General features: G+C 37.8%; 55 protein-coding genes and 1 riboswitch (1 of these 56 running past the window's edge). Of the genes, 5 read left to right on the top strand and 50 right to left on the bottom strand.

Features of this window, described 5'->3' with window-relative positions; genetic code table 11:
• Together FC56_RS05475 and yjeM are read left to right on the top strand one after the other, a co-directional pair.
• A protein-coding gene (locus FC56_RS05475; protein WP_056978325.1) for a C69 family dipeptidase crosses the window boundary here: on the top strand, window positions 1–11 show its final stretch. It extends 1,420 nt beyond the left edge of the window; only the last 11 of its 1,431 coding nucleotides appear in the window; its start codon lies beyond the left edge, outside the window; its stop codon occupies window positions 9–11.
• Between the two features lie 12 nt (window positions 12–23).
• The gene (gene yjeM, locus FC56_RS05470; RefSeq protein ID WP_056978324.1) at window positions 24–1,508 is read left to right on the top strand and encodes a glutamate/gamma-aminobutyrate family transporter YjeM; all 1,485 of its coding nucleotides are present in this window, start codon (window positions 24–26) and stop codon (window positions 1,506–1,508) included.
• A gap of 38 nt (window positions 1,509–1,546) precedes the next feature.
• Here yjeM and topA read toward each other — a convergent pair whose 3' ends face one another.
• The 12 genes from topA to FC56_RS05410 form a co-directional block, all read right to left on the bottom strand.
• Entirely contained in the window at window positions 1,547–3,667 is a 2,121-nt protein-coding gene (gene topA / locus FC56_RS05465) for a type I DNA topoisomerase (RefSeq protein ID WP_056978323.1), read from the bottom strand.
• A gap of 108 nt (window positions 3,668–3,775) precedes the next feature.
• The gene (dprA, locus tag FC56_RS05460) at window positions 3,776–4,645 is read right to left on the bottom strand and encodes a DNA-processing protein DprA (RefSeq protein ID WP_056978322.1); all 870 of its coding nucleotides are present in this window, start codon (window positions 4,643–4,645) and stop codon (window positions 3,776–3,778) included.
• A 41-nt stretch (window positions 4,646–4,686) separates the two neighbouring features.
• Window positions 4,687–5,460 (bottom strand): ribonuclease HII, encoded by a 774-nt coding sequence (locus tag FC56_RS05455; protein WP_056978321.1) that lies wholly within the window; start codon window positions 5,458–5,460, stop codon window positions 4,687–4,689.
• The gene (gene ylqF / locus FC56_RS05450; protein ID WP_056978320.1) at window positions 5,453–6,310 is read right to left on the bottom strand and encodes a ribosome biogenesis GTPase YlqF; all 858 of its coding nucleotides are present in this window, start codon (window positions 6,308–6,310) and stop codon (window positions 5,453–5,455) included. The genes FC56_RS05455 and ylqF overlap by 8 nt, the downstream gene beginning before the upstream one ends.
• 9 nt (window positions 6,311–6,319) lie before the next feature.
• Window positions 6,320–6,544, bottom strand: a complete 225-nt coding sequence (locus FC56_RS05445) for a YozE family protein (protein ID WP_187116938.1) — start codon at window positions 6,542–6,544, stop codon at window positions 6,320–6,322.
• Window positions 6,531–7,142 carry a YpmS family protein gene (locus FC56_RS05440; RefSeq protein WP_056978319.1) on the bottom strand — a complete coding sequence of 204 codons (612 nt, stop codon included), beginning with the start codon at window positions 7,140–7,142 and terminating at the stop codon, window positions 6,531–6,533. The genes FC56_RS05445 and FC56_RS05440 overlap by 14 nt, the downstream gene beginning before the upstream one ends.
• A 4-nt stretch (window positions 7,143–7,146) precedes the next feature.
• Window positions 7,147–8,037 carry a GDSL-type esterase/lipase family protein gene (locus FC56_RS05435; RefSeq protein ID WP_054669639.1) on the bottom strand — a complete coding sequence of 297 codons (891 nt, stop codon included), beginning with the start codon at window positions 8,035–8,037 and terminating at the stop codon, window positions 7,147–7,149.
• Between the two features lie 115 nt (window positions 8,038–8,152).
• Window positions 8,153–9,001 (bottom strand): DegV family protein, encoded by an 849-nt coding sequence (locus FC56_RS05430; protein ID WP_056978318.1) that lies wholly within the window; start codon window positions 8,999–9,001, stop codon window positions 8,153–8,155.
• Between the two features lie 63 nt (window positions 9,002–9,064).
• The gene (locus tag FC56_RS05425) at window positions 9,065–9,565 is read right to left on the bottom strand and encodes a dihydrofolate reductase (RefSeq protein WP_056978317.1); all 501 of its coding nucleotides are present in this window, start codon (window positions 9,563–9,565) and stop codon (window positions 9,065–9,067) included.
• A 15-nt stretch (window positions 9,566–9,580) separates the two neighbouring features.
• Window positions 9,581–10,531, bottom strand: a complete 951-nt coding sequence (locus tag FC56_RS05420; RefSeq protein WP_056978316.1) for a thymidylate synthase — start codon at window positions 10,529–10,531, stop codon at window positions 9,581–9,583.
• A 12-nt stretch (window positions 10,532–10,543) separates the two neighbouring features.
• The gene (locus tag FC56_RS05415; protein WP_056978315.1) at window positions 10,544–12,436 is read right to left on the bottom strand and encodes an ABC-F family ATP-binding cassette domain-containing protein; all 1,893 of its coding nucleotides are present in this window, start codon (window positions 12,434–12,436) and stop codon (window positions 10,544–10,546) included.
• Window positions 12,436–13,647 (bottom strand): CCA tRNA nucleotidyltransferase, encoded by a 1,212-nt coding sequence (locus FC56_RS05410; protein WP_056978314.1) that lies wholly within the window; start codon window positions 13,645–13,647, stop codon window positions 12,436–12,438. The genes FC56_RS05415 and FC56_RS05410 overlap by 1 nt, the downstream gene beginning before the upstream one ends.
• Before the next feature lie 132 nt (window positions 13,648–13,779).
• Here FC56_RS05410 and FC56_RS05405 point away from each other — a divergent pair, with 132 nt between their 5' ends.
• Entirely contained in the window at window positions 13,780–14,664 is an 885-nt protein-coding gene (locus FC56_RS05405) for a YitT family protein (RefSeq protein WP_056978313.1), read from the top strand.
• 64 nt (window positions 14,665–14,728) lie between these two features.
• Here the strand turns inward: FC56_RS05405 and FC56_RS05400 are convergent, their stop codons facing one another.
• The 17 genes from FC56_RS05400 to dnaE form a co-directional block, all read right to left on the bottom strand.
• On the bottom strand, window positions 14,729–15,985 hold the full coding sequence (locus FC56_RS05400; RefSeq protein ID WP_054669630.1) for a tetratricopeptide repeat protein: 1,257 nt from the start codon (window positions 15,983–15,985) through the stop codon (window positions 14,729–14,731).
• A gap of 81 nt (window positions 15,986–16,066) precedes the next feature.
• Entirely contained in the window at window positions 16,067–16,342 is a 276-nt protein-coding gene (locus FC56_RS05395) for an HU family DNA-binding protein (RefSeq protein WP_054669627.1), read from the bottom strand.
• Window positions 16,343–16,551: 209 nt separating this feature from the next.
• Window positions 16,552–17,859, bottom strand: a complete 1,308-nt coding sequence (gene der / locus FC56_RS05390; protein WP_056978312.1) for a ribosome biogenesis GTPase Der — start codon at window positions 17,857–17,859, stop codon at window positions 16,552–16,554.
• A 69-nt stretch (window positions 17,860–17,928) separates the two neighbouring features.
• Window positions 17,929–19,146 (bottom strand): 30S ribosomal protein S1, encoded by a 1,218-nt coding sequence (gene rpsA, locus FC56_RS05385; protein ID WP_054669623.1) that lies wholly within the window; start codon window positions 19,144–19,146, stop codon window positions 17,929–17,931.
• Window positions 19,147–19,225: 79 nt separating this feature from the next.
• Window positions 19,226–19,903: a (d)CMP kinase gene (gene cmk / locus FC56_RS05380; protein ID WP_054669619.1), complete on the bottom strand. Its 678-nt coding sequence runs from the start codon at window positions 19,901–19,903 to the stop codon at window positions 19,226–19,228.
• A 20-nt stretch (window positions 19,904–19,923) separates the two neighbouring features.
• Window positions 19,924–20,697 carry a LysM peptidoglycan-binding domain-containing protein gene (locus FC56_RS05375; protein ID WP_054669615.1) on the bottom strand — a complete coding sequence of 258 codons (774 nt, stop codon included), beginning with the start codon at window positions 20,695–20,697 and terminating at the stop codon, window positions 19,924–19,926.
• Between the two features lie 74 nt (window positions 20,698–20,771).
• Window positions 20,772–22,220, bottom strand: coding sequence for a RecQ family ATP-dependent DNA helicase (locus tag FC56_RS05370; RefSeq protein WP_056978311.1), 1,449 nt, complete (start codon window positions 22,218–22,220; stop codon window positions 20,772–20,774).
• Window positions 22,213–23,190 carry a helix-turn-helix domain-containing protein gene (locus tag FC56_RS05365; protein ID WP_056978310.1) on the bottom strand — a complete coding sequence of 326 codons (978 nt, stop codon included), beginning with the start codon at window positions 23,188–23,190 and terminating at the stop codon, window positions 22,213–22,215. The genes FC56_RS05370 and FC56_RS05365 overlap by 8 nt, the downstream gene beginning before the upstream one ends.
• Window positions 23,191–23,240: 50 nt before the next feature.
• Window positions 23,241–23,834, bottom strand: a complete 594-nt coding sequence (locus FC56_RS05360; protein ID WP_056978309.1) for an ECF transporter S component — start codon at window positions 23,832–23,834, stop codon at window positions 23,241–23,243.
• Window positions 23,835–23,918: 84 nt separating this feature from the next.
• A riboswitch (FMN riboswitch) is annotated at window positions 23,919–24,038 on the bottom strand.
• Window positions 24,039–24,091: 53 nt separating this feature from the next.
• Window positions 24,092–24,817: a pseudouridine synthase gene (locus FC56_RS05355; RefSeq protein ID WP_056978308.1), complete on the bottom strand. Its 726-nt coding sequence runs from the start codon at window positions 24,815–24,817 to the stop codon at window positions 24,092–24,094.
• A gap of 22 nt (window positions 24,818–24,839) precedes the next feature.
• On the bottom strand, window positions 24,840–25,364 hold the full coding sequence (gene scpB, locus FC56_RS05350; RefSeq protein WP_054669598.1) for an SMC-Scp complex subunit ScpB: 525 nt from the start codon (window positions 25,362–25,364) through the stop codon (window positions 24,840–24,842).
• Window positions 25,354–26,079: a segregation and condensation protein A gene (locus tag FC56_RS05345; protein WP_056978307.1), complete on the bottom strand. Its 726-nt coding sequence runs from the start codon at window positions 26,077–26,079 to the stop codon at window positions 25,354–25,356. Before FC56_RS05345 ends, scpB begins: the two co-directional genes overlap by 11 nt.
• Window positions 26,072–26,431: a hypothetical protein gene (locus tag FC56_RS05340; RefSeq protein ID WP_056978306.1), complete on the bottom strand. Its 360-nt coding sequence runs from the start codon at window positions 26,429–26,431 to the stop codon at window positions 26,072–26,074. Before FC56_RS05340 ends, FC56_RS05345 begins: the two co-directional genes overlap by 8 nt.
• 10 nt (window positions 26,432–26,441) lie before the next feature.
• Window positions 26,442–27,323: a site-specific tyrosine recombinase XerD gene (gene xerD / locus FC56_RS05335; protein WP_056978305.1), complete on the bottom strand. Its 882-nt coding sequence runs from the start codon at window positions 27,321–27,323 to the stop codon at window positions 26,442–26,444.
• Window positions 27,316–28,197: a CvfB family protein gene (locus tag FC56_RS05330; protein ID WP_056978304.1), complete on the bottom strand. Its 882-nt coding sequence runs from the start codon at window positions 28,195–28,197 to the stop codon at window positions 27,316–27,318. Before FC56_RS05330 ends, xerD begins: the two co-directional genes overlap by 8 nt.
• 94 nt (window positions 28,198–28,291) lie before the next feature.
• Window positions 28,292–30,049 carry a pyruvate kinase gene (pyk, locus tag FC56_RS05325; RefSeq protein ID WP_054669587.1) on the bottom strand — a complete coding sequence of 586 codons (1,758 nt, stop codon included), beginning with the start codon at window positions 30,047–30,049 and terminating at the stop codon, window positions 28,292–28,294.
• A 206-nt stretch (window positions 30,050–30,255) separates the two neighbouring features.
• Complete coding sequence (gene dnaE / locus FC56_RS05320) at window positions 30,256–33,588, bottom strand: DNA polymerase III subunit alpha (RefSeq protein ID WP_056978303.1); 3,333 nt, start codon at window positions 33,586–33,588, stop codon at window positions 30,256–30,258.
• Window positions 33,589–33,711: 123 nt separating this feature from the next.
• Here dnaE and FC56_RS05315 point away from each other — a divergent pair, with 123 nt between their 5' ends.
• On the top strand, window positions 33,712–33,900 hold the full coding sequence (locus tag FC56_RS05315) for a DUF2929 family protein (RefSeq protein WP_054669584.1): 189 nt from the start codon (window positions 33,712–33,714) through the stop codon (window positions 33,898–33,900).
• 36 nt (window positions 33,901–33,936) lie between these two features.
• On the opposite strand, the gene clpB is transcribed toward FC56_RS05315, so the two are convergent.
• From clpB to rpsU, 15 genes are all read right to left on the bottom strand, one after another.
• Window positions 33,937–36,522, bottom strand: coding sequence for an ATP-dependent chaperone ClpB (gene clpB, locus FC56_RS05310; RefSeq protein ID WP_056978302.1), 2,586 nt, complete (start codon window positions 36,520–36,522; stop codon window positions 33,937–33,939).
• 119 nt (window positions 36,523–36,641) lie between these two features.
• Window positions 36,642–37,880: a peptidase T gene (pepT, locus tag FC56_RS05305; protein WP_056978301.1), complete on the bottom strand. Its 1,239-nt coding sequence runs from the start codon at window positions 37,878–37,880 to the stop codon at window positions 36,642–36,644.
• 14 nt (window positions 37,881–37,894) lie between these two features.
• Window positions 37,895–38,998 carry a Nif3-like dinuclear metal center hexameric protein gene (locus tag FC56_RS05300; RefSeq protein WP_056978300.1) on the bottom strand — a complete coding sequence of 368 codons (1,104 nt, stop codon included), beginning with the start codon at window positions 38,996–38,998 and terminating at the stop codon, window positions 37,895–37,897.
• The gene (locus FC56_RS05295; protein WP_056978299.1) at window positions 38,988–39,692 is read right to left on the bottom strand and encodes a tRNA (adenine(22)-N(1))-methyltransferase; all 705 of its coding nucleotides are present in this window, start codon (window positions 39,690–39,692) and stop codon (window positions 38,988–38,990) included. Before FC56_RS05295 ends, FC56_RS05300 begins: the two co-directional genes overlap by 11 nt.
• Before the next feature lie 112 nt (window positions 39,693–39,804).
• Window positions 39,805–40,935 carry an RNA polymerase sigma factor RpoD gene (gene rpoD, locus FC56_RS05290; RefSeq protein ID WP_056978298.1) on the bottom strand — a complete coding sequence of 377 codons (1,131 nt, stop codon included), beginning with the start codon at window positions 40,933–40,935 and terminating at the stop codon, window positions 39,805–39,807.
• Between the two features lie 19 nt (window positions 40,936–40,954).
• Window positions 40,955–42,772 carry a DNA primase gene (gene dnaG / locus FC56_RS05285; RefSeq protein ID WP_056978297.1) on the bottom strand — a complete coding sequence of 606 codons (1,818 nt, stop codon included), beginning with the start codon at window positions 42,770–42,772 and terminating at the stop codon, window positions 40,955–40,957.
• Window positions 42,773–42,903: 131 nt separating this feature from the next.
• On the bottom strand, window positions 42,904–44,976 hold the full coding sequence (gene glyS / locus FC56_RS05280) for a glycine--tRNA ligase subunit beta (RefSeq protein WP_056978296.1): 2,073 nt from the start codon (window positions 44,974–44,976) through the stop codon (window positions 42,904–42,906).
• The gene (glyQ, locus tag FC56_RS05275; RefSeq protein ID WP_056978295.1) at window positions 44,966–45,907 is read right to left on the bottom strand and encodes a glycine--tRNA ligase subunit alpha; all 942 of its coding nucleotides are present in this window, start codon (window positions 45,905–45,907) and stop codon (window positions 44,966–44,968) included. The genes glyS and glyQ overlap by 11 nt, the downstream gene beginning before the upstream one ends.
• A gap of 281 nt (window positions 45,908–46,188) precedes the next feature.
• A complete protein-coding gene (gene recO, locus FC56_RS05270; RefSeq protein ID WP_225425413.1) occupies window positions 46,189–46,953 on the bottom strand; it encodes a DNA repair protein RecO in 765 nt (254 codons plus the stop codon).
• Window positions 46,954–46,975: 22 nt separating this feature from the next.
• Window positions 46,976–47,878, bottom strand: a complete 903-nt coding sequence (gene era / locus FC56_RS05265) for a GTPase Era (RefSeq protein ID WP_056978294.1) — start codon at window positions 47,876–47,878, stop codon at window positions 46,976–46,978.
• A 28-nt stretch (window positions 47,879–47,906) separates the two neighbouring features.
• The gene (locus FC56_RS05260; protein ID WP_082620599.1) at window positions 47,907–48,299 is read right to left on the bottom strand and encodes a diacylglycerol kinase family protein; all 393 of its coding nucleotides are present in this window, start codon (window positions 48,297–48,299) and stop codon (window positions 47,907–47,909) included.
• Complete coding sequence (gene ybeY, locus FC56_RS05255; RefSeq protein WP_056978293.1) at window positions 48,283–48,765, bottom strand: rRNA maturation RNase YbeY; 483 nt, start codon at window positions 48,763–48,765, stop codon at window positions 48,283–48,285. The genes FC56_RS05260 and ybeY overlap by 17 nt, the downstream gene beginning before the upstream one ends.
• A 12-nt stretch (window positions 48,766–48,777) precedes the next feature.
• The gene (locus FC56_RS05250) at window positions 48,778–49,743 is read right to left on the bottom strand and encodes a PhoH family protein (RefSeq protein WP_056978292.1); all 966 of its coding nucleotides are present in this window, start codon (window positions 49,741–49,743) and stop codon (window positions 48,778–48,780) included.
• 26 nt (window positions 49,744–49,769) lie between these two features.
• Complete coding sequence (locus tag FC56_RS05245; protein WP_054669567.1) at window positions 49,770–50,213, bottom strand: GatB/YqeY domain-containing protein; 444 nt, start codon at window positions 50,211–50,213, stop codon at window positions 49,770–49,772.
• A gap of 91 nt (window positions 50,214–50,304) precedes the next feature.
• On the bottom strand, window positions 50,305–50,496 hold the full coding sequence (gene rpsU, locus FC56_RS05240; protein ID WP_054669564.1) for a 30S ribosomal protein S21: 192 nt from the start codon (window positions 50,494–50,496) through the stop codon (window positions 50,305–50,307).
• A gap of 174 nt (window positions 50,497–50,670) precedes the next feature.
• Between rpsU and FC56_RS05235 the strand changes: the two genes are divergently transcribed.
• The gene (locus FC56_RS05235; RefSeq protein ID WP_056978291.1) at window positions 50,671–51,492 is read left to right on the top strand and encodes a pyruvate, water dikinase regulatory protein; all 822 of its coding nucleotides are present in this window, start codon (window positions 50,671–50,673) and stop codon (window positions 51,490–51,492) included.
• Here the strand turns inward: FC56_RS05235 and FC56_RS05230 are convergent.
• From FC56_RS05230 to hisS, 6 genes are all read right to left on the bottom strand, one after another.
• A complete protein-coding gene (locus tag FC56_RS05230; protein WP_082620582.1) occupies window positions 51,489–52,406 on the bottom strand; it encodes a deoxyribonuclease IV in 918 nt (305 codons plus the stop codon). The genes FC56_RS05235 and FC56_RS05230 overlap by 4 nt on opposite strands.
• On the bottom strand, window positions 52,403–53,632 hold the full coding sequence (locus FC56_RS05225; protein ID WP_056978290.1) for a CDP-glycerol glycerophosphotransferase family protein: 1,230 nt from the start codon (window positions 53,630–53,632) through the stop codon (window positions 52,403–52,405). The genes FC56_RS05230 and FC56_RS05225 overlap by 4 nt, the downstream gene beginning before the upstream one ends.
• Before the next feature lie 13 nt (window positions 53,633–53,645).
• Complete coding sequence (locus tag FC56_RS05220; RefSeq protein WP_056978289.1) at window positions 53,646–54,455, bottom strand: ABC transporter permease; 810 nt, start codon at window positions 54,453–54,455, stop codon at window positions 53,646–53,648.
• A gap of 13 nt (window positions 54,456–54,468) precedes the next feature.
• Window positions 54,469–55,620 (bottom strand): CDP-glycerol glycerophosphotransferase family protein, encoded by a 1,152-nt coding sequence (locus tag FC56_RS05215; protein WP_056978288.1) that lies wholly within the window; start codon window positions 55,618–55,620, stop codon window positions 54,469–54,471.
• A gap of 103 nt (window positions 55,621–55,723) precedes the next feature.
• Window positions 55,724–56,599 (bottom strand): YitT family protein, encoded by an 876-nt coding sequence (locus tag FC56_RS05210; protein ID WP_056978287.1) that lies wholly within the window; start codon window positions 56,597–56,599, stop codon window positions 55,724–55,726.
• 95 nt (window positions 56,600–56,694) lie between these two features.
• On the bottom strand, window positions 56,695–57,671 hold a 977-nt coding region (hisS, locus tag FC56_RS05205), incomplete at its 5' end, for a histidine--tRNA ligase (protein ID WP_225425412.1).

Here is a 57,671-nt window from a genome sequence, read left to right as displayed (position 1 = left end):
CGAATTTATAAGGAGTTATCTCTATGGAAAACAAAGCTAAAATTTCCTTAGTAGGACTGATCCTAATGATCTTTAGTTCTATCTATGGTTTTGCAAATACCCCTATTGCATTTGCCCAAATGGGGTACGCTAGTATTATTTGGTATATTTTCGCTGCTATTATCTTTTTCTTACCCTCTGGATTAATGTTTGCCGAATATGGAGCCGCGTTTAAGGAATCTCATGGTGGTTTTTATTCTTGGTTATCTGAATCAGTTGGTGATCGCTATGCCTTTGTAGGAACCTTTATCTGGCTTTCTACTTGGGTAATCTGGATGGTTTCAACTTCATCTAAAGTTTGGATTCCATTATCTACTTTAATTTTTGGTTCTGACCAAACTCAAAATTGGCATTTTCTAGGATTAACCTCCGTTCAAACTGTTGGTTTATTAGCCTTATGTTGGATGATTTTAGTAACATTCTTTACCACCAGAGGTGTTAAATCTATTGCCAGAATTGCTTCAATTGGTGGGGTTTTCGTAATGGTCTTAACTGGAATTTTCTTTGTTTCTTCCATTATCTTATTAATTGTTAATCATGGTGAATTACAACAACCCATCCATGGTATTTCTAGTTTTGTTAAGTCCCCTAACCCGCAATTTGGTTCGCCTATTGCGGTGATGTCATTTGTGGTGTACGCCATTTTTGCTTACGCTGGGATGGAATCTATGAGTGGTTTAGTAGATGATCTAGACCAACCAGAAAAGACTTTCCCTAAAGGAATTATGTTCGCAGCCTTTTTCATTACTATTTTTTATTCATTGTCTATCTTTCTTTGGGGGATTAATACTAACTGGACTAAAGTAATCAGTGGTGACAATGTTACGTTAGGAAACGTTACGTATGTGTTAATGAATAATTTAGGTAACTTCTTTGGACATAGTTTAGGACTTTCCAACAGTACTTCAGCAATGATTGGCTCTTTACTTTCTCGTTTCACCGGTTTAAGCATGTTCTTTGCCTACTGTGGTTCGTTCTTTATTCTTACCTATTCTCCATTAAAGTCATTTATTATGGGGTCTCCTAAAGAACTCTGGCCTAAGAGAATGACCAAACTAAATAAAGCTGGTATGCCTGCATTTGCAATGTGGCTTCAAGCTGGTATTGTAGCAGTTTTCATTCTTCTGATTGCCTTTGGTGGTGCCGGGGCTCAAAAATTCTACCTAATCCTAACGGACATGGGAAACATCTCAACTTCAGTTCCATTCTTATTTCTAATTGGTGCCTTTCCATTCTTTAAGAAGAAACAAAATATCGAACGACCTTTTGTAGCCTATAAAAATCCCATCATTACTAATTTGATTGTGACCGTTATTTTAATTGTAATTTCTCTAGGAATTATCTTTACTGCATTGCAACCAATCTTAGCGCATGATTATGTTACTGCGTTCTGGACAATTATGGGACCACTATTCTTCGGAAGCGTGGCTTTGATCTTCTATTCCTTCCGTAGTGGAAAAAATAAATAATAAAAAAGCAATTCGAAATTATTCGAATTGCTTTTTTATTATTTTTGGGGAGTTTCTTCATAGTCGCCATTAGGACAAACAACCTGAGTTCCACCCTTAATTTTCTTTTCTACTAAGAAATGTTGATCTTTAGGACAATTACGTCCTACTGGTTTATCCCAGGAAACAAAATCACATTCTGGAAAGCGTGAACAACCATAAAAGACCCGATTCTTCTTAGATTTACGTTCAATCACTTGGCCTTCATGACATTTAGGACAAGTAACTCCAATTTCTTTGACAATCGCTTTTGTATTACGACAATCAGGGAAACGAGAACAAGCATGAAATTTACCATAGCGCCCCATCTTAACTACCATTGGTGCCCCACAGATATCACAGTTAAACCCAGCAGGCTCATCTTTGATTTGCACTTTTTCCATATTTTCAGTGGCTTTTTGCACTTCCGTTGAAAATGGTTGGTAAAACTCATCAATTACTTTAACCCAGTTTTCTTGACCTTCTTCAATTTCATCTAGTTCATTTTCTAGATTAGCAGTAAAGTCAACGTTAACAATATCTGGGAAATAATCTACGATAATAGAATTAACAATTTCACCTAATTCGGTAGGTTCAAAACGTTTACCGACTAATTTAACGTAATAACGACGTTGGATAGTTTCTAGAGTTGGAGAATAGGTTGATGGTCTTCCCACCCCTTTTTCTTCCAAGGTTTTAATCAACGTAGCTTCGCTATAACGAGCAGGCGGCTGAGTGAAATGTTGATCCGGATTATTATTAACCAAATCGACTTGATCGCCAACTGCCAAGTCAGGAAGTAAATTATCCTTTTCTTTGCCATCGCCGTAAATTTTTAAGAACCCATCAAACTTCATTTTAGAACCATTGGCTCTAAAGATTACGTTGTTTTGTTCAATAGTAACCGTCATGGTATCCATAACTGCCGGGGTCATTTGACTGGCAACGAATCGAGACCAAATCATTTGGTATAACCGGAATTGGTCTTTAGTTAAGTATTCTTTAACGCTATCTGGAGTTCTAAATACGGAAGTTGGCCGAATAGCTTCATGGGCATCCTGAGCTCCTTCAGGTAACTTACCTTTAATGGGCTTAGTAGCAGCGTATTGCTCGCCTAATTCATTGTGAAGGTATTGGGCTGCCTCGTGCTTAGCAATAGCTGAGATTCGCGTAGAATCAGTTCTCATATAGGTAATCAAACCTTGATTACCTTCCTTACCCAAATTAATTCCTTCATATAATTGTTGGGCGGCCATCATGGTTTTTCTAGTTCGGTAATTTAATTTCCGGTTAGCTTCTTGTTGCATGGTACTGGTAGTAAATGGTGGCTGAGGTTGACGCTTGCGTTCTTTTTTAGTGACCTTAGTAATATCAAATGGCGCCTTTGGATCCAATTGTTTAAGAATCTCTTGAACAACTTCATTATTTGGTAGGTCTTTTTTCTTGCCGTTAACTCCATAAAACGAAGCTTTAAACTTAGAACGGCCCTTCTGAAACTCGGAATCAATGGTCCAATATTCTTCAGGCTTAAAAGCAGTGATTTCTTTTTCTCGTTCGATAATCAACCATAAAGCAATGGATTGAACTCGACCAGCACTTAATCCCTTTTTTACTTTTTGCCATAATAATGGAGAAATAGAATAGCCTACTAACCGGTCTAAAATTCTTCGAGCCTGTTGGGCATCAACTAAATCCATATCAATACTTCTAGGGTGATTGAATGATTCCTTCACCGCATCTTTAGTAATTTCGTTGAAAACAACCCGGTTATCATCATTAGGATCTAACTTCAGAATATGGGATAAGTGCCAAGCAATTGATTCACCTTCACGATCCGGATCGGCTGCTAAATACACTTTCTTAGCTTTTTTAGCGGCACTTCTTAGTTCTTTAATCGTATCGCCCTTACCACGAATAGAGATGTAGTGAGGATCGTAATCATGTTCAATATCTACTCCCATAGAACTCTTAGGTAGATCACGAACGTGACCTTTGCTGGCAATTACTTTATAAGAGCGGCCTAAGTACTTTTCGATGGTTTTAGCCTTGGCTGGTGACTCAACAATTACCAAGTTCTTTTTGGCAGGTTTTCTTTTAACTTTTGGTTTGGTTTTCTTTTTAGTTGTTGTACTAGTTACCATTATGTCTCCTTAGGTAATTTTTTGATTTTAGATGTTTAAATTAATGTATATAATAGTAGAAATTTTAAAAACGAATCTACCACATAATATTGCAGCTTTTAGAAACTGTCAACTAACAAACTCTTCTAATAGGTCTTGAGTATTCAAGACTGGTTTAGCTCCAGCAGCAATTAGTTCATTAGTACCAACGGATAAGGCACTGGTTATAGGTCCTGGAAGTGCTAAAACATTGCGATTGTTTTGCAATGCTAGATTTGCCGTAATTAAGCTTCCGGACCGTTGAGCAGCTTCAGTTACCAAAATAGTTTCTACTAGGCCGGAGATTATCCTATTCCTTTCGGGGTAGTGACTTCTATACCCACGAGTGCCATTTGGATATTCGCTAATTAATAAATGATTAGCAGCAATGTATCGCTGTAGCTTTTGATTGCTAATTGGATAACAAATGTCCATTCCAGTACCAATAACGGCAATGGTTTTACCACGCTGTTGAATGGCTCTAGTATGAGCTAATGTATCAGCCCCTTTAGCTAGTCCAGATACAACTACTAATTGGCGACAGCAAATAGGAGTTAGTAATTTATTCAAAGCATGAACTGAATACAGGCTAGCTTTTCTAGATCCAACGATAGCTAAGGTCGTTTTATGAACTAATTGCCAGTTACCTCGATAAAACACAATAATTGGCGGTAAATAACTTTCTTTCAATCGCACAGGATAGTCATTATCGCAAATACAAACCCATTGTTCATTATCAACTAATCGATTTATTAGTTGTTGATCCGTTAACAACCGATTAAAACTGCGTTCAAACACAGCCTGATATTTAGGAGCAATGATTCCTGCTTGAATAATGGTTTTTGCGGTTACTTTACTTAAAAATGGTTGTGTTAATAAGAAACGATACGCTAAATAACGGCCCTTAATACCAATTCCCTTACTTAAATGGACTCTTAAAAGCAAATCTCGTAATTTCATCGTTTAACCCCTTTTAAAGGATAAATACGATAAATTAAGCGTTACTTCATGAATTTTTTGACCGGACTAAAGGATTGGCGGTGGATTGGAGTCACCCCGTATAATTCCAACCCGGTTAGATGCTCTTTAGTCCCATATCCATCATTATTTTCAAACCCATAACCCGGATATTGCTGAGCATATTGACTCATAATTTGATCTCGATACACTTTAGCCACAATGCTAGCAGCACTGATACTGATGCTTTTAGCATCACCTTTGATTAAAGATAGTTGCGGAATCACCGTATTAATTTTCATCGCATCAATAATTAATTGTTCTGGTGCTTGCGTTAAGTTAGATAGTGCCTCTTGCATCGCCAATTTAGCCGCTTCATAAATATTAACCCGATCAATTATCGTGTTATCAATTTCGCCAATACCAATTCCTAATGCTTCTTGTTGGATTAATGGCGCTAAATTAGCCCGTTGATTAGCAGATAGTTGTTTAGAATCGTTAACTTCGATTAAATCAAAATTCTTCGGTAAAATCACTGCGGCAGCCACTACCGGACCGGCTAATGGTCCCCGACCTACTTCGTCGATGCCAGCAACATAATTAATTCCCTGATGCCAAAATTCTTGTTCATACTTAAAACGATTTTGAAATTCAATTTGGCGTTCTTGCTGCTTATGTAACCGTCGTTCATTTTTAACGATGGCTTTTTGAACTCCTGAGCGAGGATCTGTTTTTAACCTCAAAAAAAGGGGATCGTTGAGCGAATCCACCTTTTTTAATTGTTCTTCAATTTGTTTAACCGTTAACTGTTCACTCATTATCAATATCCTCTAACGTATCCAAAGTAAAGGGGCCTACCTTTTTACTTCGCATATCCAAAATAATTCTGTTAGAAGCGCGTTCATAGTCATCACGCATACCGATGTTTTTAGTAATTAAAAGTAACAAGTCAGCGGTTGGCAGCTCTAAATCTTCTTCAGTTAACTTATACCGTTCCTGTAAAGCTTGAGGATAATGAGCCACAAAATATTCTAAGCCAAATAGGGCGATATCATCACTGTGGTAGACGCTATCCTTGATGGCTCCGGTCAATGCTAATTTATCTGCAATTAATTGATCTTGGAATTTAGGCCATAAAATTCCTGGAGTATCTAACAATTCCAAGTGATTATCGGCTTTGAGCCACTGTTGACCCTTAGTCACCCCCGGACGATTCCCCACTTGAGCAGCCCGCCGTTTAACTAAACGGTTTAATACCGTAGACTTACCAACGTTAGGGACACCTACGGCAATGGCTCTAATTGGCCGAGGCTTCATTCCCTTAGCTAGTTCACGTTCTAATTTATCCTTTAATAACGGATTGATGGCGGTTAAAATATCTTTCACTCCAAATTTGCCTTTAGCATCCACTGCAATCGCAGCACTATTTTGACTGTGAAAATAATTAAGCCACTGTCTAGTTAATTTTTCGTCTGCCAAATCTCGTTTAGTTAGGATATACAGATGGGGCTTATTTGCCGAAATACGAGCAATTTCGGGGTTCAAAGTAGAATATGGAGCTCTAGCATCCACTAGTTCGAATACGATATCTACTAATGAGATGTTTTCTTCAAATTCCCGGATTGCTTTTGCCATGTGGCCCGGAAACCACTGAATTGTTACTGCCATAGTAACCTCCTAATTTGTTTCAATAAACTCCGTCCAAGCCTCATCAAAAATTATCATGCTAGGAAGGTAGTTCGCATTTTCTTCTAGGTACTTAGATAACTCATCAAAGTCAGTGGACTGTTTTGGAAACGACTGATCATAAAATGCATTGTTAGCAAACTCCGCAACTGATTCAGTGCTACTTGGGTTTCTTTTAGTCATTAAAAATTGATAAAAACTTTTACGCATTCCCAGCCTCCACATCAGTCTTTGGAATTAACATTTCAAACTTAAATTTACCAGCGCCACTGGTATCAATTTCTTTAGCTTTGTAGTTAATTCCGTCACTATTCATATGAGTAATGTCTAAATAAATTTCGTGCTTATTAGCATTCATAGTTACCCATTCTGGCAAGTCATAGTTATTTTGAATAAACAACATCACAAAACTAATTGGTAATTGTAATTTGCCTACCGACAATTTTGTTGCTTTTAGGGTTACGTTACCATTGGCTTCAGCTTTAGGGGTTAAGAATAGTGAGTAGTTTACGTTACTGCCCAAAACTTTTACAGAGCCGTAAATGATTACTTGATCTTCTATCTTCACTTGGTATTGGTTAGTACTGTTTACCTGCCGTTTGTCCAAATAATAAGCTACTAATGAATTTAACTGTTTTTTATTTAAGGTTGCCGATGTCGGAACCGAATCCGTTTGATTAGCAGACTCTGTCACTGGTGACTCAGAATTGGAAAAAGCTAGAATGGCCGCTGTTGCTACCCCAACTACTAAAATAGCCAATAAGCCCAAAAATGCCCACTTCCATGGATTACGTTGTCGATTTTCACTTCGCATGTTGTTATTTCTCCTTTAGCCAATTTTCATGGCTGGTCATTGATTTATACAGATCATTAGTCATAATTTGATAGCCTTTATGATTAGGGTGAAAATGATCATCGTTAGATAGATAATCATTAATTTCTTTTCCAGAACCACTGAAAATAGTTGAGATGGAATTAGTATCTAAGGTTAAACTAGAATTAACTTTATTCGAATCATTTTTTAATTTTGCCCGCTGTTCAGCGGTGTGGTACTGGCCATTAGATAGTTGATCATCGATAGCCACAAAATACACCCATTTGTTTTGAGACACCGTTTTTTGTGCAGTTTGATTCCATTTAGTCACTGTCTGGGTTAATAAGTTGACTTGAGGAAAATAAACATACAACGGATTATATATACCAAATAGATAAATATTGGCCTTAGGATTTAGTTTACGTACATTGGTCAATAATTCTTGCAAATTAGCTTGATAATCCTTCGCTGCAAGATTAACTTTTTGCGTTAATTTACTAGTATCAGTTTCTAAAGCATTAGCTTTAAAAAATGCCAATAAATCATTACCACCGGTAGTAATGGTAACCACATTAGCCTTCTTAATGCCAGTTTTTACCTTGTTATTTTTAACAACTCGCGCATTAATTTGCTCAGTAGTCTCACCAGCAATGCCATAATTAGAACTTTTGACAATTGCTTTTTTTTCTTTAGTTATTTTCTTCGAAATTAAAGTAGGATAACCACCCTGGTTGCCATCACCAATTCCCTGAGTTAAAGAATCACCTACCGCTGTGATTTGAATGTGCGGAACTTGAGTTGTTTTTACAAAATACATCCCGGCTAAAATCACACCAATAATAGCGATGACTCCTATACTGATTAACCAGCGATGTGTATTTTGTTTAGCTACCATTAAATTTTACCACTCCTCTTTTAAACTAATTCGGTTTAAATCATAGACTAATCTATCAGCATTTTAAACCTAAAAAAAGACTGGTCAAATAATTTTGGTCAGTCTTTTACAAAATTTAGCGAGGATCGTTGTAATACATTAAAGCAAAAGCCCCTTCACCAGCATGAGTTGCAATGATTGGTGTTGTTTTTCGAAAAACAAAAGGAACCGTTGGGAAGGCTTGCTTAATTTGATTAACTAACTCGGTAATTAATTCTGATTCTGTTACGTAAGAAATACCAATTTGCTGAATATTTTCTAAGGATTGCATATCTGCCAAAACACCTTGGAAAAATTTTTTAACGGACTTATTTCCGCGACCTTTAGATAAAATTTTAATTTTACCATCGGTAACTTCCAACACTAATTTAATGTTCAAAAAGTTAGTAATCGCACCGGCCACTGGATGGAGCCGGCCGCCCTTAACGATGTTATCAAGGGTCATAACTCCCATATATAAGAAACTGTGATCACGAACAAATTCAGTTTCAGCAATTACTGCTTGCATATCAGCGCCTGTTTGGGCTTTCTTTGCGGCTGCAATTACTTGAAAGGCCAAGTCCCGATCGGTGGTTTGGCTATCAATAACGGTAACGTCTGAGCTACTTAAAGTTGCTGCTTGTTCAGCTGAATGAACCGTACCACTAATCGTTTCCGTCATATTTATAGAAAGAATTTGACTGCCGTCAGCTCCTAATTCGTTGAAAACATCAACAAACTTGCCAACTGGTGGTTGGCTAGTCTTGGGAAGCGTTTTGCTAGTCAACATTTTATCGATGAATTCATCGTTAGTAATGTTTTCATGTTCTACATAGATCGTATCATCAATCATTACCGTTAAAGGAATGATTGTAATATCGTATTGCTTTATTTCTTCTTCGGTTAACCCGGCAGAGGAATCAGTCACAATTTTGATGTTTGCCATTGAGTCCACTCGTTTCTTTAATTTTCTAAGACCATATGAATTATTATAGCAGACAACCTAACATTATTCATCACCGTTTGTTATGCGTTGGTAAACTTCAAATTGATAGTTATAAGGATTATCTGTATCTGCTTTAAATTCTTGTTTAGATAGTAGTTCAAATTCACTGTAGTTAATTACTGGCATAAAGGTATCGCCAATAAACGTATCATTAATCGTAGTAACGTATAGCCGATCAACATACGGTAAAAGTTGTTTAAAAACAGTTGCCCCGCCAGAAATGAAGTATTCCGTTTCTGGATCGTTTTTAATTAGGGTTAATAGTTGTTCTAATTCGTGAACCACCGTTACTTCTTCTGGGAAGTCGTCATTTTGTGCTAAAACAATATTTTGGCGCCCAGGTAACACTCCCGGATAACTCTTAAAAGTGTTTGCGCCTGAAACCAAGGGGTGCCCCATAGTGGTGTCCTTAAAGTATTTAACATCAGCAGGTAGCCGCCAAGGTAGGTGATTATTCTTACCGATTAAGCCGTTAAGATCTTCCGCCCAAATAAATGAAATCATGTTGTTGCTCCTTTTCTATACTGCTACCGGCGCTTTAATTGCCGGTGCGGGATCATAGTCAGTTACTTTAATATCTGCCATCGTAAAATCAGCAACGTTGATTTTGTCGGGATTAAGCCATAATTTGGGCCCCGTCTTAGGCGTCCGACTTAATTGTTCCTTGACTTGTTCTAAATGATTTAAATAAATATGAGCGTCCCCTAAGGTATGAATAAACTCACCGGGCTCTAATCCGGTTTGTCGAGCAATCAAACTAGTTAATAACGCATAACTAGCAATGTTAAACGGCACCCCTAAGAAAATATCACCAGAACGTTGATACAATTGACAGCTTAATTTACCATCCGCAACGTAAAATTGAAACATTGTGTGACAAGGAGGTAATGCCATAGTTGGAATATCCTCTGGATTCCAAGCAGAAACAATTAGGCGTCTAGAATCCGGATTAGTTTGAATGGCATTAATCACATCTTGAATTTGATCGATGGTTTGGCCATTAGCAGTTTGCCACTTGCGCCATTGACTACCATAAACTAATCCTAGATCACCGTATTGAGCAGCAAATTGGTCGTCGTTTAGAATGCGATCACAAAAAAGTTGCTTTTGCTCTTGATATTCCTTTGCAAAGGCTAAATCATGTTCTGCTCTGTGAGCAAAATTAGTCATATCAGGTCCCTGATAATCATTAGAGTTTACGAATTTTTCAAAAGCCCACTCATCCCAAATATGGTTTTTATGCTCTAGCAGAAAACGAATATTGGTATCACCTTTTAAAAACCAAAGCAGTTCACTTTTAATTAATCCAAATGGAACTTTTTTAGTGGTTAATAGCGGAAAACTGTCTTGTAAATCAAATCGCATCTGGTAACCAAAAGTACTTAGAGTACCAGTATTGGTTCGATCCATTTTTTTAGTCCCGTGTTCTAATACGTAACGCTCCAGTTGTAGGTATTGCTCTTCATTCAATCTAGTAACCTCCTAATTAACAAATTGACTAAGGTATTCCCAACGTTCCATCTTGGAATTGATCTTTTCATCTAATTGATCTTTTAATTGCTGTAATTCGGCTAATTTCCCGTAATCGTCACTATTTTCTTGCATTTGCTGATCGGCAACGTCCTTTTGGGTTTCTAGATCGTCAATATCATCTTCTAGATGATCCCATTCCATTTGTTCAGCATAGGTTAGTTTGGTTTTAGTTTTTACTTTAGGTTCTTCTGCCACGGTGCTTGATTCTGCTTTTTTAGTCGGAGCAGTCTTTTCACTATTAGGTTGATCTAGTTCACTTAAGAAGTCAGTAAAAACTCCTCGATGCTCTGATATCACACCGTTACCCTTAAAGAAAAGCAGTCGATTAGCAACTTTATCTAGGAAGTAACGGTCATGAGATACTGTAATGACGGTGCCGTTAAAGTTAGAAATATAGTCTTCCAAGACAGTTAAGGTAGCAATATCTAAATCATTAGTTGGCTCATCCAGTAGTAATACATTGGGCTGTTCCATTAGTAGTTTTAACAGATACAAGCGCCGTTTTTCACCACCGGATAACTTTCTGATTAACGTTCCATGCATAAATTTAGGGAATAAGAACTGTTCTAGCAATTCAGCAACACTAATTTTTTGCCCGCTCTTGGTACTAACCTGTTGACCAATTTCAGATAAGTAGGTAATTACCCGTTTATCTTCTGGAATAGGTTCAATTTGCTGAGTATAGTAAGCTAATTTGACGGTTTCACCAACTTTTAATATTCCACTATCCAAGGGTAATCGTTGTGCTAAGACATTCAGCAAACTAGACTTGCCGGCGCCGTTTTCACCACTGATTCCGATTCGTTCGGCTCCTTGAATCAAAATATTAAAGTCCTTTAAGATCACTTTATTATCAATAGTTAAATTACCATCTTGAATTTCAAAAACTTGTTTACCTAAACGTTGTTGGCCTAAGTTAATGTCAACAGAATCTTCTAACTGTAAAGTGTTCACATTATCTTTCAATTCATTAAACCGGTTAATTCTGGCTTGTTGCTTCGTAGAGCGCGCCTTCGCCCCTGCCTTCATCCAGTCTAATTCACTCTTATACAATTGTTGACGCTTATGTTCAGCTGCGACTTCACCTTCTACTCGTTCTGCTTTTAATCGTACATAATCTTGGTAATTACCTTGATACTTATGCAATTTTCCAAAAGACAATTCCCAAATTTGGTTAGCAACCCGGTCTAAGAAGTACCGATCATGGGTTACTAGTAAGATAGCTCCTTTATAGGCTGCTAAATACTTTTCCAACCAAGCGATGGAGTCAAAATCCAGGTGGTTAGTTGGCTCATCTAATAATAATAAATCCGGAGATTGAATTAATACTTGGGCTAATCCCACTCGCCGTTTTTGGCCACCAGAAAGATTTTTAATTTTTTGATCGTAATCAGTAATTTTAAGCTGAGTTAAAATGGTTTTTACTTCATTTGAAGCGTTCCAAGCATCATCTTCATTCATCTTAGCTTCAGCATTTTCATACTGTTTCTGTAATTTTTCGTCTTCTGGATGGGCTGAGTATTTTGTAAGGACTTCTTCGTAGTGGCGAATAGTTTGATACACTCGCTGAGCACCAGCGAACACTGCTTCCATGATGGTCATATCTTCTGGCAAATCTGGATCTTGACGTAAATAAGCCACACTATATGAATTAGAAGTGGTGATGGTTCCAGTAAAATCATGATCAGATTCCACTAATGAATTTAATAAAGAAGATTTTCCAGTACCATTGGTACCAATTAACCCAATTCGATCTTTTTCGTTAATAATAAAGTTTAAATCATCGAATAAGGTTTTCTCCCCATATGTTTTAGTTAGATTATCAACTCTCATGGTTTGCATTATTTCGATATCTCCTGTACATAATTTTTAGCTGCCAATACTAACAAATCCGGTTCATTTGCTAAGTCGCCCGCCACTACTTGTTGTTCCAAGTAACTTAAAACCTGGCCTAATACGGGACCAGCAGTAACGATTTGATTTTGCATTAGTTCTTTGCCTGAAATAGTTAATTGCTTTTTTTGGGTAATCACTAATTGGTCGTAGTGCTGAAGTAGATCAGGACGGTAGGGCATGTTTAACCAACGACTAACGGCTAAAGCATCCAGGACGTTTTGTCTTCCTGCTACATATAGATCCCAATTAGAAACGGTTTGGCTTTTAATCACCGTCAATAACTGAACCATTTCGGTAACGTCCTTAACGATTTTATTAGCCGTTTTCCATTTTTTTAGCCAATCACTGACTTGAGAAGCGGAAATGCCCAATGTCATAGCCAGAAAACTCCAGACCTGGTTTTCGTTAGCTAGTTCAAATTTTTGGTCGGCTAAAGGTCTTAATTCACTAACACGTTCATTTAGCCCTGGTAGGTATTGGTAAAGTTTAGTAGATATTAATTGCTCTACGCCCTGGCTGGCTGCCTGCCCCATCATTAATTTGACGAATTCTTCGTGAATTCGTTCCATAGCAATCTTAGTAAGCAATTCTGCTTGGCTAGCAATCGCTTGTTTAGTTTCTGCTTCAATTTGAAAGTTAAGTTGGCTACTAAACCGTACGGCTCTCATCATCCGTAAAGCATCCTCGTGAAATCTAGCAGCTGGATCACCGACTGCTTTAATAACATGATCATTAAGATCTGTTAATCCCCCAAACAAGTCAGTTACCACACCCTTAGCATTCATGGCTAATGCATTAATTGTGAAATCACGACGCATTAAATCCTCAGCTAATGAGCGGACGAATGTCACTTGATCCGGTCTACGGTAATCCTGATAACCACTTTCAGTTCGAAAAGTAGTTACTTCATATCCATGACCATGATCTAAAATCATCACAGTACCGTGTTGAATCCCGGTATCCACCGTTTTTTTAAATAAATTTTTGACTTCTGCAGGATACGCACTAGATGCAATATCCACATCGTGAATCGGTTTATTTAAAATGGTATCCCTAACTGACCCTCCTACAAAATAAGCTTCAAAGCCCGCGGCAGTAATGGTTGTTAAAATAGGTAACGCTTGTTTAAATTCTTCCGGCAGTTGTTTTAGTTGCACTTTTTAGGGCCTCCTATCGAAAAAAACTCTTACTAAACATGATAACAGATTCATTGTCGGTTAAAAAGAATTGCCAGAGCTTTAGGTAAATTGGTATGATGGTTTTAACAATTTGGGAAAAGGAGTTTTGACATGTCGGCTACCAAACATAAGTTATTAGTTAAAATTTGGGACCTAATTGTTATTGGAATTGGGTCCTCATGTTATTCATTTGGGATCGTGTTTTTTAACATGAACAACCATTTGGCTGACGGAGGAGTAACCGGGGTTACTTTGATTTTAAAGGCACTGTTTAATATTAATCCTGCTTATTCAACGGTATTTGTAAATATCCCTTTGCTATTGATTGGGGTTCGGTTTTTAAGCCATAAAGACATGCTCTATACTCTTTATGGCACCGGAGTTCTCTCGGTTTCTTTATGGCTATGGCAAAAGGTTCCGCTAACCATTAATATTCAACACGATTTACTGTTATCAGCCATCATCGCCGGTTTAATTGGTGGTTTTGGGGTTGGATTAGTCTTTCGGATGGGTGGTACTACCGGTGGAATTGATATTATCGCTCGCTTGTTTGAACGTTTTAAGGGTATTCCAATGGGACAGTCCTTATTAGTAATTGACGTTTTAGTGTTACTTTCATCTTTAGTTTACTTAGACGTCCGCCAAATGGCTTACACAATTATTTACGTTTTTATTTTCTCACAAGTTGTTAACTATACTCAACAAGGTGCTTATACAGCCCGAGGAATTTTAATTATTAGTTCTAAACCTAATGAGATTGCCAACAATATTATGGCGCAGTTGGGTCGAGGAGTGACTTATTTAGATGCTCAAGGTGGTTATTCTCACGAACCTAAACAAGTAATTTACTGCGTAGTAGCGCCTAATGAATTACACGATTTAAAGGGCATTGTCTCTGACGTTGATGAACAAGCTTTCATGTCCATCATTGATGTTAACGAAGCCATCGGGGAAGGTTTTACCTATAAACGCCCTAAAAGATTCAAGATTCTTTAAAATGAATAAGATAATAAAAGGCCCTGCACCCACCTGGATGCAAGGCCTTTTTTAGCTCTTAAAACTATAAATCTTCGTCAAGGAGCATTTCAATTTCAAAATCACTAGGTACTAGAGTTAAATAACGTTTAAAGTAATCATGAGCTATTTCTGGTTTTCCTAAGGAACGATAGAAAAGTCCAGCCTCTTTAAGAAAATCTGAATCATTACTTAATTCAGCACTGGCCAACTCATAATTATGTTGGGCTGCTTTTACGTTTCCTAAATGACTGTTAGCAGTGGCTAAATTCCAAGCTAGTACTGCATCAAATTGCTCTTCTTCTTGTAAGGGAGCTAATAAATCTACTACTTCTTGAAAATGATCATGCTTTATTTGCCAATTAGCCAACTGAGTAATAATAGCCAAGTTTTCAGGATCAATAGCGAGACCTTGGTTTAGATATTCTTGAACTAGCTCGTCATCACCCACTAATTGGGCAATATTAGCTGCTTTAAGCCACAGTTGTTCGTTATATTGATCAACACCTAATCCTTCTTGAATCGTCCTCAAAGCGGCTGCATTTTCATTTTGTTGGACATATGCGTCCGCCAGGTATGGATACAAAGATGAATACTGAGGATCATTTTCACGCAACTCTTCAAAATTTTTAATAGCTGCTACGTAATCATGAAGATTAAATTGGGTAAAGGCTAATTCAAACCTAGTATCTGGATTCATATCTACTGGCTTAATTTGAGTTAAATATCCTAGTGCTTGCTCAAATTTGCCGCTTTGTGCGTAAGCTACTCCAATTCGCTGAACCAAGTTAACTCCGGCAACTTCTAAGGTACCCGCTTTAATCAGTTTTAAGTAAATACTAATTGCCTTATTAAAATTACGAGTAGCAAAGTAAAATTCTCCTAGAGCAAAATCAATTACCGGTTCATCAGGAGCAATTGCTCTAGCTTCTAATAATTTTTGTTCACTAATCTCAAATAATTCTTGAGTTTGATATAAATCAGCTTCTACCAGTAAGGCCTGGACATAATCAGAATCATCCTTAGTAATAGTAGTTAGATATTCTAAAGCTAATTCATCATTTTGATCATCGATAGCCAATTCAGCTAATTGAATTTTCAATTGGCCTTCATCCGGATATTTGGCAAGTAATTGCTCATAGATTTGTTTAGCATTATCCGTAAAGCCTAACGAATAAAGTTCTTCTGCTAACGAAAATAATAAATCATCATCATCGTTCTTAAGTGCTAAGGCAAAATTTTCTTGAAACTTATCCAATTGCCCTGCTTCTAATTGGTCAAGTGCTTCAGCCGAATAACTCATTCAAGCCACCACCTTTTTGGATTTAATTGTATAAAAAAAGCCAGGCGACAAAAATGCCGGGCTGGCCTAAACAGATGAATACTATTTAACAGCATCCTTAAGAGCTTTACCAGGCTTAAATGCTGGTACCTTGCTTGCAGGAATTTGAATTTCTTGACCTGTTTGTGGGTTGCGACCCTTACGAGCTGCACGTTCACGAACTTCGAAGTTACCGAAGCCGATCAATTGTACCTTTTCACCCTTAGCTAAGCTAGCTTGGATAGATTCAAATACTGCGTCAACAGCTGCGGTAGCGTCTTTTTTAGTCAAACCAGTTGCAGTTGCAACATCAGTAACTAATTCTGCTTTGTTTGCCATGAGTATTCACCTCCTCAACAAATAGGTATGTAACACCTAAAATTTTAGTACACCTAAAATTTTGGAAAAAGCACTTAACCAAGTACCATTTCTTTTTCAAAGATAGCATAAGAATGCCGTCATTGCAATGTTTTTTACCTTTTTGTCCTTAATTTCCACGGTTTTTAATAATATATATTAGCACCTATATTATTTATTTTATTGTTTGATTACTTCCGATTTCTTTTAATAATTCTAATTGGAGTTCCGGTGAAATCAAAATGATCTCTAATTTGATTATCTAAGAATCGTTGGTAAGAAAAATGCATTAGTTCAGGATCATTAACGAAGATCACAAAGGTTGGTGGCCCCACTGCTACTTGAGTAGCATAGTAGATTCGTAATCTCTTACCACTTACTGTTGGCGTTGGATGAATAGCAACTGCATCCATGATAACGTCATTAAGTGCGGATGATTGAATTCGCCGCTTATGATTTTCATTAACTTGCTTAATCAAAGCTGGTAACTTTTCAATACGTTGCTTAGTTTTAGCTGACACAAAGATAATCGGAGCGTAGCTAAGATATTGGAATTCATCACGAATGACATTTTCAAAATCTTGTTGGGTATGGTTATCTTTTTTCAGAGTATCCCATTTGTTAACGACAATAATAACTCCCCGACCAGCTTCATGTGCATACCCGGCAACCTTTTTATCTTGTTCTCGGATACCTTCTTCAGCATTAATTACAAATAAAGCTACATCACTATCGTCAATAGCTTTCATAGCTCGCATAACACTGTAACGTTCAGTGTTTTCGTAAACTTTACCCCGTTTTCTAATTCCGGCAGTATCAATCATCGTAAAGTCAGTTCCATCAGCAGTAAAATGAGTATCAATCGCATCTCTAGTAGTTCCAGCTACGTTAGAAACGATCACACGATCTTCACCTAGCAAAGCATTAACCATCGAAGATTTTCCAACGTTAGGTCGGCCAATAATACTAAAGTGGATACTATCGTCAGGTTCTTGCTCGGTTTCCTCTGGAAAACTAGCAATGACTTGGTCTAATAAATCCCCTAAGCCTAAACCGTGGACCCCAGAGATAGGATATGGATCGCCAAACCCTAAAGCATAAAAGTCGTAAATATCGTCCCGTTTTTCGGGATTATCTACTTTGTTAACTGCTAAAACTACTGGTTTATCTGAGCGATATAAAATTTTAGCAACTTGCTCATCTTCACTGGTTAATCCTTCTTTGCCACTAACCATGAAAATAATAACATCAGCTTCGTCAATCGCGATTTCTGCTTGACTTTTAATCTGCTCCATAAACGGAGCATCACTGATTTCAATTCCCCCAGTATCGATCATGGCAAATGATTTACCTAACCATTCACCATGGGAGTAAATTCGATCCCGTGTAACTCCAGGAGTATCTTCAACAATCGAAATACGATCTCCAGCAATACGATTAAAAATAGTGGATTTCCCCACATTAGGTCTGCCAATAATGGCAACCGTTGGTAGTGTCATTTAATTCACTTCCCTTTTTAGAATAAAAAAGATTATCCTTCAACAAGGATAATCTTTTCGCTTGTTTGATTAGTCTTGGTCAGAACTACTCAAATCTTTGCCAATAATATCGCCTAAAGTGAAACCAGTTTCTTCTTCAGGAGCGTTTTGAGTTGAGTTATCAGCTACATGAGCTGAAGAATGCTTTTTAGCAGCTGGTTTATTATTGTTTTCTGGTTCTGGTAATAAAGCTTTGATTGAAAGTGCCAAACGACGACGTTCTGGATCAACGCTTAATACCTTAACTTGCACTTTGTCGCCAACTGATAATTTATCAGCAGGAGTATCAACGTGTTCGTAAGAAATTTGAGAAATGTGAACCAAGCCTTCAACACCAGAGAATACTTCAACGAATGCACCGAAGTCAGCTAAACGCTTAACGGTACCTTCAAGAATACTACCTTCTGGAGCCTTGTCTTCAATTCCATCCCATGGTTGTGGCAATGTTTGCTTAATTGAAAGTGAAATCCGATCACGATCAAAGTCAACAGCCAATACCTTAACAGTTACTTTTTCGCCAACTTTAAGAACATCAGAAGGCTTAGCAACTCGTTCGTAAGAAATTTCAGAAACGTGAACTAATCCGTCCACTCCGCCAAGGTCTACAAAGGCACCGAAGTTAGTTAAACGAGCAACAGTACCTTCCATAACGTCGCCTTCTTTGATAGTATCCATCAATTTAGCTCGGTTTTCAGCCTTTTCCTTTTGCACAATAGCTTTGTGAGAAAGGATCAAACGGTTAGAAGCTGGATCGATTTCCACAATCTTCAATTCAAGATCTTGACCCTTAAATTGGTTCAAGTCTTCAACAAAACGATCTGAAATCATTGAGGCTGGGATAAAACCACGAACACCAGCATCAACAACTAACCCACCCTTAACAACTTGGGTAACTGGGGCTTTAATAGTTTCTTCATTTTCAGCTTTTTGGGCTAATTCAGTCCAAACTTTACGTGCTTCTAAACGACGTGATGACAATAGATAACTGCCACCTTCTTTATCGTTTCCGATCTTTGAGGTAACTACAAGATCCAAAGTGTCGCCTGGTTTAAAATCGTCAACTGATTGGTTTGCAGATAACTCTCGTTGAGGAACAACCCCTTCAACACCAGTACCTTCAATCCCAACAATCAATTGCTTATCGTCATCAATGGCTAAAACTTCACCACTAACTACATCACCAATATTAACCTCACTAACGCTATTTAAAGCGTCAAGTAAGTCTTTATTTTCGTTACTATCATTCATGCGACATTTCCTCCTTGAAACAACTCTACAGTTGATTTTATCGTAAAAAGCAATTTAATGCCAGTCAATTGCTTAATTATTAATTAATATTTTTTAAAATTATCTTAGAAATGGTTTCAACCACTTCAGGAATTGCCATTGAAGTTGTATCTACCTCAATAGCATCGTCAGCTTTAGTTAATGGCGAGATTTCACGGTGAGAATCTTTATAATCACGATCCCTGATTTCTTGCTTCAAAACCTCTAAAGAAGTGTTAATTCCTTTTCTGACGTTTTCTTTATACCTTCTATCAGCCCGTTCGTCAACACTAGCGATCAAAAAGATCTTAACTTCAGCATTGGGTAAAACGGTTGAACCAATATCGCGACCATCCATAACAATCCCACCATTAGCGGCTAATTGCTTTTGATCGGCACTTAGTTTAGTTCTCACTGATTGAATTGCAGAAACTGCTGAAACAGAGTTAGTGACGTCTTCTTGGCGAATGGCTTCTGTAATTTCTTCACCATCAATAAAAACTTTTTGTCCGTGAGCCGTTGGTTCAAACGTAATTTGAGATGAGTCAACAATTTTAGTGATGGCTTCGATGTCATCTAAAGCAATTCCGTTTTTGAGAACCTTGTAAGTAATTGCTCGATACATCGCTCCTGTATCACAATAAATATAATTAAACCGTGAAGCTACTAATTTAGCGACCGTACTTTTACCGGCAGATGCTGGTCCATCAATGGCCACTTGTAAACCGTTTTTGTGCATTATTAATCCTACCTTATTTGCTATTTAACTCGTAATTTTTGTCCGGGATGAATTTCCGATGAAGAAGAAAGTCCATTTAAAGCCATTAACTCTGACGTGGTTAACCCGTTATTAACAGCTACACGATACAAGCCTTGCCCTTTTTGAACTGTTGCATATTGGCCGCCATTGCTGCCTGCTGTTCCAGTATCACTAGAATGATTATTACTACTAGTTGATGAACTGTTACTTGCGGCCGAATTATTAGTGCTAGTGGCAGAGCTACTGTCCTTGGTAGTGTATTGGTCAGTCGAAGTAGTAGCTGAACTTGTACTACTATCCGCAGTACCAGAACCCTCAGTATAGCCATCGTAACTACTTCCAGTATTTTGACTGGAGTCAGTACTTTCATTATCACTACTTTGACTACTATTTGATTGGTAGTCATTAGTATCCGTAGCGGTAGCGTCACTAGCATTAGAACTAGAAGCGCTTTGAGCTGCTTTTTTCTTCTTTTTTACGCTACTAGCTTTGGAACTGCTCGATTTTTTTTTTGAACTAACAACACTACTAGATTGGACGGATGAACTGGCTTTAGATTCATTTTGGCCTAAAGCAGTTTGACGAGATAAACCATAAACAATGGAAGCTAATGCAATTAACCCAATAATCACAATTAAGCCAACGGTTAATAAATTATGGCTTTTGTTTTCCTTACGCATTTGCATCCGGGAAAGATTACCGTTCTCATCGCGACCCTCGTTAAAAGTCTGATTCCAAGGCTGATCGTCTTTTTTTTGATTATCTGAATTCACTGTCTGAAACCTCCTAACAATTCTGAGATTACATAATCGTATCTAAGTTTATCATTTTTAAGAGAGTAAGTGTTTTAATTTTTCGCTAAAAATAGGTGTTTTAACACTTCTTGCCAATTTTGAGTATCTATATTCATTGTGGTATTGGTTAAATATTCGGCATTAAATTGTGACCAATCCCCCATAAACTGGCCATCTCGATCGCAACAAAAATGATGTTGGCTAACGGATGTGTCTTCCCCAAATTCATTTTTAATAAAATTTCTCAAACATGATTCACACTTTACATAAGCAATCATTTTTTGCAGATTATGTTCGCGTTTACTTTGCTGTTGCACAAAAATTTGCTTAACTTGATCGCTGGTATATCCATGGGTGAAATAGTAGTTCAAGAGCCTAACGTCTTGACCTTCCAAATCAGGGTTGGAGTTACGCCAATAATAATCGACTAATTCGTCAGCAACATAGGCTCCATCATTTAAAGCCCGTGAAATGTATTCATCGCCAGTAGTATATAGCAAGATAGCAATGCTATCATCTCCATCCCGACCAGCTCTACCAATTTCTTGGACGTATGCTTGCAAACTTCCCGGAATATGATAGTGAATTACGTAGCGAATATCATTTTTATCAATCCCCATTCCAAAAGCACTAGTTGCACAAATCACATCGATTTGGTTGTTCATAAATTGCTGTTGGATCATTTCTCGTTGGGAGGGGTCTAAATCTCCATGATAGGGCATCACTTTCTTGTCGGTTTTCATCGTCAATAGTTGACTGATTTCATTAACTTTTTTCTTACTGCTAAAATAAATAACACCAGTTCCATTTAACTTTTGAACCAGTTCTACCAATTGATAGTTTTTGTCAGTTTCATTTTCTAGCTGCTGAACCGTTAAATAAATATTAGGGCGATCAACCGATTTAATCACTTGACTAACTTGAGAACTTTGTAGTCCTAACTTAGCAATTATATCTGCCCGAGTAGTTTCGTCGGCGGTAGCAGACAACATCAACACTAGTGGGTTTCCTAAGAAAGCCAAGTTGTCTTTAATGGATAGATAATCAGGCCTAAAATCAGGTCCCCATTCTGAAAGACAATGCGCTTCATCTACCACTACTAATCCTAAATTCAATTGTTGTAAAGCTAGCCATACCGGCTCTTGATCTAACATTTCTGGAGATACATAAATATATTGATAATGTTTAATGTGCCCTAACACATATTGACGCTCGCCAAACGTTAGTTGAGATGTAATTGCTACTACCCGTTTTGATCCTAAGTATTGTAACCGACTAACCTGGTCTTGCATTAATGAAAGTAGTGGTGAAATTACTACCACCGCTTTATTACTCCATAAACCATAATATTGATACAGTAATGTTTTACCGCTTCCCGTGGGTAAAATTGCTAAGGTGTTTTGATGATCTTGCAAATTTTTGATTACTTCTAACTGTCCAGGGCGAAAATTTTCGAAGCCAAAATGGTTTTGTAAAAATGAAAGGCGTTCATTATCATTCATTTACCTTACTCCTATAAATTTGTTTCAATCTAAATTTAAAAAACTCAATTTCTTTATTATTAGTCGTTGAATTTTGGTTGGTTAAAATATTAGCATACGGAAAATTAGCAACTGGTAACCAAATTGCAGCCTCTAATAAGTGTTCTCTAACCGTAGAAGGTCTGATTTGTCTTTGCTTAGCAATTTGTTCAATAGATGCATGATGATTAATAAATAACTGGTAGGTTTGCTTAGAACTGGTAGTCCAGTTATCACCCCATAAATCAGTAACTAATGGTTGCAGTGTATTTTGAGAATGGTTCATCAAATAATCAGCAAAGTTAGTATATAAATGTAAACTAATTAACTCCACGATTTCTGGAGTCACTTGTAATTCCAAGGCTAGCTGCTGATAAGTTTGTCCCCCGTTCTCATGTCCAACTAGCTCCCTAGCAAAAATATCCGCTAATTGAGGTTTTAAATCAGTGAGGTACTGAGTCAAAGGCGTTAATAACGCAGTAGGCAACTGAGCTTTGTTAACCTGAAACCAACGTTTGACGACAAAAGAATCGAACAATTGAATACTCAATGGATAGTATTTGGTATTTTGATAACTATACTCTGAAGTAACCTGACTAGCTAATAAAAAACGGTCCTTAAACTGGTTCACCCTTAAAGATTTAGTAACATCTCCCAATAGTGGCGGTAATAACCGACTTAATTGACGTTGCTTTTGATCCCCTAGCTCAGTTAATTTAATTGCTCCAGATTCATCAGTAACCACCAATTTATTTTCAATTAAGTTACCTATGTCCTCTGGTTTAATTTGAATATTTTTACCGTGTAGCATTCCCAGTTCTGGTAATAGACCATACTCTAATCCCCAAAATAAATTAGAAACGGTTTTCTTGCCATTTAAAATATTTTCAAATACTTTGGGACGCCTATATTCAGTTGTATTAGTAAACAACAAAATCAGATCTGGTGCCACATTTCATTCCTCCAAAAAAATCTGATACCGCAGTATCAGATCATTTACTATTATTCTTTTATTTTAAGCCTAGGTAGTACTCGTTGCCGAACAAAAATAAATACTAACCCTACTAAAATTCCCTTAATTAAGTTAAACGGAATCACGGCTACTAAAACTAACTGGGTAACGGGAATCGATAGTTTTAAACCTAATAGGTTCATATATAGCGGCGTTACTACCAACCAGTTCAAGATTCCCATCACTACTGCCAGAGCTACTGCCATATTTAAAATGGTTAGTGTAATTCTAGCTGGTCGATTGAACTTATGCAAATACTTTTCGGAGTAATAAAATGCTTCAACAATTACTATTGATGAAACAAACGAGGATCCAACTCCAATTAAATTGGGAATAGAAGCTCCGGTAGTAATCCAATACAGAAGGGATTTAACTCCCGCTACAATTATGCCTCCCAGGGGTCCAGTAATAACGGTGGCGATCAAAACCGGCATGTCGCTAAAATCAATTTTCATATACGATACTAACGGAATCACCGGAAAAGCAAAAAACATCAATACGTACGAACTCCCCGCTAAAACAGCTAACCTAACTATGTCAGCGGTTACAAAACCATTCTTTAATCCTTTGGTATGTCTTTCCATTGCACAATGTCTCCTCTAAACATTGGCTATCTTCAAAAAAGAAAGCCACCCGAGACGGACTCCGGGCGGCTTTGGTCAATTACATTTAACCTTCTTTATACCAGACTTTACTGTCGGTTTTGGAATTACACCAAATCAACTACCAAAAGGTAGGTCGCGGACTATACCGCCGGTCGGGAATTGCACCCTGCCCTGAAGATAAACCAGAATTATTTTACTTACTTAAATATAACAAAAAATTTGTCTTTGTCAATAACTTAGGCTAAGCCGGTGGCTTTCTTTAATTCTTCAACCTCATGAGGCCTTAAGCGCCGCCATTCTCCAGGATTGAGGCCCTTTAAGTCTAAGAATCCATAAGATTCTCGGCTTAATTTCATCACCGGATGAGAAACTGCCGCTAACATTTTTTTAACTTGATGATTTCGACCTTCATGAATCGTAAGCCCTACAATGCTAGTTTTATTTTCTTTATCGGTTCTAATTAATTTGGATTTGGCAGGAGCGCTCTTCTTACCATCTACCATTACACCTAATCTAAGTTGCTTAAGATCGTTATTGCTAATGATTCCTTTAACCTTGGCAACGTAATTTTTTTCAAATTCATATTTCGGATGGGTTAGACGATTATCTAATTCACCGTCATTAGTTAACAACAATAACCCAGAGGTATCATAATCTAATCGACCAACCGGATAAATTCTTTCTGGAACCTCTTCAAAGTAGTCCAACACCGTTTTACGTTTTTTATCATCCGAAACAGTGGTCACCACTCCTCTAGGCTTGTAGAACAAATAATATACCAATTGTTCTTTAGTAATAGGAACCCCATTAACCGTTACAGTATCCTTAGAGTCTACCTTAGTTCCTAATTCAGTCACGGTTACACCGTTAACTTGAACCCTGCCAGCAGTAATTAGTGTTTCTGCTTTTCTTCTAGAAGCAATCCCCGCTTGGGCAATTACTTTTTGTAACCTTTCACTCATATAAAATTCCTCTTGTTTTCTTTTACAATTCTGGTGTGGCTTTTGGCAATTCAGGCAAATCTTTTGGTGAATTCAATCCAAAATATTTTAACCCGTAGTTGCTAACCCCGTATAACTTTGGATGCCCAATTTCTTGTTTCTCACCGACTACTTCAACTAGATTAAGTTCTTGTAGGCGGTGTAATGTAGCACTAGAATTAACACCACGGATGGCATCAATTTCTACTCTAGCAATTGGTTGATTATAAGCAATAATAGCAATAATCTCAATGGCAGCAGTAGATAATCGTTGAGGTTGTCCATGCCATACATAATCATTAACCAATTCCGCCACATCACCTTTAGTTGCTAAGCGATACGTTTCATCCGTCACACTAATCTCTAATCCCATTTGAGTATCTTGGTGATACTGGCTTGTTAATTTTTCAACTAGTTGTCTGCAAGCAGCTGGGCTGATTTGCACATGATTGGCCAGCTCGGTTAAGGTGATTCCCTTGCTACCAGCAGCATAAATTAAAGCTGTAATCTTAGCTTCGTTAGTTACCATGAGAACCACCCCTCTTAATTATTAATTCATCTTGAGTTTGCTGATTAATTAATAGTTCCCCATCTTTCGCCATATTTAATACTGCTAAAAAATTAGTAACGATTTCTTGCCGATCATTATCTGCAATTAAGCTATGGAACAAAAAGGAACCAGCAGTTAGTAATTTTTTCCGGATTAATCCAGTCTGAGTATCAATAGAATAGCGCCAAGTATTCCTAATTTTGGGAACTTTATGAGTTTGGTTATTCTTGTTAAGCAAATAAACATAAGATGTTTTTAAATCTTGTTTACTAGTGATTGCCGGAATAATTAATTGTGGTTTTAGTTTGGGAGGCATCAACGGTGCAATAGTATAGTGCTCTTGTCCATTTTGCTCTAACTGCTTAAATTGACTAGTAACTTGTCGATACCGTTCATACTCCTTTAATCTAGCCACCAAAATAGAAGCATCATCTTCTTGATCATCATCGTCAACTTCTAAAATCGGTAATAGAGCTTGCGACTTCATCGTCATCAAGGTAGTCGCCAAAATATAATATTCACCTACCAATGGTAGATTGATTTCTGAAGCTCGTTTTAAATATGACAAATATTGGTCCGTGATTGCGACTAAGGACACATCGGTTATCATCAGTCGTTCTTTTTTTAAAAGTTTTAGTAACAACTCTAATGGTCCCGCAAAGTTATCAGTCGTTATTTCCGGCTGTTTATTCACGAAGCTGATTCTCCCATTCTAAACAAATGCGCCGATTAGCTAAACTAGCTACAATTTTAAGTTTAGGATAGGCTTCATTTAGTTCATTCAGCATTTGGTTGTACGTATTTTGCTTATGTTCACCAGGAGTACAAATAATTTGGTGAATGAGTAACTGACCTTGCCGTTCCTCAGTTCCCACTAATCCAGTCCAGTTGTTATTAGGATCGCGATACAACCATAAGTGATGATCATCATTTTCAACATACCAATTTAGTTGTTGTTCTACTAAATCCATATTATCGAGACTATCGATTAACGATAGTAGCCCCATCGTCACTTTTTCGTAGTCCTTTCGGTATTGATATAACATAGTAATTCTCCTAAGCTCTGGGATGAAATTGATTATAGACATCGCTTAAATGATGACTAGATACATGCGTATAAATTTGAGTTGTCGATATATCAGAATGACCCAGCATTTCTTGTACGATTCTTAAATCCGCCCCATTTTCTAACAAATGAGTTGCAAACGAATGTCGTAAAGTATGGGGAGTAATTTTTTTGGTTATGGTAGTAGAAGTAACGTATTTTTTTAACATCTGCCAAATTGCTTGACGACTCAACTGTCCCCCTCTAGCATTTAAAAAAACGTAATCGGTTTTCTTTTTTACTAGATTAGGCCTTACGAAATTTAGGTATTGGTCTAACCATTCAATGGCGACCGCACTAATTGGGATAATTCGTTGCTTATCACCCTTTCCCAAAATTTGGAGCATACTCATAGTCAAATGTAAGTCTCCCACCTTTAGGTTCACTAACTCACTTACTCGCATTCCGGTGGCATACATAGTTTCCATAATGGCTCTATCGCGAATACCTAAGGGCTTATTTAAATTAGGTTGTTCTAATAAATTATTAACCTCGTTCACCGTTAATACATCAGGCAATACCGTTGCCTTCTTGGGAGAATCAATTTTAGCCATTGGATCATCATTAATCACTTTATATCGCTGTAAATACAAAAAGAACTTTCGCAATGTAGATACCATATGGATAACGGTATTTCTGGATCGTTCTTCTTGGTTTAATTCATCCAAAAAATCTAAAATTAAATACTGATCTACTTCCTGCCAGCTGTTAACTTTTTTCTTAAAATAAGCAACGGCAATAACCAACGCCTGACGATAACTAGTCAGGGTATTAGCAGATAACGCACGTTCTACTTTTAAATAGTGAATATAATTATCAATTTGTTCATTCATTACTCTCATCTTCAATTAATGAAATACCGGCATCGGTTTCCACAATTAACCTGGCTTTTAACAAATGCCCCACTGCTCGCTTAAAGGCTCCCTTACTGATCCCAAAGAATTCTTTAATTAAGACAGGATCACTATGATCAGTATAAGGCAAGAAATGCTCAGCATCTCGGTTTAATAAAGCCAAAATCATGGCAGCATCATCGTCAATGGCTTGGTAAGCCCGTGGTAAGGTAGATAAATTAATACTACCATCCCGCAACATACCAATTACTCTAGCTTCTACTTGTTGACCCAAGCGAGGTTCTTCTACCCGTTCACTGGGATGCATAAATGCTAATTCGTAATTTTCCGTTAAAAGGCGAGTGCCCGCCATTTTTAATCTGTAGGCGATTGCTTTAACATTCTTATTCTTCAAATTAGATCCAGCTGGTCGAGCAATTGCTGCGAAAATATCTTCGTCAGCTAAGTGTGCCCATAACCGGTTTTTCTTATCAACTCCTAAACATACTAAAAGTTGATCGCCTTCTTTTGGCCACAATGATCTTACCGTTGGAAGTTCATCTAAAGATACGGCAATATCTTTATTACTTAAGCCGATATCTACGAAGACTCCTAAATCATGTTTTTGTCCCACAACCTTAGCAAAGGCATATTGATCAATTTGAACTTTAGGTCTAAACCTAGTAATTTGAAGTTTGTGGTGCTCATTTTCATAAGTAAAACCGGTAAAATTAGCACCTAATTTTAAGGGCTTTTCAATTTCTTCTTTAGCTAATAAAAAAGTAGTTCCTTCAATTTGCACAAAGTAATTTTGATCATTTTCATCAATTACTTGGCCAGTTAATATACGTCCTATGGTTTCGATTTCGTCCACTCCGTTTCCTGATTCTGTACCTATTCTACACGTTTCCGCGGCCAAAAGAAAAGAGTTTAGGGTTTAAAACCCTAAACTCTTTATTGGTTAAATATTAGATAGCGTTTGAAGCACCATGATAAACAATTCCCCGGTGAGAGTCAATTGTAATTAATTCACCATCAGAGATTTTATCAGTAGCATTTTCAGCACCAACAATGACTGGCAAGCCCATAGAAATACCAACCACAGCAGCATGAGAAGTCAAACCACCATTTTCTACTACTAAAGCACTAGCTTTTTCGATAGCAGGCATGTATTCCTTGTCAGTAGTCTTGGTAACTAAGATACTACCTTCAGTAACTTTACTGTTAGCATCAGCAGCGTTATCAGCGATAACAGCCTTACCGATCACAGTTTTGTCACCGACACCTTGGCCTTGAACCAACTTTGAACCGATTAATTGAACCTTCATCAAGTTAGTAGTACCACTTTCACCAACTGGCATACCACCAGTGATCAAGATCAAGTCGCCTTCTTTAGCAAGACCAGATTCAACGGCCTTCTTAGAAGCCAAATCAAAGATAGCGTCAGTACTTTCTGGTTCGTCTACAACGATTGGAGTAACACCCCAGTTGATCATCAAACCACGACGAGTACGTTCGTCAAAAGTAATAGCTAAAATATCAGCATCTGGATGGTACTTAGAAATCATTCGAGCAGTGTAACCAGATTTAGTTGCTGCTACGATAGTCTTGATACCTAATTCTTTGGCTACCCGAGTTACTGAATCACCAATTGATTCTGTTACGTCGTTAGTCATGAATTGAGGACGTGGAGTACCAAATTTAGGGAAAGCATTTTCAGCCTTAACATCGATTCGAGCCATAGTAGAAACTGCTTCTACAGGGTAATCACCGTTGGCACTTTCACCAGAAAGCATAGTTGCATCAGTACCGTCAAATACGGCGTTAGCAACGTCAGATGCTTCGGCACGAGTAGGACGTGGGTTTTCTTGCATTGAGTCAAGCATTTGGGTAGCAGTAATTACTGGCTTACCAATTGCGTTACATTTCCGGATCAAAGTCTTTTGAACCAAAGGAACGTTTTCAGCAGGAATTTCAACACCCATGTCACCACGAGCGATCATCAAACCATCTGAAACCTTGATGATTTCGTCAAAGTTGTTGATACCTTCTTGTGATTCGATCTTAGGGAAGATTTGAACATGTTCCATGTGCTTTTCTTCCAAAAGTTCGCGAATATCAAGAACATCTTGAGGTTTCCGAACGAATGAAGCAGCGATGAAATCAATTTCGTGATCCAAACCAAAACGAATATCATCTGAATCTTTTTCAGTGATACCAGGAAGGTTGATTGAAACACCAGGTGCGTTAACACCTTTACGTGAACCTAATAAACCATCGTTTTGAGCAGTTACAACTAATTCCTTGTTAGCGTCATCTTTTTCATCGATAACAGTATCTAATAAACCATCATCAAATAAAACGTGACCGCCTTCATGAACATCATCATAAAGACCTGGGTAAGTTACCGCAATCTTTTCAGGAGTTCCTTCGATGCTGTCATCCATTGAAATCCGGAAAGTGTCCCCGGTATGGAATTCAAGTTTGCCGCCTTTTTGGACAGTAGTCCGAATTTCGGCTCCTTTAGTATCAAGCATAATACCAACAGTTTTACCTGTCTTCTTTTCTGCTTCATGTACTTTGTTCATACGGTCTAAGTGTTCTTCGTGATCACCGTGTGAAAAGTTAAACCGGAATACATTGGCACCGGCTTCAATCAATTGTGCAATGATATCAACATCGGTACTGGCTGGTCCCAGGGTACTTACGATCTTGGTTTTCTTCATAAGTAGTATCTCTCCTTTTAGCTTGCGAATTTCCAACAGTCTCCACGACAATTGTTCTGTCCGCTTTTATTCAAAACGTATTTTATCACTTTTAAAATTCATTGTCTTGCCCGAGTTATTAGGTTTCTCAAAAAAGTAAATGATTAAAAGTTGGTGTAATAGCAAAGAAAGCCTTTACTTGTTTGTCAAATATATTTTAAAAAAGTTTATTGAAGTGCTACGTTGTCCTTACCAAAGAGTTCTTCTAATTGGACTTGAACGGTTTTAGTAGCTGCTAAATTAAAATTAGAGCTTAATTTGGTTATTTTATGGTTAGTCTTTTCAATTAAAACAATACTAGTTTTGCCTCGATTAGTTTCAGCAATTTGGGATAATTGAGCTAGTTTATCTTGCAACTGAGTTTCAGAAACTCGTAAGAACCACCGTTGTTCATTAGTTCCTAGTTTCCGCACAAGATTAGCAGCAGGTGTAATCTGATCAGCAATAATCTGCAAACCATTTCGCTGCTCTACTTTACCACTAATTACCACTACCATATCTCGGTGAAGCCAACCGCTCACTTGAGAATATAGTTTTGGAAAAATAGTCACGTCTACATCTCCGGTAGAGTCACTACCAGCGGCAAACGCCATTTGGCTTCCTTTCTTAGTTCTAATTACCTTTACTTTAGTAAGGTAAAGCCCCACGGCAACTTGATTAGCTACTTCTAAATCAATTACTGCTACAGCGTTTAATTTTCTTAGCAATCGTTTGTACTTTTCTACCGGATGTCCGGATAAATAAGCACCCAACAACTCATTTTCTTTTTGTAGCTTATCTGTTAAATCTAATTCATCTCGCTTTTTGATTTTAGGCATCAAGGCTGTTAATAATTCTATGGACTGCCCACTTAATTCTGCCGAACTAATGAACTCCGGTGTGGCGGCTAGTAATTCTGCCCGATTATATCCAAAAGAATCTAAAGCACCTGAGTAAATTAGAATTTCAATCTGATCCGAAGTTCTAAATTTTTCAGGCAACCTGCTAATAAAATTAGCAAAGCTGACATACTTTCCGTTAGCATTTCGTTCTTCTAAAATTGCTGTTACGGTATCTTTTCTTAACCGTTTAATGGCATTCAATCCAAAAATAATTTGGTGTTCGGATACGTCAAACTGTTCTTGACTTAGATTAATATCGGGACCTTTGACCCCAATGAGACTCTTCAGTTCATTTAAATACTGCTTAATTTTCACGTCATTATTTTGAGCTGAGTTTAATAAGGCTACATAAAAAGCAGCTGGAAAATGGGCTTTAAGGTATGCTTGTTCATAAGCCATTTTACTATAAGCAATTGCATGAGATTTATTAAATCCGTAATTAGCAAATCGTTCAATATAAGTAAAAATTTCAACCGCTCGTTTTCGTTCGACCCCGTTAGCCACTGAACCATTTACGAACCTATCTCGTTCTTGATCCATCGCAGCTAAGTTTTTCTTACTCATAGCTCTACGCAGTAAATCAGCTTCCCCTAAAGAAAAGCCAGCCATGACGGAAGCAACCAACATTACCTGCTCCTGATAGACAATAATCCCAAAGGTTGGTGCTAAGATTGGTTCAATTTGGGAAACATTGAACTTTAATTTTCGCCCTTCTCGTTTCCGTTTTACTAACTGTGGGATGTTTTGCATGGGCCCTGGCCGGTACAGCGCATTGACCAATGCAATTTCTTCGAAAGATTGTGGATTAACCTCCTGTAGCGCACGACGAATGCCTTGTGATTCAAATTGAAAAATACCATCGGTTTTGCCCTGCTGAAATAAAGTGATAGTTTTAGGGTCATCTAAGGGAATGGTAGCCGGATTAATCGTTTGGTTATTAATTATTTTAACGTTGTTTAAAGTATCTGCTAAGGTGGTCAAATTTCGTAATCCTAGCAAATCAATTTTTAATAAACCCACTAATTCAACATAATTTTTAGAGTATTGAGTCATTAATAAGCCATCATTACCATCTTGGACTGGCACTTGTTCTACCAAGTTATTCTGACTCAACACAATTCCAGCGGCATGTGTGGAATAGTGTCTAGGTAATCCTTCTAGTTTCTTAGCAGTTTCAAAAATTAATTTATTAATTTCAGAATCAGCCACTAAATTTTTCAACAGTTGTGAGTCAGTGTAAGCATCGTTCAAGCTAATATGCAGAGAGTTTGGAATTGCCTTACTCCACTGGTCTTGCTGTGCTACTGATAGACCAAAACTTCTAGAAACATCCCGTAAAGCTTGTTTAGTTGCTAGAGTTCCAAAAGTGATAATTTGTCCAGTACGATCATGACCATAATTAGTCTGCAAATATTGAATCACTTCATCTCGACGGTCATCAGGTAAATCTATATCAATATCAGGCATTTGATTTCGTTCGGGGTTCAAAAATCGTTCAAATAGTAAATCATACTTCAGTGGATCTACATCAGTAATTCCCAAACAGTACGCTACCAAAGAACCTGCCGCAGATCCTCTACCAGGACCAGTCAAAATGTTTTGCTGGTGAGCAAAGCGGATAATATCCCAAACTATTAAGAAATAATCATTAAACTGCATTTCAGCAATAACCGTTAATTCCATGGTCAAGCGTTCAAAATATGGTGCTGAATTTGTGATTTGATTATCTTTCAATCGCTTAAGTAAGCCCCGCTCACAAAGTTTAGCTAGGTAATCACCAGCTGAAATATTATCTGGAGTATCAAATTGGGGTAAAATAGGAACTTGCTGCTTAATTTCTAATTGAATTCCGGCTATTAACTCAGTTAGATTGGTCAATCCCGCTTTAATCCCGGCGCTTTCAAAATTATTCACTTCATCACTAACTGATTGCAACCAATTAGGGCCTTGACTAGCAGCTAAAGCAGTTACATCAGTTAACTTATCTCCCGAATCAATAGCCATTAAGACTCGTTGGACAAAGTAATCATCAGAATCTAGGTATTCAACTCGTTTGAAAGCCACCACTTTTATTCCCACCTCTGCAGCGGTGGTAGCAGCTGCTTGAATGATATTAGTAGGTTGCATGTATGTGGACCCTACCAAGATATCAGTAGTAGAATCGCTTAATTCTTGTAGTTGTTGCAAAAATTGTTCTGCTTCTGCTGTTTGTCCTCGTAAAATATCATCATAAAACTCTGATTGCTCGGATACGATAACCGCTAATCCGGCTAAATGATTTTTAAGGTCGTTAACCGAAAATTCATCGGTAGTTAATTTATGACTAGAAAGGGTCATTAAGTTTTGATACCCTTGCTGGTTCTTAGCAATTAAGACCAATTGAGTTTCGTGCTCAAAGTTCACCTGATTGCTTACTTCGAGTGTTAAGCCAATGATGGGTTTAATATCCGCAGCTATGCAGGCATCATAAAATTCAATGACACCATACATAACATTAATGTCGGTGAGGGCTAGCGCTTGATATCCCCTTTGCTTAGCAATTTGGATTAAATCATTAATTTTAATGGGACTTTGTAATAAACTGTATGAACTAATTAATTGTAGGGGTACAAACGTCATCTTCTCACTTCCTTTCGTATAAAAGTATATCAAAATTTTAGAATTACTCGATAAGCAATCAGGATATTAGTTCATTTTTATTAAAAAATGTGCTAAAATCATCATGATTGTGAGGTGGTATCTTTGCCTAAAATTATTAGCGCAAACTTGACAATTATTTTTTGGTCATTCATCTTTGGTGAAATTATTGGCTATATTGGTTCCGCACTTGAATTAATGCCATATAGTGCACTTCAAGTAGGAATTACCGCTGTTATCACTGCAGTTGCTAGTGTTAACGGAATTTACCTTTTACAAAAAGGGCAAAATTAAAACCGGGAAGCTTTCCCGGTTTTTTTGTGCTCTTTTTTAATATCTAAATACTAATTTATCATCAGCTAAATCAATTTTAACGGTCATATCCTTTTTAATAGTTCCAGCAATGATTAACTTAGCAATTGGTGTTTCTACTTGATTAGTTACAAATCGTTGAAGTGGCCGAGCCCCGAATTGAGGTTCATATCCCTGTTTAGCAATCCAGTTTTTAGCCGCATCTGTAATCTCTAAGCCCATTTCTTGATCATGCATTCTAACCGCTAATTGATCAATTAATTTTTGAACGATTTGCGCCATATCAGCTAAGGTCAACGGCGTAAACATAATTGTCTCGTCAATTCGGTTTAAAAATTCAGGTCTAAAGTGTGCTCTCAACAGACTTAAAACTTCATCTTGCGTGGCCTTAGGAATAGTCCCATATTCAGTAACTCCATCTAAGAGAGCCTGAGAACCAATATTAGAGGTCATAATCAAAATCGTGTTCTTAAAGTCCACGGTCCTGCCTTGCCCATCAGTTAAGCGACCGTCATCTAAGACCTGAAGCAAAATGTTAAAGACATCCGGATGAGCTTTTTCGATTTCATCAAAAAGGACAATGGAATATGGATTGCGTCGGACTGCTTCAGTAAGTTGGCCCCCTTCTTCATAGCCAATGTATCCCGGAGCTGCCCCTACTAAACGAGAAACCGATTCTTTTTGCATGTATTCGGACATATCGATTCTAACCATGTGATCTTCTGAATCAAACAGATTGACTGCTAACGCTTTAGCCAATTCCGTTTTTCCGACCCCGGTTGGTCCTAAGAATAGAAATGATCCTAATGGTTTACTTGGATCTTGCAATCCGGCCCTAGATCTCAAAACGGCATCAGAAACTGCGTTAACTGCGTCGTCTTGTCCCACTACTCGTTTGTGCAAGTTATCGGCTAAATGCAATAATTTTTCTCGCTCACTTTCTACTAACTTAGCAACCGGAATTCCAGTTTGCCGACTAACTACATCGGCAATCTGGTCTTCAGTAACGGACTCCTCTACCAACCATTCATCTGGTCGATCGGTATTTTCTAATTCCGCTAGTTCACTTTCCAGACTAGGAATGGTGCCGTGTTGTAATTTAGCAGCCAAATTTAAATCATAATTACTTTCAGCCTGTTGTAATTCGTTTTTGGCTTGATCCAGTTCTTTTTTCTTATCACTAATAGCGGTCAAAGATTTCTTTTCGTCCTGCCAACGTGCATTGAGTTCATTGACTTTTTCTTTAATGCTAGCAAGCTCGCGAGTAACTTCTTGAAGTCGCTTTCGAGATGCCTCGTCAGTTTCTTCCTTTAGAGCTGCTTCTTCTACTTCCAATCGCATTAACTGACGGTTAGCTTGGTCTAACTCTGTTGGACTAGAATTCATTTCGACTCGAATTTCAGCAGAAGCTTCGTCCACTAAATCAATGGCCTTATCCGGTAAATAACGATCCGTAATGTAACGATCCGAAAGTCTAGCAGCTGCCACTAACGCATTATCATGGATTTTAACCCCATGATGAATTTCTAGGCTTTCACGTAAGCCCCGTAAAATAGTAATGGTGTCGTTAACAGAGGGTTCATTAACCATTACCCGTTGGAAACGCCGTTCTAAGGCTTTATCTTTTTCCATATACTGCCGATATTCATCTAGAGTTGTAGCCCCAATTAAATGAAGCTCGCCTCGTGCTAGCATTGGTTTTAAGATATTACCAGCATCCATACTACCTTCAGTTTTGCCGGCTCCCACGATATTATGAATTTCATCGATGAACATAATAATCTGGCCGTCAGCTTTTTTAACTTCTTTAAGAACTGCCTGTAATCGTTCTTCGAATTCTCCCCGGTACTTAGCACCAGCGATCAAAGCACTCATGTCTAATTGGAAAATAACCTTGTTTTGTAAGTTTTCTGGCACGTCATTGATGGCAATTCTCTTAGCCAATCCTTCAACAACTGCAGTTTTACCAACTCCGGGTTCACCAATTAACACGGGATTATTCTTGGTCTTCCGGGATAGGATTCGAATTACGTCTAAAATCTCCTCATCTCGACCAATAATGGGTCCCAATTCATTGTTACGAGCGGCCTTAACCAAATCAATCCCATATTTTTCTAGGGCTTGATACCCATCTTCTTGGTTCTTCGAGGTTACTCGTTCACCACCTCGAATACTATCTACTTCGTTACGCACCAGTTGTTCGGTAATTCCATGATCCTTTAGGTAATCAGTAAACCGTTCTCCAGTTAACTGCATTAAAGCGATAGTTAGTGTATCAACAGCAATGTAGTCATCTTCTAATTGGTTTTTAACCTGTTCTGCCTGTTGTAGCAACTGAGCTAGGTTACTAGACATAGATTGGCCATACGCCACGTTACTACCACTAACAGTAGCAATATTATCAATTTCTTGATCTAATTCATGTTCCAGATCCTCTAAGTTCAGACCCATTTCAGAATAAATCTGCCTACCTAATTGGCCGGGCTGCGTCAAAAATTTAAAGAGGTGGGCAACTGTAATTTCTTGTTGTTTTCTGGTGACAGCAATTTGCTGAGCTTGAGCAATTGCTTGCGTCACCGCTTCAGTTAAATTATCTGGATTCATATATTTCACCTTAATTTTTTAGTTTAAAAAAGTTTGAAATGATTATCATTTCAAACTTTGTAAACCTATATTAACAGATAAATGAAGTATTGAGAAATAATTTGACCAATTTTGACCAATTACTTTTCTGCGTATAATTTTACGATTTCAATAATTACATCGGTCGCTTTTTCCATAGTTTCTTCTGAAACATATTCAAAACGACCATGCATGTTTTCACCACCTGCAAAAATATTCGGCGTTGGTAGTCCCATGAAAGAAATCTTAGAACCATCAGTACCTCCGCGAACTGGGAAAATATTAGGTACTACGCCCACATTTTTCATGGCTTGCTCAGCAACATCAACTACCGTTGGGTCCTTAGCAATGACCTCGCCCATATTGTAATACTGATCAGTCAGAGTTAATTTAATTCGGTCACTACCAAATTGGCGATTCATATCAGCAGTAATGTCAGTGATTAATTGCTTTTGTTGTTCAAATTGGTTTCGATCGTGATCCCGGATAATATAACGTAGTTGACTAGCATCTACGTCCCCCTTCATTTCATAAAGGTGAAAGAATCCTTGTCTGCCCTCAGTATTTTCTGGTCTAGCGTCTTTAGGCAAACGGTTATGAAAATCAATGGCTACCTGAGAAGCATTCACCATTACTCCTTTTGCTTCTGAAGGATGAACGTTAGTCCCTTTAATTTCAACTCTGGCATCTGCAGCGTTAAAAGTTTCGTAACTTAACTCACCAGCAGGACCGCCATCAACGGTGTACGCCACATCAGCGGCAAAGTCGGCCACATCAAAGTGATCGGCTCCGGTACCAATTTCTTCGTCCGGACCAAAACCAAGTTTAATGTCTCCGTGTTTTATTTCTGGGTGAGCTAATAAATAAGTTGCTGCGGCAATAATTTCTGCCACCCCCGCTTTATCATCCGCTCCTAATAAAGTAGAACCGTCAGTTGTAATTAGTGTATGGCCAGCATAATTTTTTAAATTAGGGAAAACGGCTGGATCCAATACAAATTCGCCAGCAGCATCCAGTTTAATCACGGATTGACCATCATAATTTTCAACGATCTGAGGATTGACATTTTCTCCATTAAAATCAGCTGTATCTACATGGGAAATAAATCCTACCGTAGGCACTGATTTGTCCTGATTAGCTGGTAATGTAGCAAAGACATAACCACTTTGTTGGTTAGTATGAACGTCTTGTAAGCCCATTTTAGTCAGCAACTCTTTTAATGAATTTAAGAAATCAACTTCACGTTGAGCAGAAGGAATTGTTGTTGAGGTTTCATCGGAACGAGTATTTACCCGTACAAAGTCTAAAAAATTAGGAATTAAGTTATCATATTTAGCCATTATCAGCACTCCTTTTAAATAAATGTGAACGGATCGGTGTTAATCGTAGATGCAATTACTTCGATGGACCAGTTGGATTGCATTGCCCATTCGGTAAATAATTGTGTCAATTTCGGCTTAACGATTTGTTCGATGTGATGTCCGGGATCTACCACTGGTAATCCGGCCGCTAACATATCATGGCCGGTATGATAGTAAACGTCACCGGTAACGTAAACATCTGCTCCCTGTTGTTGAGCTAAGCGGAAGAATTTACCACCATCGCCGCCTAAAACCGCTACTCGTTGAACTTTTTGATCCAGATTAGCTGCGATGACTCGTAAGCCAGCAACATTAAAGTCTTGCTTGCATTTATTAGCAAATTCGAGAACGGTCATAGACTCAGGTAGGTTACCAATTCGGCCCATATAGTATTGCAAGCGACTATCTTCTAGTTTAACCAATCTATAAATTGGATTATCACCAGGAAAAACATCCTTTAAGGCCATCATTACCGCAGTAAGGTTAGATTCCGGAACTTCAAATTCAATGCGAGTATCATTTTGACTACTACTAGTTTGAGGCAGTGCCGAATTACTAGCGGTGGTCAATCTAGTTGTACCATCCCATTGAAAAGTATAACCATCTTGATCAGGCAATTGGAGCTTGCCACCTGCATCCTCTAACGACATCCGAATAGCTTCAGAATACACTTTAGGGGTTTGGACGGTTAGCAAGTAAACCTGTTCCACTACTCCAGGAACCAAACCAGTAGTTTCTTCTAATCCTAAAGTCTCAGCTAACCAGTCATTTAAGCCCCCGTTAGCAGAGTCCAAATTAGTATGGGCAGCATAGACCGTAATGTGATTAGCGATAATTTTAGCGTACATTGCGTTTTGCGGATCACTCAAATCTAAATTTTTAGCTGGACGAAACATCACTGGATGGTGAGCAAAAATAAAGTCAACACCCTTTTCAATAGCCTCATCTACCACTTCTGGGCGAACATCTAGCGTCACCATTACCTTATGGACGTCGGCATCCAACGAGCCAATCTGCAAGCCGACTGGATCATTTTTTTCAGCTATTTTTTTCGGAGCAAACTTTTCAAAGCGATCAACTAACGTTTTAACTTTCATCGTCTAACACCTCATTAATCATTTTAATTTCTTGTTCCACCGCTAGTAATTTAGCATCGTCTAGGTGACTTGCCCTCTGCAAATTAACCTTAATTTTAGCTAGGGTATCTAAGCGTTGTTGCCACTTGTTTCGAAACGCTAAATTAACTTCTTGCATCAAAAACGGACCGAATTTAACCTCTAGGTCTGAATAGTGAACTGGTTGCTCCACTGCTTCACCCACAATAATTTCATAAGTGTGACCTAAATCATGCAAAATAGTTTCCGCTTTAATTCGGTAACCATTGTTCATTAACCAAGTTCTAACTAAATCTTCATTCACATTAGGTTGCAAAATTAACAGTGGCTTTTCCATTAACTTAGCTTTGCCACTAGTTAAAATTTTAGTAATCAGCGTTCCACCCATACCAGCAATAGTTATCGCATCAACATGATCATCTAGATTAACAGCTGCTAATCCATCAGCTAGACGCGGTAAAATTTGATTACTTAATCCTGCTTGCTGAATTTCATGAGCTGCATTAGCCAACGGCCCCTTAGCCACCTCTCCAGCAATGGCAAATGAAATCAAATGCTCTTGTACTAGGTGAATTGGTAAATAGGCGTGATCAGAACCGATGTCGGCCAACCGACTATTTTGAGGGACAAAGCTGGCAACTGCTTGCAGTCGCTCAGATAGATGAAAACTATTCATGGAAGAGAAACTCCTTATTTTATAATTACAATTATTATACTATGCTCAGCTATAAATTAATTAATCATTTTTATGAAACCAATAAAAAAAGCGAGATCTCTCTCGCTTCTCGCTATTCTAAAAAGTCTTTTAGTTGTTTACTCCGTGATGGATGACGCAACTTCCGTAATGCTTTAGCTTCAATTTGTCGAATTCGTTCCCGAGTAACCCCAAAGACTTTTCCAACTTCTTCAAGAGTTCTGGTTCTACCATCATCCAACCCAAATCTAAGGCGTAAAACATTTTCTTCACGATCAGTTAGTGTATCTAGGACACTTTCCAATTGTTCTTTTAACAATTCATAAGCTGCATGATCAGCTGGAGAAGTTGCATCTTGATCCTCAATAAAGTCTCCCAAGTGAGAATCGTCCTCTTCACCAATTGGAGTTTCTAATGATACGGGTTCTTGAGCAATCTTAAGAATTTCTCGTACCTTATCAGTTGGCATATCCATTTCAGCCCCAATTTCTTCCGGAAGGGGTTCACGACCCAAATCTTGAAGTAATTGTCGTTGAATTCTGATTAATTTATTGATCGTTTCAACCATGTGGACTGGAATTCGAATTGTCCGAGCTTGATCCGCAATAGCCCGGGTAATTGCTTGTCTGATCCACCAAGTAGCATAAGTTGAGAATTTAAATCCCTTACGGTAATCAAACTTTTCTACCGCTTTCATCAACCCCATGTTTCCTTCTTGAATTAAATCTAAGAATTGCATTCCCCGACCAACGTATCGTTTAGCAATAGAAACCACCAAACGTAAGTTGGCTTCAGCTAGTTCTTGCTTAGCAGACTCGTCACCGTCTTCAATTCGTTTTGCCAAGCTAATTTCTTCATCAGCTTTTAGCAATGGTACTCGACCAATTTCTTTAAGATACATTCTAACAGGATCGTTAATTTTAACCCCAGTAGGAGCAGAGACATCGGCTAACTCTTTTTTAGTAACCTTTTTGGCAGCTCCAATAGCCCGAGGATCTGGTTCACCATTTTCATCAACGACACTAATCCCAGCATCTTCTACCATTTCTAAAAGTTCTTCAGTTCCCTTATCATTTAAGGTATATGGAGTGATGATCTTATCTTCAAGCTCTGAATAGACAACGTGCCCAATTGGTTTATTTGTTTTAACCAATTCGTTAAAAACCTTTTGATACGTTTTTTCTACTTTTACTTGTCCTGACTTGCCACTTTTCTTTTCAGCCATTAAATTGCCTCCACTTTGTTTACTTAGCTCGCTTTTTTTGTTCTAATGCAATTAAATCAACCAATAGTTGTCGTTGACGCTGTTGATCACCGACTCTCCCAGCGTCCAGCAATTCTTGCTTTTTAGCAGCAATTTGATTAATTAGCGGAGCTTGATTCATGATTACATTCACATAATCATCAATTTCTCCAGCAGAAACCATTTCAGGTAAATCAATCAAATCAATACTAATTAACAATTGCTGTAATCCGGGTTCCTTGATCAGATTGCTAAATGTAGCGATTTGAAATTGGTCATATTGGGCAAAGTAGCCTTCAGCCAATAAATACAGCATTTGGTATTTTTCATCAATAAACGCAAAACCGGAAATATTATTCACTTGTAGCCAAACATCCCGATCATATAACATTCGTTTGAGTAACCGGCGTTCTGTTTTTTCAACTAACGAAAGAGCCGGTTCATTGCTAACACTATTGGTAGGAATTCTACGTTGCAGCGTCGGTTGTGCTACAGGATGCGGAGTTGACTTAGCCATCTGTTGTAATTGTGATCTCAGAATTTCCTTGCTAATTTTGGTCTCCGTTCCCAACCGATTTAAATACAGTTCTTGGTCAATTGGTGAATTAATCGTTGCGATTAATCCTAATGCTTGCTTAATATATTCAGCTTGACCCGATTCTGAATGCATATTTTCATCTTGCTTTAATAGGCGCAATTGGTATTCTACAACCGGTTGAGCTGAATTCAGTAGCTCTTGAAATGCTGGACCACCTGCAGACTTAATATATTCATCGGGATCCTTGCCGTCAGGAACTTGGACAATGCCTAATGTTAGGATAGGGACCTGCTTAAATATATCGATAGCTCGTTTAGTCGCCTTTTGTCCCGGATGATCACCATCGTAGCTGATAATAACTTGTTGAGCAATTCGTTTAATATCATAGACTTGATCATCCGTTAAGCTAGTTCCCATTGAAGCAATACCATTTTTAATTCCAGCAGAATAAGCCGTAATTACATCCATAAACCCTTCAAATAAAATTACCTGCCGATTTTCTCGAACTGCTAATTTAGCCTTATCTAGATTAAATAGTACTCGTCCTTTGTTAAAAATCTCTGTTTCCGGACTATTCAAATATTTAGGTAAATCAGGATTAGATGTTAGTAATCTGCCAGAAAACGCAATAGTCGCCCCACTTGCGTCTCTAATGGGATACATAATTCGATCGACAAATCTGTCAATTAGCTGTGCATCTTGAGTTTCCGAAAATAATCCAGTTTTTCTTAATACCTGGTAATCCACTTTTCGCTCATCAAAAACCGGTTTTAACAATCGTTGACTAGGCGCATACCCCAAATTAAATTCATTAATCATCTCATCAGACATTCCCCGTTGGTGTAAGTAATCCAACGCTGGCTGTCCCATTTGAGTATTCATTAAAATATGATGGTATAATTTGGCAGCCTCTTCATGAAGGGCACTTAATTCTCTAGCTTTAGAATTATTAGTATTGCCATTATCGCTTTTTTGATCCGTATATTGCGAATCAAGCGGAATATGTTCAAACTCAGCAACTTTAATTACTGCCTCTGGAAAACTTAAATTTTCCAAGTCCATTAAAAACGTAAAAACATTTCCACCACGACCGCAGCTGAAACAATGGAAAATTTGTTTGCTTTCTGAAACGGAAAAAGATGCGGTTTTTTCTTCATGAAACGGACACAAACCAAATAAGTTTTTACCTGCTTGATGCAATGAAACGTATTGACTGACAACATCGGTAATATTAGTTTGAGACCTAATTTGTTCAATGGTTGCTTCCGGAATTTTTACCAATTACTTCAATCCTCCTAAGCTAAAACCATTCTGACTTGCAAAAATCGCACCCCAAAATTCGCGGTGCGATTACATAGTACATTTAAGAGACACTGAAATATAGTAACACGTATATTTATATTTAGCAATAATTAGCTTTTAACCACTAATTGGTTTAAATCACCTAAATGATAGATCATTTGAGCTAATTCGTGAAGCTGTGATAAGCGATTATTTTTGATTGCTTCGTCCTTAGCCATAACCATCGTAGCATCAAAGTATTCACTGATAATAGGACTAATTGCAACTAACTTAGTATAAAGTTGATCAGCCGTTAATCCAGCTATCGTTTTAGTTAATTCAGAGACCGCTTCGTAAAGTTTAGTTTCAGATTCATTTTCAAATAGTGCTGGATCAACGGTCACTAAGGATTCCGCCTTATCGGCAATTCTTAGTACCCGCGTTAATGATTCTACTACGTTCTTGAAATCAGCATCGTCTTTATGGTTAGTAAGCACTTGAGCACTCTTAACGATAAATAAAATGTTATTTTCTAAACCGTTAATCACGGCATCCGTAATATCATAACGTACTTTCAAATCACCTAAATACTGGCGAACACGGTCTTTAATGAAATCAATGACCGCTTCATTTTGGCTTGCCAAATCAATTGCGGGAGCAACTCCGGCAGCTTGTTCTTCCTTTTCAACTCCAACCAAAACATCGTTTAAGTTCAATGACCAGTCTTGATCAGTAATAATCCGAACAATTCCGGACGCTTGACGACGAAGAGCATAAGGATCATTAGAGCCACTTGGAATCATTCCTGCAGCAAAGAAAGTCATAACGCTGTCTAATTTATCGGCTACCGCTAAAATAGCCCCAATTGTACTAGTTGGTAACTCACCGTTAGCTGAAATTGGCATATAATGTTCGCGGATTGCAGTGGCTACAGCTGAATTTTCACCTTGCAATAAGGCATACTTTTCACCCATAACTCCTTGTAATTCAGCGAATTCGCCTACCATTCCAGAAACTAAATCAAACTTGTAAATCTCTGAAGCTCTAGTTAAATCAGCTCTAGCAGCATCTGGTAATGAAATTGCATTAGCAATATGGTTAGCAATAACTCCCACTCGTTGCATTTTTTCATACATAGTAGAAATCTTATCGTGGAAGCTAACCTTTTTAAGGCGTTCTACGTAATCAGCTACATTAACTTTTTGATCTTCCTCAAAGAAGAACATTGCATCTTCTAAGCGAGCGGTTAACACTTTTTCGTTACCAGCGATCACATTATTAATCATATGGTCATTACCATTACGAACTGAGATAAAGTTTGGTAACAACTTACCCTCAGAATCTTGAACATAGAAGAATCGTTGGTGGTCACGCATAGAGGTAATTAAAACTTCGTCAGGAATTACTAGGTACTTAGGATCAAAGCCGCCAGCAAATGCGGTTGGCCATTCCACTAAGTTTGTAACTTCTTCTAATAGTTCAGGATCGATATGAACTTGCCAATTATTATTTTGAGCAATCGCCGCAATTTGATCTTTAATCATTTGCTTACGCTTACTTAAACTAGCAATCACAAATTGCTCGGTTAATTTTTCTTCGTATTCCAATGGTGTATTAATAACTGCTTCATGACCTAAGAAACGGTGACCTTCAGAAACTTTATCTGTCGTAATATCCAAAATCGAAAATGGAATGACTTCTTCATTATAAAGAGCTACCAACCATTTAATTGGTCGAATATAGTTGAGAGAATTAGCTCCCCACTTCATCAAAGTTGGGAAAGTCATGGCAGTAATTACATCTTTTAAGCCAGCTAAGACTTCTTGAACCGGTTGGCCTTGAATATGCTTTTGAACATAAACGTAATCAACACCCTTTAATTCCTTAAAGACAATGTCATCTACACTAGCTCCTTGACCCTTACTAAAGCCAATAGCGGCTTTAGTCCAGTTGCCATCAGCATCCAAAGCAATCTTTTTAGCTGGGCCTTTAACTTCTTCATCAATATCAGGTTGCTTATCAGCCAAATCTTTAACAATGACAGCCAGTCTTCTAGGAGTAGCAAACATTTCAATATTAGCAAACGTAATCCGCTGATCTTTAAGATAAGTTGCCACTCTTTTCTTTAATTGTTCCACGCTGGGAGTGACTACGTGAGCCGGCATATCCTCTAAACCGATTTCTAATAGAAAATTATTTGCCATTCTTAGTTTCCTCCTCATTTGCATCTGCAAGTAATGCTTGCCGTTTAGCCTCATCTTTAATTAATGGGAATCCTAACTTGCGTCGTTCTTCCACGAACTCACGGGCAACAATTCTAGCCATATTTCTGATTCTAGAAAGGTAACCTGCTCGTTCAGTAACTGACACCGCGCCGCGCGCGTCTAACAAGTTAAAGGTATGACTACATTTTAAAATATAGTCATAAGCTGGGTGTACCAAGTTTTGGTCTAGTAAACGTTTAGCTTCAGACTCGTAGTCTTCGAATAATTTAAGTAGCATGTCTTGGTCGCTAATTTCAAAACTGTACTTAGAATGTTCGTATTCAGGTTCCTTAAAAATATCACCGTATTTAACGTTATCAGCCCATTCCAAATCAAAAACAGAGTTAACGTCTTGAATATATGAACTCAATCGTTCTAACCCATAAGTGATTTCAGAAGCTACAGGGTTCATTTCTAATCCCCCAACAATCTGGAAGTAAGTAAATTGGGTAACTTCCATTCCGTCTAACCAAACTTCCCAACCAACACCGGCACAGCCCATGGAAGGGTTTTCCCAGTTATCTTCTACAAACCGGATATCATGTTCTAACGGATCAATCCCTAATTCCCGTAAACTGTTCAAGTAAAGTTCCTGAATATTATCAGGTGATGGCTTCATAATTACTTGAAATTGATGATGTTGGTATAACCGGTTAGGATTTTCACCATAACGACCATCGGCTGGTCGTCTAGATGGTTCAATATAAGCGGCATTCCATGGTTCTGGACCGACTGCTCTTAAGAATGTATAGGGGCTCATAGTTCCGGCCCCTTTTTCAGTATCATAGGCTTGCATCAACATACAACCTTGAGCGGCCCAGTATTGTTGTAACTTCAAAATAATTTGTTGTACCGAAAGCTTTTCAGTCATTATTATCCTCCTAAATATTGCCAATAAAAAAACCTATGCTAAATGAATGCTCATTTAACATAGGGACGATTATCTCGCGGTTCCACCCTAATTCTGACTAGTAATAGCCAGCACTTAGTTCACGTCAGCTCCAAAAGCGCCAAATTATAATCGCTTGTCTGGGCTTGCACCATTTCCCAGTCGCTAGAACAACCACTTATAATCTTCTTTTATCTTCGCTAAATATTCAACTTTTTTTAGCATAGTTGACAACCTTTAATTTGTCAACTGCTTCTCAACGCTTAAAATTTTAATTGGTCGATTTGGTCCAAGAAATGTTTACTCTTAGGTACAATACCCACACTATTTTCATAAATTTTGTCAATGGTGCGCCGAATAGCTTTTTTAGTCTGTTCATTAACGTCAATTGTGTTAATCTGACTCAACTGCACCACGGAAAATAACCTTAAATAATAAATGGTTCGTTGATCTAAATGCAATCTGTAAGGATCCAAAGACCAGTGATTTTGACACAATAAACCACCATATTCTTCTGAAAAATCAAACGACAAATCAGTTCGATGACAAACACTGCAGTCCCGCCAATTAGGAGCAACTCCAAATTCGGTCAGCAGTTGAATCTCCATAATATTAGTGATGATCTCAACATCTGCCCCAGAATCGATCATTTTAATTGCTAACTGAAGCCTGGCAAACCAACTAGGTTGAACTTGCCCTTCAGCAAAAGCTGCATCTAATAACGAAACCAAGTAAGTGACATAAGCATTTAAAACAATGTCAGCATTAACGTTAGAATATTGATGAACTTCCTTAATGTTGTTTACATAAGACAACCCATTGCCAGAAACACTACCACTAAACCAACCATCAGAAAACGGTAGTAATGCCGCTCGCATTTTGAAATTAGGTTTCTTGGCTCCCCGCATTAAAAACATTTTAATGCCAAACTCTTTGGTGAAATACTTAACTAATAAATCTCGTTCTTTATAGGGCCTCGAATACATCATAATAGCGTGAAAATCAGTAGTCTGATGCTTATAGTTCACTTGATCATTCCTTTATTAAAGCCTAGTAATCATTTTTACGGTAACCATATGATTGCAATAGTGAAGCCTTATCCCGCCATCTAGGCACTACTTTAACCCAGAGTTCCAAATAAACTTTGCTTCCAAGCAAGTTTTCAATATCTTTCCGCGCTAAAGTACCAATTTTCTTCAACATTGAACCCTGCTTACCAATCACAATTCCCTTTTGACCATCTCGTTCAACAATGATGGTCGCTTGGATGTGAACTTTCTCCCCTTCGTTTGCAATTTTTTCAATATAAACGGCCACTGAATGAGGAATTTCTTGTCTAGTAAGTTGAAGTACCTTTTCTCGAATTAATTCTGAAACAATAAAACGTTCAGGATGATCAGTTACCTGGTCTTCTGGGTAGTACTGGGGACCTTCTGGTAACGTTTCGGTTAACTTAGTTAGTAATTCAGTAACGTTGTTGCCTTGAAGTGCTGAAATTGGAAAAATGTCAGTAAATGGCAAAGCTTCTTTATACTGTTCGATAATTGGAAATAAATCATCTGGGCTGATCTCATCAATTTTATTAATTACCAAAAAAATTGGTTTCTTAACCGTTTTAAGTTGATCAATAATAAAATTATCCCCCGCGCCCCGACGTTCGGTTGCGTTCACCATGAATAATACTGCATCTACTTCATTTAAAGCAGACAGGGCAGAATTCATCATAAAGTCGCCCAACTTATTTTGAGGTTTATGGATACCTGGAGTATCAATAAACACGATTTGGGAGTCATCGGTGGTGTAGACTCCTTGAATTTTGTTTCGAGTAGTTTGAGCTTTATCACTCATAATGGCAACTTTTTGACCGACCACACGATTCAAAAAGGTTGATTTACCTACGTTGGGCCGACCAACAATAGCTACAAAGCCAGAATGAAAATTAGGATTGTCCATCAATAACACTTCTTTCTTTTATTTTGAATTAAAACCAGAGCATGATTTTAGGAATAAAGATTAAACAACCAACAATAATTGCAAAAAAAGCAGATAACAACACCGCTCCTGCCGCAATATCCTTAGCCCGTTTAGCTAATAGATTAAATCGATGATCTACGATTAAATCAACTACGTTTTCAATAATTGAATTCAATGCTTCAGAACCTAAAACGGTAGAAAAAGCCACACAAAGCCAAAGCCACTCATTAATATTTAGTTGCACTACTAGTCCCAGAATAACGGTAATTGCGCTAATAATTATATCAAACCGAAAATTCCGTTCCTCTGCAATCAATAACTTAACACCATCTAAAGCGTGTTTAAGCGACTGAAAAAAATTGTGATTCTTTTCTGTTTGTTTATTATCTTGTAAGCCCATATTCATCTAAAATCTTTCTTTGAAGTGGAAACATAACCGCTTCATCTTCGGGTTGCATATGGTCATATCCATTTAAATGCAAGAATCCATGAACTACTAAAAAGCCTAATTCTCGTTCAAAAGAATGGCCTAAAAATTCAGCTTGCTCACCAACTTTATCGATGGAAACGAAAATATCGCCAATATTTTGTGGAATTTCAGCGGCTAATTCATCGTCCATAATAACCGGAAAATCATCATCCGCTTCATCTTCAATAGCAAAGCTAATAACGTCAGTAGCCCGATTAACTCCACGGTAGTCATTATTAATTTTTTGGATTTCATCGTTATTCACAAACGTAACCGACATTTCGGTATTATCTGCTAAATCGATGTACTTTCCTGCATAGTTTAAAACTTTTTTTACCAGTTCCACTTGTTCGGCTGGTACTCCGTCCTTAGTATTATCGTAGATTTCTAAATCCATGAAATTTCCTTTCTACTTTCCAAAATTCTCATAGGCATTGATTACTCGAGCAACCACTGGATGTCTAACCACATCTTGAGCGGTAAACTCAACGAACTCAATTTGATCTAAATTTTGGAGGATATGTTGAGCTTCAACTAGCCCACTTTTAGCTTTGTTAGGTAAATCTATTTGGGAAATATCACCATTGACGATCATTTTAGAGCCAAACCCCAAACGAGTTAAAAACATCTTCATCTGCGCGTTGGTAGTGTTTTGAGCTTCATCTAAAATGACAAAAGCATTGTCGAGCGTCCTTCCTCGCATGTAAGCCAACGGAGCGATTTCAATCACGTTACGTTCAATCAAACGTTCGGTGTGTTCCACCCCAAAAATGGCATTTAAGGCATCGTAGATTGGTCGTAAATATGGATCAACCTTGTCTTTTAAATCACCGGGTAAGAAGCCAAGACTTTCTCCAGCTTCCACAGCAGGACGAGTTAAAACAATCTTTTCAACAAGCCCTTTTTTTAAAGCTGAGATGGCCATTACTACCGCTAAGAACGTTTTACCAGTACCGGCCGGTCCAATTCCAAAGGTAATATCGTTATGCTTAATCGCATTAACGTATTGGCGTTGACCAAAAGTTTTCACCCGAACAGCACGACCTTTGACGTCTTTAATTAATACCTGACTATAAAGGTCTAAAAAATAATCTAAAGTGCCATTTTTGGCCATATTAACAGCACTCACCACATCACTACTATTAATGGTAATGTCCTTATTAATTAAGGTAGCAAGGTTTTCAAGGATGGCAGTTGCTTCAGCTACCATTTCTTCTTGACCACTAATTTTTAGCACAGAACCAAACGGATTGATTACAACTGACAATGATTCTTCAATAATTGTTAGATATTCGTTTTGAGTACCTACCAATTCAGCTAATTTAGCAGGATCTATTACCGTTACTTCTGCGGTCACTTCTTTAGTATCAGTCAAATACATAAGCTCCTTTACTTATATTCTTAACCTAATAATTCTTTAACCGTTTGTTTAACCACGTTACCATCAGCTTGACCTTTAAGCTTAGGCATAACTGCTCCCATCACTTTACCAAAATCTGATGGTGCACTAGCGTTTAAGTCCTTAGCAGTTTGTTCAACCACTTTCTTAACCTCTTCAGCACTCATTTGCTTAGGTGCGTATTTTTCAGTAATCGCGATTTTAGCTTTTTGGTCTTCAGCTAAATCTTCACGACCACCCTTTTCAAACTCAGCCAATGATTCTTTTTGTTGCTTAAGTTCTCTTAAAACTACTTCAGAGGCTTCTTGGTCGCTTAAATCATGACCCAATTCAATTTTTTTGTTGGTTAACTGGGATTTTAAGCCGCGAATAACATCCAAACTAGTTTTATCACGAGCCTTCATCGCTGTTTTTAAATCTGAATTCAATTGATCTTGCATACTCATTTCCCAGGTCTCCTTTATTTTTTCTAACCTTAATTTTACCATTAAAAAAGACCAGAACCTAATAAAATTAGATTCCGATCTTAAAATGTTCTTAGAAGCGCTTCTTTTTCTTATTGTTGCGTTTACGTGCTGCTTCTGATTTTAACTTTCTCTTAACACTTGGTTTTTCATAAAACTCACGTTTACGATATTCTTGCAGTGTACCGCTTTTTGAAACTGTTCGTTTGAAGCGTCGAAGAGCATCATCAAGAGACTCGTTTTTGCGAACGACTGTCTTTGCCATTATGAAATTCCCTCCCTCCGCGCTTGAAATGTAACTGTTAAAAAGCAAAAATACAATACTTAACAACGGTCCAGCATAAATTATACATAATTAATCCTCCGCCGTCAATAATTTGTGAGAAAAACAATTTACGTGTAAACTAAAGAAAAATCATTTTCGAAAGGAAGGCCCAATATGGCTACCAACCCAACATTTTTTATTATTTCTGACTCTAGTGGCGCCACGAGTCAAACAGTCGCTCAAACCGCCGCGTCCCAATTCCCTAACCTAAATCCCCAATTAAAAAGATTCCCGTTTGTCCAAACTAAGTCAATCCTACGTGGTATTTTAAATTTAGCTAAAGAAAACAATGCTATTTTATTTCACACCCTAGTTAATCGAGAACTATGCCAGATGGTGATGGATTTTGCCGCAGATAACAATCTCTTTGCCTTTGATTGCATTCAAAGTCCCATGGAAATGATTAGTGCCGCTACTGGCGAACAACCTGCCAGCGTTCCTGGTTTAATCCATGATTTAAACGAAAACTACTTTGAAAGAATTGCCGCCATGGAATTTGCGGTTGCTAATGACGATGGTAAGCATCCTAAAGGCATGCTAGAAGCAGATTTAGTTATTTTAGGAGTTTCTAGAACTTCTAAGACTCCATTATCGTTGTATCTAGCTAACCAAAATCTACGAGTAGCGAACTTGCCAATTGGACCAGGGCTACAATTACCTGATGAATTAAAAGAAGTTGATCCTAACCATATTTTTGGACTAACTAACACTCCCGAAAAATTAAGCCAGATTAGAAAAGAACGAATGATTTCTTATGGTTTGGCCGCCGATACCCCATACTCAGATGCTGAAAATATCAAGCAAGAGTTGGAATATGCTAAACAACTTTATCGAGAAATCGGTTGTCTTACCATTAATGTTGCTAATAAATCCATTGAAGAAACAGCCTCCATTATTTTAGAGAGCCTTAATATTGATTTTACCCAAATGAACTAAAATGGCTTAGCTGCCATCATATCAGCTAAAATATCAGGATTCATTTGCCCCCGTTTTAACATTGCCACCTCGTATCCGTGCGGATCGTAGGTGACTTTTTTATTTTCCGGATCTTTTAACGCTGGAGTTTCTAATAATTTAGGTAACTGCGCAAATTCAGAGCTGTGGGCAATCTGATTCAATGCCTCAAATCCGATCGTTCCTAAACCAATAATTTCATGTCGATCCTTATGACTGCCTAGCGGATTTTTAGAATCGTTAAGGTGGATCACCTTAATTCGTTCTAACCCAATTACCTCGTCGAACTCTTGCAAAACACCCTTAAAATCATTTTTTACGTCGTATCCGGCATCATTAACGTGACAAGTATCAAAAGTTACCGATAATAAATTAGAACGATCAACTAAATTAATAATCGCCGCTAACTCTTCAAAGGTTTTTCCCACTTCGGTTCCTTTACCGGCCATAGTCTCCAATGAAATTTGAATTTTTTGGTCATCAATTAATACTTGATTTAACCCCTTAGCAATTTGTTCAATTGCTGCCTGACTTCCAGCTCCTACATGAGAGCCAGGATGTAACACAATTTGGGTAGCACCGATCTCCTGGGCTCGCTGAATTTCACTCTTTAAAAATTGAATTCCAAAATGGAAGTTTTCCGGCTTATTAACGTTCCCTAGATTAATAATGTACGGTGCATGCACCACTACTTCAACCTGGTCATGATCTTGCATAAACTCTTGACCAGCTTTAGCATTAAGCTCTTCAATTGGTTTTCTAACCGTATTTTGCGGTGCCCCCGTATAAACCATAAAAACATTTTCGCCAAGTTCTGCGGCTTGCTGCGCGGAACCTAAAAACATAGGTTTACCTTTCATACTAACGTGAGAGCCAATTAAAAACGGAGTTGTCATTTCGTCATCTTCCTTTCAGTTATTAGTTTTTTAATTAATTTAGCAACCTCATTTGAGGCATATCCATTTTCCCATTGACAAAACTGTTGGTTAAATTGTTGCAATTGTGATTTAAATGCTGGAAATGTTCCGGCTTCTTTAAAGATAGCTAATTGCTGATAAAAATCAGCTGGATTAGTCACCACCGGTCCTGGAAGGTGTTGCTCGTCATATGGAAAATAAAAGCCCCTAAGTTCTTTTTGGTAGTGTTTTAAATCATAAGGGTAAAATAACATTGGTCGCTTTAAATTAGCGTAATCAAACATTACCGAGGAATAATCCGTAATCAGTAAATCACTAATCAAATATAACTGGTTAATGTCTTCTGCAGTCCTAACGAAAACACGATCTTCAAATCCCGTCACATCTACCTGATCAGCAACTAAATAATGAGGCCGAATAATTAGAGCAACATCATCACCAACCATATCAAAAAACTTCTTTAGATCAAATGGCAACGTGAAATGGTATTGGCCTGGTTGAATATAGTCATCATCCCTCCAGGTGGGAGCATATAAAATCACTTGCCGAAAATTATGTCCCAAGAGAGTTTGCTTTAAGTGCTTAATTTTAAAAGCATTATTGTCTGTGTATAAAACATCGTTTCTAGGATAACCAATATCCAAAAAGTGATTGGTGAATTGAAATGCCCTAGTAAAAATATCCTTAGAATACTGATTAGGAGCAATTAAGTATTGCCAACGCTGAGCTTCTTGAATAAATTCCTGGTGATACTGTTCGGTTGTTTTACCTGGAATTTCCACGTTTTCAATATCTGCTCCGAGACGTTTTAGCGGAGTACCATGCCAGGTTTGAATATAAGTGGTATTTTTATTCTTATGCCACCAGGCAGGCATTCTAGAATTCATAACCCAAAACTGAGCTCTAGCAATTATTGGCACCCACGCTGGTGTGAATCGTTTAACCAACTTAATTTCCGGGTGTTCTTTATGTAGCCGCTTATATTCTTTAGGTTTAACGCTAAAATACAGTTTTTCTTTTAACTCCGGATTATTAGCCACTAATTGCCGATATATAGCATAAGGATTATCATTGACATCCTTGCCGTTAAAACTTTCGAATACCACCGTACCCTTTTTAGTCGCCATACAAAGAAACCCATCGTTCATCACGATGAGTCCTAAGCGAGCGATTAATTTTAAAAAATGAATTAATTGCTTTTTCAATTTTAATCTCCCGTTAAATTAAGTCTACAAACTTGGTACGGAACTTGTAATGTAAGTGAGATCCGACTAGTAAGAAGAAGAGAACCATCCCCCAAAAGACTAAGTTAAGCGTAGTTTGTTGCCAGAACCAAGTATGGCCAACCATTGATTGTCGGAACCCGGAAATAATATAGAAAAATGGATTTAATTCTAAAATTCTAACAAATGGGGCTGGAAATGCATCCGTTTGGAAGTTAAATAAGACCCCAGACATATAGAATAACATCCGCATTAATGATTGTAATAGGATATGGTAATCTCTGATCAACACGGAAATCGTGGAATTAAAGATCCCAAAAGCGATTAACCAAGCAATCATGGCTACAAAGTAATAAATCCATTGAATCCAATAAACGGTGGGATGGACTCCGTATAATAACCCTACAACAATAGAAAAAGTCATCATCGTCCAAAAAGAACTCAAATTACCGATAATTTTAATACTGGGTAAGACACTAACTGGAAATTTCATTTTAGAAACCATTCCTACCCGTTGATAGATACTCTTAGAAGCATCTAAGGTAGCTCTATTCATGTAAAACCAAGGAGTATACCCAATTACCATCCAAGCCAAATAACTTACGCCATCCGTGGCATTTCCGTGTTTTAAGCCTACCCCAAATACTAACCAGTAAATGGCAATTTGGATTAAGGGGTATAAATATTCCCAAACCAATCCTAAATAATGGCTCTGATATTCAGCTTTATCTTCGTACCTAGCAATTCTTCCAATAATTCCGATATTGTCAAATTGCTCTTTTATTAATGTATAGACCTCTTTCAAAGCTAGGCACTCCTTAACGTTTTAAATTTAAATAATCAGCATAATAATCAATTACTCGATTCGTGGCATTACCATCGTTATAAGTATTCCATTTTTGGTTAAAAGCCGTAAAGTCTGTAGCTTGATTAGCTTTAATAGCTTTAGCCAACTCTTCTACCGTCATTACCGGTGGAGTTGGTAACCAAGTCAAAAAGTCATCTTGAATACCTGGATCTTTTTGGTAACTATCCAAATCAAACATATAAAAAATTGCGGTTTTAGCATTGGGTAGTAACGAAAAATCAAAAGCTACCGAAGAATAATCGGTTACCAAAGTATCCGTAACGGTTAGTAATTCACTAGTTGATAGTTGATCATAAGACCTAATCTTGCTATTGTCATCAGTCTGCCGTTGCCCTAACGATTGCAATAAGGGATGTAATTTAACAACAACTACTGCATTAGGATCAGCACTTAAAGCTTCTGCTACTCCAGAAGGCATTTTGATTTTTTTATCATCTCGATAGGTTGGAGCATATAAAATAACCCGTTTACCTTTTAAATCAGGTGCTACTTGATAAACATGCCGTTGAGCTCGCTTGCGCCATTCGGAATTCAAGTACCGATCCGAACGCGGATAACCTAATAATCTAATCTTCGCTTGGGGTTCTCGGTAGCTTTCTTCAAACACTGTCCCCATTGCTTGTGAACCTACCACGTACTCATCAAACTGATTATAAACTAGCTGAAATCTTCGCTTAGCAACAACTGTCCTATTTTGAGTAGTTGGATCTTCCCAACCAAATTTCTTAATGGCTCCAGCGGCATGCCAGAGTTGCACAATCTTAGTCCGGTTAGAATGAATAAAACCTCCCAAGAAAGCGTAGTAATTATCACAAAAAATTAACTTAGCGCTAGCTAACAGTGGCACTAGTTGAGTAACAAAATACAGATCATCACGAAACTCAATCGTTTGAATACCAAACGCAGCTAAGTCCGTTGCTGCTGCTTCAGTTTCCTTTCGGTATAACACCACAATTGGGGTGCTTTGCGGTAAACGCTGAGCCAGACGCTTAATAAACCCAACGTTATTATCAAAACTCATTAAGTAGATGATCTTTTTCTTTGGTCGCCAACCATTAAAGAATGAAACTAGTCGAATCAACCACAGATAAATGACTTTCACTTTTTTTCACCATTTTCAATTTATTCATTTTTTCACACGACGGTATTATATCACACCACGTATCGCTGCAACATTCAAATTAGAATTATGATAAATTCTTAAATTACGGCTTAGGCTCGTAAAATCTTCCTAAGATTTTAACGGTATCAGAAACACTAGCAAAAGCATTAGGATCAGACTCTTCCAATGCCTCTTCTAACTCACTCATCTCAAAAGCAGAAATAACCGTAAATAAGATGGTCTTTGATTCGTGACGATAAGCTCCCTCTACATCATTAACGATGGTGATTCCTCGACGCATATGGTTTTGAACACTATCAATCACCGTGTTAGGCCGGTCGGTAATAATCATAACTTGCATTTGATGTTGTCTGGTATAAGTCATATCAATCACACGAGCATTAACAAGTAAGCCCAGTACTGAGTAGAAGGCATATGGCCAACCATATAAAAAACCAGCAGCAATTACAATAATTGAGTTAAAAGCAATATTAATTGTTCCAATGCTTTTACCAGTTTTCTTACGAATGACTATTCCTAAAATATCTAGCCCACCAGTTGAAATGCCATTTCTAAGTGCCAAACCAGTTCCAAAACCATTGACTGCCCCACCAAAAATCGCACAAATAATCGGATCGTGAGTCAACGGAACTGGGTTAAGCATTTGAATCATCATACTGGACAGTAATACAGTGATAAAAGTAAATGCTGTGAACTCTTTACCAATAGACCGCCAAGCCAGTAAGAATAATGGAACGTTTAAAATAAACAATCCAATCCCGGTTGGAATTGTAACTGGCAGTGAACGGCTAGAAATAGTATTTAATAACTGAGCAAAACCAGTCATCCCCGATGAATAAATATGACCCGGGGTCCAAAAGAAATTAACCGCAATTGAAACTAAGATCCCATAAATTAATGAAGTTGATGCTTTGGTAATATAAGTATGCCGTTTAAAAAGATTTCCAAAATCGTCCATTGTTTGCTTCCTAACTTTGTCTGTATTTTCTCTTTTAAGTATACCAAATTGCTTAACTGGTCACCAAAATAAAAAAGGCCGTTTACCGGCCTTTTTTAAAGATCAAAATAAGTAGAAACTGCTTTAGCAAAATCATTTATAATTTCAGCTTGTGGAATTGCTACTTCTTCACCAGTAGTCATGGACTTAACATTAGCAGTTTGGTTAGCTAACTCGTTATCTCCAATGGTAATTGTGAATTTAGCATTATCTTTATTTGCTGATTTAAATTGCGCTTTGGGTTTGCGATTTAAATAATCTCGCTCAGCAGCAATATCATTATGTCTTAATGCTTGAACAATTTTTAGAGTAGTCGCAGAAGTTTCTTCGCCAATTCCTACTACGTATGCAGTTAATTCGTCTAAGTCAGGAATAGTTACATTTTGAGCTTCCATCAACAATAGTAACCGTTCGATTCCTAGTCCAAATCCAACTCCAGAGACTTCTGGTCCCCCTAGCTCTTCTACTAAACCATTGTAACGACCACCAGCACAAATGGTAGTTAGATCGTCTGACCCATCTAAGCTAGTCATCACTTCAAAAATAGTATGGTTGTAGTAATCTAACCCTCGAACCATAGTTGAATCAACTTCGTAAGAAATATTTAAATCAGCAAGTAACTGCTTAACCTCTTCAAAGTGAGTTACGGCATCTGGTGTTAAATAATCTAAAATAGAAGGAGCATCCGCAACAAAAACTTGATCCTTAGGGTCTTTACTGTCCAATACCCGTAATGGATTCTTGTGAAGGCGAACCTTAGAATCATCACTTAACTCGTCAAAATGAGGTTCTAGATAGTCAATCAAGGCTTTTCGATAGGCATCTCGACTCTCTTGATCTCCCAGAGTATTAATTACTAAATGCAGATTTTGGAGACCAAATCGAGTTAATAGATCCATAGCCATAGCAATTACTTCTACGTCCAAAGCAGACGAATCGCTCCCAAAAGCTTCTACCCCAATTTGGTGAAACTCGCGTAACCGGCCAGATTGTGGGCGTTCATAGCGAAACATAGATCCCATGTAGAATACTT

This window comes from Lentilactobacillus senioris DSM 24302 = JCM 17472 (genome assembly GCF_001436555.1).
In the GTDB taxonomy this organism is placed as follows: Bacteria; Bacillota; Bacilli; order Lactobacillales; family Lactobacillaceae; genus Lentilactobacillus; species Lentilactobacillus senioris.
Note: the sequence above shows the minus strand (reverse complement) of the source record. Positions and strands in the feature narration are given on the sequence as shown.

Excerpts from the sequence above, each read along its gene's own strand:
- yjeM (WP_056978324.1), top strand. The coding sequence starts at position 24 with ATGGAAAACAAAGCTAAAATTTCCTTAGTAGGACTGATCCTAATGATC.
- topA (WP_056978323.1), bottom strand. The coding sequence starts at position 3,667 with ATGGTAACTAGTACAACAACTAAAAAGAAAACCAAACCAAAAGTTAAA.
- dprA (WP_056978322.1), bottom strand. The coding sequence starts at position 4,645 with ATGAAATTACGAGATTTGCTTTTAAGAGTCCATTTAAGTAAGGGAATT.
- FC56_RS05455 (WP_056978321.1), bottom strand. The coding sequence starts at position 5,460 with ATGAGTGAACAGTTAACGGTTAAACAAATTGAAGAACAATTAAAAAAG.
- ylqF (WP_056978320.1), bottom strand. The coding sequence starts at position 6,310 with ATGGCAGTAACAATTCAGTGGTTTCCGGGCCACATGGCAAAAGCAATC.
- FC56_RS05440 (WP_056978319.1), bottom strand. The coding sequence starts at position 7,142 with ATGCGAAGTGAAAATCGACAACGTAATCCATGGAAGTGGGCATTTTTG.
- FC56_RS05435 (WP_054669639.1), bottom strand. The coding sequence starts at position 8,037 with ATGGTAGCTAAACAAAATACACATCGCTGGTTAATCAGTATAGGAGTC.
- FC56_RS05430 (WP_056978318.1), bottom strand. The coding sequence starts at position 9,001 with ATGGCAAACATCAAAATTGTGACTGATTCCTCTGCCGGGTTAACCGAA.
- FC56_RS05425 (WP_056978317.1), bottom strand. The coding sequence starts at position 9,565 with ATGATTTCATTTATTTGGGCGGAAGATCTTAACGGCTTAATCGGTAAG.
- FC56_RS05415 (WP_056978315.1), bottom strand. The coding sequence starts at position 12,436 with ATGCAAACCATGAGAGTTGATAATCTAACTAAAACATATGGGGAGAAA.
- FC56_RS05405 (WP_056978313.1), top strand. The coding sequence starts at position 13,780 with ATGTCGGCTACCAAACATAAGTTATTAGTTAAAATTTGGGACCTAATT.
- FC56_RS05400 (WP_054669630.1), bottom strand. The coding sequence starts at position 15,985 with ATGAGTTATTCGGCTGAAGCACTTGACCAATTAGAAGCAGGGCAATTG.
- FC56_RS05395 (WP_054669627.1), bottom strand. The coding sequence starts at position 16,342 with ATGGCAAACAAAGCAGAATTAGTTACTGATGTTGCAACTGCAACTGGT.
- der (WP_056978312.1), bottom strand. The coding sequence starts at position 17,859 with ATGACACTACCAACGGTTGCCATTATTGGCAGACCTAATGTGGGGAAA.
- rpsA (WP_054669623.1), bottom strand. The coding sequence starts at position 19,146 with ATGAATGATAGTAACGAAAATAAAGACTTACTTGACGCTTTAAATAGC.
- cmk (WP_054669619.1), bottom strand. The coding sequence starts at position 19,903 with ATGCACAAAAACGGTTTACAAGTGGCCATTGATGGACCAGCATCTGCC.
- FC56_RS05370 (WP_056978311.1), bottom strand. The coding sequence starts at position 22,220 with ATGAATGATAATGAACGCCTTTCATTTTTACAAAACCATTTTGGCTTC.
- FC56_RS05360 (WP_056978309.1), bottom strand. The coding sequence starts at position 23,834 with ATGGAAAGACATACCAAAGGATTAAAGAATGGTTTTGTAACCGCTGAC.
- FC56_RS05355 (WP_056978308.1), bottom strand. The coding sequence starts at position 24,817 with ATGAGTGAAAGGTTACAAAAAGTAATTGCCCAAGCGGGGATTGCTTCT.
- scpB (WP_054669598.1), bottom strand. The coding sequence starts at position 25,364 with ATGGTAACTAACGAAGCTAAGATTACAGCTTTAATTTATGCTGCTGGT.
- FC56_RS05340 (WP_056978306.1), bottom strand. The coding sequence starts at position 26,431 with ATGTTATATCAATACCGAAAGGACTACGAAAAAGTGACGATGGGGCTA.
- xerD (WP_056978305.1), bottom strand. The coding sequence starts at position 27,323 with ATGAATGAACAAATTGATAATTATATTCACTATTTAAAAGTAGAACGT.
- pyk (WP_054669587.1), bottom strand. The coding sequence starts at position 30,049 with ATGAAGAAAACCAAGATCGTAAGTACCCTGGGACCAGCCAGTACCGAT.
- dnaE (WP_056978303.1), bottom strand. The coding sequence starts at position 33,588 with ATGACGTTTGTACCCCTACAATTAATTAGTTCATACAGTTTATTACAA.
- clpB (WP_056978302.1), bottom strand. The coding sequence starts at position 36,522 with ATGAATCCAGATAATTTAACTGAAGCGGTGACGCAAGCAATTGCTCAA.
- pepT (WP_056978301.1), bottom strand. The coding sequence starts at position 37,880 with ATGGCTAAATATGATAACTTAATTCCTAATTTTTTAGACTTTGTACGG.
- FC56_RS05300 (WP_056978300.1), bottom strand. The coding sequence starts at position 38,998 with ATGAAAGTTAAAACGTTAGTTGATCGCTTTGAAAAGTTTGCTCCGAAA.
- FC56_RS05295 (WP_056978299.1), bottom strand. The coding sequence starts at position 39,692 with ATGAATAGTTTTCATCTATCTGAGCGACTGCAAGCAGTTGCCAGCTTT.
- rpoD (WP_056978298.1), bottom strand. The coding sequence starts at position 40,935 with ATGGCTGAAAAGAAAAGTGGCAAGTCAGGACAAGTAAAAGTAGAAAAA.
- glyS (WP_056978296.1), bottom strand. The coding sequence starts at position 44,976 with ATGGCAAATAATTTTCTATTAGAAATCGGTTTAGAGGATATGCCGGCT.
- glyQ (WP_056978295.1), bottom strand. The coding sequence starts at position 45,907 with ATGACTGAAAAGCTTTCGGTACAACAAATTATTTTGAAGTTACAACAA.
- era (WP_056978294.1), bottom strand. The coding sequence starts at position 47,878 with ATGGACAATCCTAATTTTCATTCTGGCTTTGTAGCTATTGTTGGTCGG.
- FC56_RS05260 (WP_082620599.1), bottom strand. The coding sequence starts at position 48,299 with ATGGGCTTACAAGATAATAAACAAACAGAAAAGAATCACAATTTTTTT.
- ybeY (WP_056978293.1), bottom strand. The coding sequence starts at position 48,765 with ATGGATTTAGAAATCTACGATAATACTAAGGACGGAGTACCAGCCGAA.
- FC56_RS05245 (WP_054669567.1), bottom strand. The coding sequence starts at position 50,213 with ATGAGTATGCAAGATCAATTGAATTCAGATTTAAAAACAGCGATGAAG.
- rpsU (WP_054669564.1), bottom strand. The coding sequence starts at position 50,496 with ATGGCAAAGACAGTCGTTCGCAAAAACGAGTCTCTTGATGATGCTCTT.
- FC56_RS05235 (WP_056978291.1), top strand. The coding sequence starts at position 50,671 with ATGGCTACCAACCCAACATTTTTTATTATTTCTGACTCTAGTGGCGCC.
- FC56_RS05230 (WP_082620582.1), bottom strand. The coding sequence starts at position 52,406 with ATGACAACTCCGTTTTTAATTGGCTCTCACGTTAGTATGAAAGGTAAA.
- FC56_RS05210 (WP_056978287.1), bottom strand. The coding sequence starts at position 56,599 with ATGGACGATTTTGGAAATCTTTTTAAACGGCATACTTATATTACCAAA.